The sequence below is a fragment of the Streptomyces sp. NPDC056738 genome, assembly GCF_042790435.1.
GTDB lineage: Bacteria > Actinomycetota > Actinomycetes > Streptomycetales > Streptomycetaceae > Streptomyces.
Genome location: NZ_JBHTZF010000003.1, coordinates 218,375 through 273,576 on the forward strand (window position 1 = coordinate 218,375; position 55,202 = coordinate 273,576).

50 protein-coding genes, 1 other RNA gene and 1 pseudogene (2 of these 52 running past the window's edge) are annotated in these 55,202 nt (G+C 73.0%); 24 read left to right on the plus strand and 28 right to left on the minus strand.

Annotated elements, in window-relative coordinates; all coding sequences use genetic code 11:
* Positions 1 to 151: the 5' portion of an NADPH-dependent F420 reductase gene (gene npdG, locus ACFRIC_RS08330; RefSeq protein WP_355762364.1), read on the minus strand. 554 nt of this gene lie to the left of the window's left edge; only the first 151 of its 705 coding nucleotides appear in the window; the start codon lies at positions 149 to 151; its stop codon lies beyond the left edge, outside the window.
* Positions 152 to 219: 68 nt separating this feature from the next.
* Complete coding sequence (locus ACFRIC_RS08335; RefSeq protein ID WP_382781346.1) at positions 220 to 1,437, minus strand: exo-alpha-sialidase; 1,218 nt, start codon at positions 1,435 to 1,437, stop codon at positions 220 to 222.
* A 115-nt stretch (positions 1,438 to 1,552) separates the two neighbouring features.
* On the opposite strand from ACFRIC_RS08335, the gene ACFRIC_RS08340 reads away from it, so the two are divergent.
* Positions 1,553 to 2,155 carry a hypothetical protein gene (locus ACFRIC_RS08340; RefSeq protein ID WP_382781349.1) on the plus strand — a complete coding sequence of 201 codons (603 nt, stop codon included), beginning with the start codon at positions 1,553 to 1,555 and terminating at the stop codon, positions 2,153 to 2,155.
* A 15-nt stretch (positions 2,156 to 2,170) separates the two neighbouring features.
* Here the strand turns inward: ACFRIC_RS08340 and ACFRIC_RS08345 are convergent, their stop codons facing one another.
* A complete protein-coding gene (locus tag ACFRIC_RS08345) occupies positions 2,171 to 2,407 on the minus strand; it encodes a hypothetical protein (RefSeq protein ID WP_382781352.1) in 237 nt (78 codons plus the stop codon).
* A 58-nt stretch (positions 2,408 to 2,465) separates the two neighbouring features.
* Here ACFRIC_RS08345 and map point away from each other — a divergent pair, with 58 nt between their 5' ends.
* Both map and ACFRIC_RS08355 read left to right on the plus strand, forming a co-directional pair.
* Positions 2,466 to 3,323: a type I methionyl aminopeptidase gene (gene map / locus ACFRIC_RS08350; protein WP_382781355.1), complete on the plus strand. Its 858-nt coding sequence runs from the start codon at positions 2,466 to 2,468 to the stop codon at positions 3,321 to 3,323.
* 196 nt (positions 3,324 to 3,519) lie between these two features.
* Entirely contained in the window at positions 3,520 to 4,236 is a 717-nt protein-coding gene (locus ACFRIC_RS08355) for a heme oxygenase (biliverdin-producing) (RefSeq protein WP_382781357.1), read from the plus strand.
* 277 nt (positions 4,237 to 4,513) lie between these two features.
* Here the strand turns inward: ACFRIC_RS08355 and ACFRIC_RS08360 are convergent, their stop codons facing one another.
* The 3 genes from ACFRIC_RS08360 to ACFRIC_RS08370 all read right to left on the minus strand — a co-directional run bounded on the left by ACFRIC_RS08360 (position 4,514) and on the right by ACFRIC_RS08370 (position 8,476).
* The gene (locus tag ACFRIC_RS08360) at positions 4,514 to 5,158 is read right to left on the minus strand and encodes a PhzF family phenazine biosynthesis protein (protein ID WP_382781360.1); all 645 of its coding nucleotides are present in this window, start codon (positions 5,156 to 5,158) and stop codon (positions 4,514 to 4,516) included.
* A 197-nt stretch (positions 5,159 to 5,355) separates the two neighbouring features.
* On the minus strand, positions 5,356 to 6,906 hold the full coding sequence (locus tag ACFRIC_RS08365; protein ID WP_382781361.1) for an HtaA domain-containing protein: 1,551 nt from the start codon (positions 6,904 to 6,906) through the stop codon (positions 5,356 to 5,358).
* A gap of 160 nt (positions 6,907 to 7,066) precedes the next feature.
* The gene (locus tag ACFRIC_RS08370) at positions 7,067 to 8,476 is read right to left on the minus strand and encodes an HtaA domain-containing protein (RefSeq protein ID WP_382781364.1); all 1,410 of its coding nucleotides are present in this window, start codon (positions 8,474 to 8,476) and stop codon (positions 7,067 to 7,069) included.
* 118 nt (positions 8,477 to 8,594) lie between these two features.
* Between ACFRIC_RS08370 and ACFRIC_RS08375 the strand changes: the two genes are divergently transcribed.
* The 7 genes from ACFRIC_RS08375 (at position 8,595) to ACFRIC_RS08405 (ending at position 16,262) form a co-directional block, all read left to right on the plus strand.
* The gene (locus tag ACFRIC_RS08375) at positions 8,595 to 9,608 is read left to right on the plus strand and encodes a hemin ABC transporter substrate-binding protein (protein WP_382781367.1); all 1,014 of its coding nucleotides are present in this window, start codon (positions 8,595 to 8,597) and stop codon (positions 9,606 to 9,608) included.
* A 266-nt stretch (positions 9,609 to 9,874) separates the two neighbouring features.
* Positions 9,875 to 10,906 carry a FecCD family ABC transporter permease gene (locus tag ACFRIC_RS08380; protein WP_382782735.1) on the plus strand — a complete coding sequence of 344 codons (1,032 nt, stop codon included), beginning with the start codon at positions 9,875 to 9,877 and terminating at the stop codon, positions 10,904 to 10,906.
* Entirely contained in the window at positions 10,903 to 11,778 is an 876-nt protein-coding gene (locus ACFRIC_RS08385) for a heme ABC transporter ATP-binding protein (protein ID WP_382781369.1), read from the plus strand. The genes ACFRIC_RS08380 and ACFRIC_RS08385 overlap by 4 nt, the downstream gene beginning before the upstream one ends.
* Positions 11,779 to 11,956: 178 nt before the next feature.
* Positions 11,957 to 13,093, plus strand: a complete 1,137-nt coding sequence (efeO, locus tag ACFRIC_RS08390; protein WP_382781372.1) for an iron uptake system protein EfeO — start codon at positions 11,957 to 11,959, stop codon at positions 13,091 to 13,093.
* Positions 13,094 to 13,103: 10 nt separating this feature from the next.
* Positions 13,104 to 14,414 (plus strand): iron uptake transporter deferrochelatase/peroxidase subunit, encoded by a 1,311-nt coding sequence (efeB, locus tag ACFRIC_RS08395; protein ID WP_382781375.1) that lies wholly within the window; start codon positions 13,104 to 13,106, stop codon positions 14,412 to 14,414.
* A gap of 2 nt (positions 14,415 to 14,416) precedes the next feature.
* On the plus strand, positions 14,417 to 15,292 hold the full coding sequence (gene efeU, locus ACFRIC_RS08400; RefSeq protein WP_382781377.1) for an iron uptake transporter permease EfeU: 876 nt from the start codon (positions 14,417 to 14,419) through the stop codon (positions 15,290 to 15,292).
* Positions 15,249 to 16,262 (plus strand): hypothetical protein, encoded by a 1,014-nt coding sequence (locus ACFRIC_RS08405; RefSeq protein WP_382781380.1) that lies wholly within the window; start codon positions 15,249 to 15,251, stop codon positions 16,260 to 16,262. The genes efeU and ACFRIC_RS08405 overlap by 44 nt, the downstream gene beginning before the upstream one ends.
* Before the next feature lie 59 nt (positions 16,263 to 16,321).
* Here ACFRIC_RS08405 and ACFRIC_RS08410 read toward each other — a convergent pair whose 3' ends face one another.
* Positions 16,322 to 17,056, minus strand: coding sequence for a bifunctional DNA primase/polymerase (locus ACFRIC_RS08410; protein ID WP_382781382.1), 735 nt, complete (start codon positions 17,054 to 17,056; stop codon positions 16,322 to 16,324).
* A gap of 530 nt (positions 17,057 to 17,586) precedes the next feature.
* On the opposite strand from ACFRIC_RS08410, the gene ddaH reads away from it, so the two are divergent.
* Positions 17,587 to 18,408, plus strand: a complete 822-nt coding sequence (gene ddaH / locus ACFRIC_RS08415) for a dimethylargininase (RefSeq protein ID WP_382781385.1) — start codon at positions 17,587 to 17,589, stop codon at positions 18,406 to 18,408.
* Position 18,409: 1 nt separating this feature from the next.
* Here ddaH and ACFRIC_RS08420 read toward each other — a convergent pair whose 3' ends face one another.
* From ACFRIC_RS08420 to ACFRIC_RS08430, 3 genes are all read right to left on the minus strand, one after another.
* Complete coding sequence (locus ACFRIC_RS08420; protein ID WP_382781388.1) at positions 18,410 to 19,405, minus strand: small ribosomal subunit Rsm22 family protein; 996 nt, start codon at positions 19,403 to 19,405, stop codon at positions 18,410 to 18,412.
* Positions 19,406 to 19,513: 108 nt separating this feature from the next.
* The gene (locus ACFRIC_RS08425; protein WP_382781391.1) at positions 19,514 to 20,695 is read right to left on the minus strand and encodes a serine hydrolase domain-containing protein; all 1,182 of its coding nucleotides are present in this window, start codon (positions 20,693 to 20,695) and stop codon (positions 19,514 to 19,516) included.
* The gene (locus ACFRIC_RS08430) at positions 20,641 to 22,044 is read right to left on the minus strand and encodes a multidrug effflux MFS transporter (protein WP_382781394.1); all 1,404 of its coding nucleotides are present in this window, start codon (positions 22,042 to 22,044) and stop codon (positions 20,641 to 20,643) included. The genes ACFRIC_RS08425 and ACFRIC_RS08430 overlap by 55 nt, the downstream gene beginning before the upstream one ends.
* A gap of 80 nt (positions 22,045 to 22,124) precedes the next feature.
* Between ACFRIC_RS08430 and ACFRIC_RS08435 the strand changes: the two genes are divergently transcribed.
* Positions 22,125 to 23,135: a Gfo/Idh/MocA family protein gene (locus ACFRIC_RS08435; protein WP_382781397.1), complete on the plus strand. Its 1,011-nt coding sequence runs from the start codon at positions 22,125 to 22,127 to the stop codon at positions 23,133 to 23,135.
* Positions 23,136 to 23,466: 331 nt separating this feature from the next.
* Here the strand turns inward: ACFRIC_RS08435 and ACFRIC_RS08440 are convergent, their stop codons facing one another.
* Complete coding sequence (locus ACFRIC_RS08440; protein ID WP_382781400.1) at positions 23,467 to 24,744, minus strand: D-alanyl-D-alanine carboxypeptidase family protein; 1,278 nt, start codon at positions 24,742 to 24,744, stop codon at positions 23,467 to 23,469.
* Between the two features lie 361 nt (positions 24,745 to 25,105).
* On the opposite strand from ACFRIC_RS08440, the gene ACFRIC_RS08445 reads away from it, so the two are divergent.
* Both ACFRIC_RS08445 and ACFRIC_RS08450 read left to right on the plus strand, forming a co-directional pair.
* On the plus strand, positions 25,106 to 26,557 hold the full coding sequence (locus ACFRIC_RS08445) for an ABC transporter permease (RefSeq protein WP_382781403.1): 1,452 nt from the start codon (positions 25,106 to 25,108) through the stop codon (positions 26,555 to 26,557).
* 91 nt (positions 26,558 to 26,648) lie between these two features.
* Positions 26,649 to 27,443, plus strand: coding sequence for an ABC transporter ATP-binding protein (locus ACFRIC_RS08450; RefSeq protein WP_382781406.1), 795 nt, complete (start codon positions 26,649 to 26,651; stop codon positions 27,441 to 27,443).
* Positions 27,444 to 27,526: 83 nt separating this feature from the next.
* On the opposite strand, the gene ACFRIC_RS08455 is transcribed toward ACFRIC_RS08450, so the two are convergent.
* On the minus strand, positions 27,527 to 27,850 hold the full coding sequence (locus tag ACFRIC_RS08455; protein WP_382781409.1) for a nuclear transport factor 2 family protein: 324 nt from the start codon (positions 27,848 to 27,850) through the stop codon (positions 27,527 to 27,529).
* Positions 27,851 to 27,980: 130 nt separating this feature from the next.
* Between ACFRIC_RS08455 and ACFRIC_RS08460 the strand changes: the two genes are divergently transcribed.
* Complete coding sequence (locus ACFRIC_RS08460; RefSeq protein ID WP_382781412.1) at positions 27,981 to 28,526, plus strand: DoxX family membrane protein; 546 nt, start codon at positions 27,981 to 27,983, stop codon at positions 28,524 to 28,526.
* Between the two features lie 20 nt (positions 28,527 to 28,546).
* Here the strand turns inward: ACFRIC_RS08460 and ACFRIC_RS08465 are convergent, their stop codons facing one another.
* From ACFRIC_RS08465 to ACFRIC_RS08485, 5 genes and pseudogenes are all read right to left on the minus strand, one after another.
* Positions 28,547 to 29,230 carry a hypothetical protein gene (locus ACFRIC_RS08465; RefSeq protein WP_382781415.1) on the minus strand — a complete coding sequence of 228 codons (684 nt, stop codon included), beginning with the start codon at positions 29,228 to 29,230 and terminating at the stop codon, positions 28,547 to 28,549.
* Between the two features lie 465 nt (positions 29,231 to 29,695).
* An RNA gene (gene rnpB / locus ACFRIC_RS08470) (RNase P RNA component class A) lies at positions 29,696 to 30,109 on the minus strand.
* A 70-nt stretch (positions 30,110 to 30,179) separates the two neighbouring features.
* Positions 30,180 to 31,007 (minus strand): annotated as a pseudogene (locus ACFRIC_RS08475) (DMT family transporter); the annotation flags it as partial.
* A 14-nt stretch (positions 31,008 to 31,021) separates the two neighbouring features.
* Positions 31,022 to 32,041: a helix-turn-helix domain-containing protein gene (locus tag ACFRIC_RS08480; protein ID WP_382781417.1), complete on the minus strand. Its 1,020-nt coding sequence runs from the start codon at positions 32,039 to 32,041 to the stop codon at positions 31,022 to 31,024.
* A gap of 105 nt (positions 32,042 to 32,146) precedes the next feature.
* Positions 32,147 to 33,580, minus strand: a complete 1,434-nt coding sequence (locus ACFRIC_RS08485) for an RNB domain-containing ribonuclease (RefSeq protein WP_382781419.1) — start codon at positions 33,578 to 33,580, stop codon at positions 32,147 to 32,149.
* Between the two features lie 141 nt (positions 33,581 to 33,721).
* On the opposite strand from ACFRIC_RS08485, the gene yaaA reads away from it, so the two are divergent.
* Positions 33,722 to 34,522, plus strand: coding sequence for a peroxide stress protein YaaA (yaaA, locus tag ACFRIC_RS08490; RefSeq protein ID WP_382781421.1), 801 nt, complete (start codon positions 33,722 to 33,724; stop codon positions 34,520 to 34,522).
* Between the two features lie 202 nt (positions 34,523 to 34,724).
* Entirely contained in the window at positions 34,725 to 35,369 is a 645-nt protein-coding gene (gene eda, locus ACFRIC_RS08495; RefSeq protein ID WP_382781423.1) for a bifunctional 4-hydroxy-2-oxoglutarate aldolase/2-dehydro-3-deoxy-phosphogluconate aldolase, read from the plus strand.
* A gap of 67 nt (positions 35,370 to 35,436) precedes the next feature.
* Here the strand turns inward: eda and ACFRIC_RS08500 are convergent, their stop codons facing one another.
* The gene (locus ACFRIC_RS08500) at positions 35,437 to 36,492 is read right to left on the minus strand and encodes an NAD(P)-dependent alcohol dehydrogenase (RefSeq protein ID WP_382781426.1); all 1,056 of its coding nucleotides are present in this window, start codon (positions 36,490 to 36,492) and stop codon (positions 35,437 to 35,439) included.
* Positions 36,493 to 36,607: 115 nt separating this feature from the next.
* Between ACFRIC_RS08500 and ACFRIC_RS08505 the strand changes: the two genes are divergently transcribed.
* Positions 36,608 to 37,408, plus strand: a complete 801-nt coding sequence (locus ACFRIC_RS08505) for a helix-turn-helix domain-containing protein (protein WP_382781429.1) — start codon at positions 36,608 to 36,610, stop codon at positions 37,406 to 37,408.
* Positions 37,409 to 37,441: 33 nt separating this feature from the next.
* Here the strand turns inward: ACFRIC_RS08505 and ACFRIC_RS08510 are convergent, their stop codons facing one another.
* The 3 genes from ACFRIC_RS08510 to ACFRIC_RS08520 are packed head-to-tail and all read right to left on the minus strand — an operon-like array spanning position 37,442 to position 40,745.
* Positions 37,442 to 39,142, minus strand: coding sequence for a bifunctional RNase H/acid phosphatase (locus ACFRIC_RS08510; RefSeq protein WP_382781432.1), 1,701 nt, complete (start codon positions 39,140 to 39,142; stop codon positions 37,442 to 37,444).
* Positions 39,143 to 39,153: 11 nt separating this feature from the next.
* Entirely contained in the window at positions 39,154 to 39,897 is a 744-nt protein-coding gene (locus tag ACFRIC_RS08515; protein WP_382782737.1) for a zinc ribbon domain-containing protein, read from the minus strand.
* Positions 39,894 to 40,745 carry a Nif3-like dinuclear metal center hexameric protein gene (locus ACFRIC_RS08520; RefSeq protein WP_382781435.1) on the minus strand — a complete coding sequence of 284 codons (852 nt, stop codon included), beginning with the start codon at positions 40,743 to 40,745 and terminating at the stop codon, positions 39,894 to 39,896. Before ACFRIC_RS08520 ends, ACFRIC_RS08515 begins: the two co-directional genes overlap by 4 nt.
* 287 nt (positions 40,746 to 41,032) lie before the next feature.
* On the opposite strand from ACFRIC_RS08520, the gene ACFRIC_RS08525 reads away from it, so the two are divergent.
* The gene (locus ACFRIC_RS08525; protein ID WP_382781438.1) at positions 41,033 to 43,585 is read left to right on the plus strand and encodes a hypothetical protein; all 2,553 of its coding nucleotides are present in this window, start codon (positions 41,033 to 41,035) and stop codon (positions 43,583 to 43,585) included.
* Between the two features lie 48 nt (positions 43,586 to 43,633).
* Positions 43,634 to 43,804 (plus strand): hypothetical protein, encoded by a 171-nt coding sequence (locus ACFRIC_RS08530; RefSeq protein ID WP_382781441.1) that lies wholly within the window; start codon positions 43,634 to 43,636, stop codon positions 43,802 to 43,804.
* 143 nt (positions 43,805 to 43,947) lie between these two features.
* On the opposite strand, the gene ACFRIC_RS08535 is transcribed toward ACFRIC_RS08530, so the two are convergent.
* Genes ACFRIC_RS08535 through ACFRIC_RS08545 form a run of 3 tightly spaced genes read right to left on the minus strand, consistent with a single transcriptional unit; the run spans position 43,948 to position 46,906 of the window.
* Positions 43,948 to 44,898, minus strand: a complete 951-nt coding sequence (locus ACFRIC_RS08535; protein ID WP_382781444.1) for a 3-oxoacyl-ACP reductase — start codon at positions 44,896 to 44,898, stop codon at positions 43,948 to 43,950.
* A 39-nt stretch (positions 44,899 to 44,937) separates the two neighbouring features.
* Entirely contained in the window at positions 44,938 to 46,014 is a 1,077-nt protein-coding gene (locus ACFRIC_RS08540; protein ID WP_382781447.1) for a Zn-dependent alcohol dehydrogenase, read from the minus strand.
* A 34-nt stretch (positions 46,015 to 46,048) separates the two neighbouring features.
* Entirely contained in the window at positions 46,049 to 46,906 is an 858-nt protein-coding gene (locus tag ACFRIC_RS08545) for a MaoC/PaaZ C-terminal domain-containing protein (protein ID WP_382781450.1), read from the minus strand.
* Positions 46,907 to 47,345: 439 nt separating this feature from the next.
* Between ACFRIC_RS08545 and ACFRIC_RS08550 the strand changes: the two genes are divergently transcribed.
* From ACFRIC_RS08550 to ACFRIC_RS08560, 3 genes are read left to right on the plus strand one after another with little or no spacing between them, the layout of a single operon-like run.
* Positions 47,346 to 48,227: an ATP-binding cassette domain-containing protein gene (locus ACFRIC_RS08550; RefSeq protein ID WP_382782740.1), complete on the plus strand. Its 882-nt coding sequence runs from the start codon at positions 47,346 to 47,348 to the stop codon at positions 48,225 to 48,227.
* Entirely contained in the window at positions 48,227 to 48,946 is a 720-nt protein-coding gene (locus ACFRIC_RS08555) for an ABC transporter permease (RefSeq protein WP_382781453.1), read from the plus strand. Before ACFRIC_RS08550 ends, ACFRIC_RS08555 begins: the two co-directional genes overlap by 1 nt.
* Positions 48,947 to 48,960: 14 nt before the next feature.
* Complete coding sequence (locus tag ACFRIC_RS08560) at positions 48,961 to 50,211, plus strand: sensor histidine kinase (RefSeq protein ID WP_382781456.1); 1,251 nt, start codon at positions 48,961 to 48,963, stop codon at positions 50,209 to 50,211.
* 60 nt (positions 50,212 to 50,271) lie between these two features.
* Here ACFRIC_RS08560 and ACFRIC_RS08565 read toward each other — a convergent pair whose 3' ends face one another.
* Positions 50,272 to 51,813 (minus strand): alpha-L-arabinofuranosidase B, encoded by a 1,542-nt coding sequence (locus ACFRIC_RS08565; protein WP_382781459.1) that lies wholly within the window; start codon positions 51,811 to 51,813, stop codon positions 50,272 to 50,274.
* Between the two features lie 308 nt (positions 51,814 to 52,121).
* Between ACFRIC_RS08565 and ACFRIC_RS08570 the strand changes: the two genes are divergently transcribed.
* Complete coding sequence (locus ACFRIC_RS08570; RefSeq protein ID WP_382782743.1) at positions 52,122 to 52,754, plus strand: response regulator; 633 nt, start codon at positions 52,122 to 52,124, stop codon at positions 52,752 to 52,754.
* A gap of 13 nt (positions 52,755 to 52,767) precedes the next feature.
* On the opposite strand, the gene ACFRIC_RS08575 is transcribed toward ACFRIC_RS08570, so the two are convergent.
* The 3 genes in view from ACFRIC_RS08575 to ACFRIC_RS08585 are tightly spaced (at most 50 nt apart) and all read right to left on the minus strand, a layout consistent with a single transcriptional unit that may run on beyond the window.
* The gene (locus ACFRIC_RS08575) at positions 52,768 to 53,655 is read right to left on the minus strand and encodes a hypothetical protein (protein WP_382781461.1); all 888 of its coding nucleotides are present in this window, start codon (positions 53,653 to 53,655) and stop codon (positions 52,768 to 52,770) included.
* Positions 53,652 to 54,194 (minus strand): SigE family RNA polymerase sigma factor, encoded by a 543-nt coding sequence (locus tag ACFRIC_RS08580; RefSeq protein WP_382781464.1) that lies wholly within the window; start codon positions 54,192 to 54,194, stop codon positions 53,652 to 53,654. Before ACFRIC_RS08580 ends, ACFRIC_RS08575 begins: the two co-directional genes overlap by 4 nt.
* Positions 54,195 to 54,244: 50 nt before the next feature.
* Positions 54,245 to 55,202, minus strand: the 3' portion of a protein-coding gene (locus tag ACFRIC_RS08585; protein ID WP_382781467.1) for an MFS transporter. It continues 461 nt past the right edge of the window; the window shows 958 of its 1,419 coding nt (coding positions 462-1,419); its start codon lies beyond the right edge, outside the window; its stop codon occupies positions 54,245 to 54,247.

Here is a 55,202-nt window from a genome sequence, read left to right on the forward strand (position 1 = left end):
TCACCTTCTGGCCCGCCTTGGCGAGCCGGTAGGCGAGGCCCTTGCCCTGCGGACCGGTGCCGCCGAGCACGCCGACAACGAGCCCGGACACGTCGGGCAGGTCCCAGGGGTCCTTGGCGGGGGCCTTCTGTGCACTGTCAGTAGAGGTCATGGGCCGACTTTACGTGCGCGGGCCGCGCCGGGGCGCCCGGGGCGGCCGAGCTCCGCGGGTGAGGACGGTCACCCGAGCGCGGTCACCGGGACACGCCGGAAGGTGATCGTCTCGTACGCGCCGAAGTCGCCCGTCTCGTAGAGGAGTCCGACCGTGTCGGTGTCGACGCGGACCAGGTCGGAGTACGCGGCGGGCAGTCCGTCCACGGTGTGCGCGGACCGCCAGGTGGTGCCTCCGTCGGCCGAGACGCGGACCGTCATCAGGGCGCGGAACTCGGGGTCGGCGGGCCCGGAGTACAGGAGCAGGTCCGGGTCGCGGAGCTGGAGCAGGCTGCCCTGGACGACCGGGGTGACGAGCCCGGCCTGCGGGCGGAAGGGCTTGACCAGGGTTCTGCCGCCGTCCAGGGAGTGGGCGTCGGCGCGGTTGCCGGGCGACGGGGAGTCGTTGCGGGTGTTGAAGTAGACGCGGCCGTCGGGGAGTTCGGCGGCGGTGGTCTCGTTGGCGTTGATGTATCCGTTGGTGTTCTCGTCGATGTAGCCGAGGTACCAGGTGGCCCCGCGGTCGTCGCTGAGCAGACAGTGCCCGCTGTTGTACTTCGCCTCGGTGCCGTTGTCGGTGCCGGTGGGCGGCAGGGTGTGGTTGCCGGGGACGACCACCCGGCCGGAGCCGAGCTGGAGGGCGTGCCCGGGTGTGGTGGCGTACCAGCGCCAGCCCGCCTTCTTCACCTGTGCGGTGATCTCCTTGGGGGCGGACCAGGTGCGTCCCTCGTCGTCGCTGTGCTGCACCCAGACGCGACGGCCGTCGGCGGCCTTCACCTTGCCGCGCAGCAGGGCGTCCTCGGTGGCGGAGGCGGCGCTGCGGACGTGGACGAGCAGGACGCGGCCGGTGTCGAGGGTGACGGGCGCGGGGTTGCCGGCGAGGTCGGTGCCGTTGTTCGCGACGACCTGGAGCGGGCCCCAGGTCCGGCCGCCGTCCATGGACCGCTTGAGCACGATGTCGATGTGTCCGTGGTCCTTGGCGGAGCCGACCCGGCCCTCGCAGAACGCCAGCAGGGTGCCGCTGCGGGTGGCGACGACGGCGGGGATCCGGAAGCTGGCGTAGCCCTCGCGCCCGCCGCGGAAGGGAACGCTCACCGCCGTGTCGGCGACCGCCCCCGTGCCGGTGACCGCGCCGGCACCCGTGCCCGCGCCCGCCGCCGTGCTCGTGTCCGTACCCGCCTCCGTGCCTGTCCCGGTGCCGGTCGGTCCGTCCGTCCCGGTGCCCGTCGCTGCGCTCGGCTGTGTCATGGCCGGCTCCCTGCTGCGGTCGCTTGTGGGGTCGTCGGTGCGGACTTCTGCCCAACTTGGGCGAATTCGTGGTGAACTCCGGGTCACGAGTGGCCCGTTGCGGCAGGATGCGGCCATGGATGCCGTACGGGTCGCATTGCTGCGCGAGGTGCTTGCCGGGACCGAATGGCTGGGTGCGACACGACGGTTCGGGGGAACCCTGCGGGGGTCCGTGGTGTCGCACGGCGGCGGCCTGCTGCTGGTCGGTTCCGAGGCGTACGAGCCCTGGCACCTCGCGGCGCACCTGGTGGACGAGGCGGCCTGGTCGGGCACGCCGGAGCTGTCGCCGACCCTGGTGCGGCACGGGGCGCGGGAGTCGGACCCGGCTCACCTGGCGGTGGGCCTCGGGCGGATCGAGGCGGCCCGCCGCGGGGAGACGCTGCTCGTGGTGACGCCGCAGGCGCCCGGGGACGCGCTGCTGGAGCGGGTGCACGACGCCCGGCGGGCCGGGGCGACGGTGCTCGCCCTGTCCCAGGGCGAGGGCGAGCTGTCGGCGCTGGCCCACGAGTCGCTCGCGGTGCCGCCGGACCCCGAGCTCGACCTCGACACCGTGCAGCATCTGGTCAGCGCGGCGGCCGGGGAGAACGCGCTGCCCTCGCCCCGGGGCCGCCACCGCCTCCGCGACCGCCTGTCCCGCCTCGCGGACCAGCTCACGGCCCCGCCGACCTACCGGTGGTAGCGGGGCGCGGCCGCCTCAGTCGTCCTCGGTGCCCGGGGCCTGGTCCGACTTGTCGTGCCACTTCGGGTCTGTCTCCCATTCGAGGTTCCGCTCCCGCGCGAGGTCCATCGCGCGTTCGGCCTCTCCACGGGTGGCGTACGGGCCGAAACGGTCCTTGCCCGGGCAGTCGGGGCCCTCCTCGACCTTCTTGTGTTCGAGGCAGTAGAACCACTCGCCGGGCTTGCCGACCGTCCGCTTCTTGAACAGGGCCATCACCAGCTCCTTTCGCCAGAGACATGTTCCCCCATGCCCGCTGGTTAGACTCGCTGCCATGTCTGGCCAGTCGCTGCTCGTACCAGGGGAGCTTTCTCCCACCCGCCCCGTGCCGGGAAACATCAGGCGTCCCGAGTACGTGGGGAAGCCCGCCCCCACGCCGTACACCGGACCGGAGGTGCAGACCCCCGAGACCATCGAGGCGATGCGGGTCGCCGGGCGGATCGCCGCGCAGGCGATGGCCGAGGCCGCGAAGCTCATCGCGCCGGGCGTGACGACGGACGAGCTGGACCGGGTGGCGCACGCCTACATGTGCGACCACGGCGCCTACCCGTCGACCCTCGGCTACCGCGGCTTCCCGAAGTCGCTGTGCACGTCGGTCAACGAGGTCATCTGCCACGGCATCCCCGACTCCACGGTGCTGCGCGACGGCGACATCGTGAACCTCGACGTGACGGCGTATATCGGCGGCGTGCACGGCGACAACAACGCGACCTACCTGGTCGGCGACGTCGACGACGAGTCGCGCCTCCTCGTGGAGCGGACCCGGGAGTCGCTCGACCGCGCGATCAAGGCGGTCAGGCCGGGGCGCCAGATCAACATCATCGGGCGGGTCATCGAGTCGTACGCGAAGCGCTTCGGGTACGGGGTCGTGCGTGACTTCACCGGGCACGGGATCAATTCCTCGTTCCACTCCGGGCTGATCGTCCCGCACTACGACAACCCGCACGCGACCACCGTCATGCAGCCCGGGATGACCTTCACCATCGAGCCCATGCTCACCCTCGGTACGCACGACTACGACATGTGGGACGACGGGTGGACCGTCGTGACGAAGGACCGCAAGCGCACGGCCCAGTTCGAGCACACCCTCGTCGTCACCGCGAGCGGCGCGGAGATCCTCACCCTGCCGTGACCGCCGGGAGTTGCCGCGACCACCGAACCCGCCCTGTCCACAGGGCGGGTTTTCGCATGTGGGCCCGGCCGCCGATCGGGGTACGGTTTTACCGACAGGGCGTCGGGAAAGCTCTTGACTTAGGTAAGCCTAACCATAGAAGATTCGACTGATCCCGCAACGGCTCGCGCCCCACCTCATCGGCTCCGGAGGCCCCATGAACGCGTCGGACACGTCGCACACCGCGTCGGACACGACGAGCACGCCGGACACCACGGACCCGGCGGGCACACCCTTCTCGACCCTCATCCGCACCGCGTCGCACGAACAGCACACCGAGGCGGAGACCTCGACGTTCATGAGCGACCTGCTCGGCGGCCGGCTCGGCGTCGAGGCGTACACGCGGTACACCGAGCAGCTCTGGTTCGTGTACGAGGCGCTGGAGGCGGAGGCCGAGCGGCTGGCCGGCGATCCCGTGGCCGGGCCCTTCCTGCGGCCCGAGCTGCTGCGCCGCACCGCCCTGGAGCGCGACCTCGCCCACCTGCGGGGGCCGGACTGGCGCGAGACGCTCACCGCGCTGCCCGCCACCCGCGCGTACGCGGACCGGGTCACCGAGTGCGCCCGTGAGTGGCCGGGCGGCTATGTGGCCCACCACTACACGCGTTACCTGGGCGATCTCTCCGGCGGCCAGATCATCCGCGGCAAGGCGGAGCGGACCTGGGGCTTCAGCCGCAAGGGCGACGGGGTCCGCTTCTACGTCTTCGAGGACATCTCCAACCCGGCCGCGTTCAAGCGGAGCTACCGCGAGCTGCTGGACGGGGTCCGGGCCGACGATCTGGAGAAGCAGCGGATCGTGGCGGAGTGCAAGCGGGCGTTCGCCCTGAACACCGGGGTGTTCAGGGCCCTCGGTGAGGAGTTTCCGCTCACCGCGTGAAGGGTCGCCCCGGGCGCGGGGTAGTTACCGCGCCCGCCCTCGACCGCCGGAGTGCTCCGGGGGCTATGCCCCCGAATTCCCCCGGGGAGGGACTGGCCCCGTCCGTGCGCCTGCGGCCGGTGGGGGCTGGTCGCACAGTTCCCCGCGCCCCTGAGGGGCGCGGGTGTGGGCCCGGGATGCGACGCCGACCCGGCCCTGAGGGGCGCGGGCCCGGCGTTGCCGGCGGATCCCTGCCCCGAGGGGCGCGGGCCCGGGTCCGGTATCGGTTGGTGCCGCTTCAGCGTTCCAGGCGGACTCGGCCGCCCATCTCCACCCAGTCGCCCGGCTGTGGTGCGGTGAGGATCTGGGAACCGACGCCCTGGGTGATGTTGAGGGCCCGGCCGAGCTGCCGGGTCAGCAGCAGTGCCGCCGCCCCGGTGGCCTCGTCCTCCTCGATGCCGTCGTTGCGGCCGGGGAAGGCACGGGCCCGTACCCGGCCGGCGGCCTCGTCCTCCCAGGCCCAGGCGTAGATCCACTCCCCCGACGGCGGCACGGCCAGCGCCTCGACCTCGGCCGCGGTCCCGTGCCGCCGCAGCGTCCTCGGCGGTGCCCACTCGGCCCGTGCCTCGATCCAACTGAACTCGCCGTCCAGCCGTACGCCCACCACGCCTGCGGGCGTGACCAGTTCGGGCACGTCGAGCAGCCAGCCCACCCCGACGCACGGGTGTCCGGCGAACGGCAGCCGCAGCGAAGGGGTGTAGATGTCGATGACCCCGCGCTCGGGGTCGTCGACGAACACGGTCTCGCTGAAGCCGAGTTTCGCTGCGAACTCCTGCCGTTCGGCGCGGTCCGGCATCACCGAGCCCTCGCGCACGACACCGAGCTCATTGCCATACCCGCCGCCTGGTCCGCAGAAGACCCGCAGCACGTCGTAGTCAGTCACTCCGGCATTCAAACATTCATCCGCCTCGTCGGTGGCCCGCACAACCGGACCGCCCACCTCCGAAAGCTCCCTGATCATCGGGAACGCTGTCGGAGGCGGGCGGTCCGGGTGGGATCGGACCGGTCGGAGACGTCCTGTCCGGGTCGGGCACGTCCTGTCCGGTCCGATGGGGTCAGATCCCGTCCGGTCCGATGGGGTCAGATCCCGTCCGGTCCGGTGGGTCGGACGGTCCGCCGCCTGCGCATCGCGACCACCACACCGGCGCCCGCGGCGACGGTCACCGCGGCCGCGGCTCCGAGCGCCCCGGCCGGGAGCTCCGACCCGGTGGAGGCCAGCGCACCGCCGGCCCCGCCCGTGGTGGACCCGGTCGTGCCCGTGCCGCCCGTGGTGCCCGACGACGTACCCGAGCCGTCCGAGCCCGCCCCGGAACCGGATCCGGAGTCCGAGCCGCCGTCTGCGTCCGGGAGCTGGGCGTCGTCGCTCAGCGCCACCGAGAGGCCGACCGGGTCGAGTTCGGTGCCCTCGGTGTAGAAGCCGCCGAAGGCCTCGGCGCCGGCCTTGGTGAGCTTGGCGGTCACCCCGTCCAGAGTGATCACCTCGTCCGTCGCCTTCAGGTCGGCGGTGTTCGTGCTCAGCTCGGCGAGGACGACGTCGTCGGAGGCCTTGCCGAGGCTGTCGACGTCGGCGGTCAGCTCGCCGGAGCCGCCGTCGAGCTCCACGCCGAGGTCGCTGAGGGTGAGGTCGAGACCGTAACTGCCGTTCGCCTCATGACCCTTGAAGTTGACCGCGCCCTTGAAGGACGCCGAGAGGGTGTCGGCGTCGGTGTCGTAGGTGCCGGTGGCGTCCGGGAAGGTGAAGGCGCCGTTGCCGGCGGCCTGCGTGGCCCCGCCGGACGCGGTGATCCTGCCCTGGGCGGCACCGTCGACGACGTACGTACGGAAGGACTGCTTCACACCCCAGCCGAGGGTGCCGTCCGCTATCTCGCCCCGCGCGGCGGCGCCGGTCTCCGAGGCCGAGGCGCTCGGGCTCGCACTGCCCGAAGCCGGGCCGGAGGGCGACGCGGACGACGAGGGGGAGCCCGAGGGGGAGGTGGAGGCGGACGTGGACGACGTTGGTTCCGGGGACGCGGAGCCCGTCGCGGTCGACGACGGGGTCGCGCTCGGCGTCCCGGTCGGCGACGGCGTCTGGGTCGGGGCCGGCTTCTGCGTCACGGTGAGGGGGTCGCCCGCGGCGCCCTCGTAGCTCGCGCTGCCGAGGACGGTGGCCGCCTCCTTCGTCAGCCTGGTCTCCATGTCCGTCATCGTGCGGGTCACGGTGACGTCCGCGAGCGGGACGTCGTTCCGCGTCGTGCCGCCGCTCGTCACATCGGCGGTGATCTCGGCCGCCGCGCTGTCGAATCTCACGTCCGACAGGGTGAGTTCGAAGCCGTGCAGCGTGGAGGCGATCTTCAGACCGCCCGCGAAGCCGAGCCGTACGGCGTGGGTGTCGGAGTCGTACGTCCCGCTGCCGTCGGGGAAGGTGAACGGGCCGTTGCCGGCCGCCTGCGTCGCCCCGCCGGCCGGGGTGAAGGAACCGGCCGCCATCCCGGTCACGTACGAGCGGTAGGACTGCTTGATGCCCCAGGTCAACTCGTAGTCCTTGAGCGGCGCTTCGGCGGCCGAGGCGCTGGTCACGGCGAGGGCACCGGCCCCCAGGGCGACCGCGACGGCGGCGGCGAGTGCGAGAGGGCGGCGGCGAAGGGCGGACATGGTCGTGGGTCTCCTCGGGGTTCGGGTCAGGTCGGGTTCAGGGTGGGGAGTTCGGGTCAGGTCGGGTTCAGGGGTCCGCGGGGTCCGGGGGCGACCCCGGTTTGCGGGTGAGGGGTTGGAGGGGGCAGGAGGTGGGGGCGGCGGGTGAAGGGCGCCGGGGTCAGCCGGTGCGGGTACGGCGCCTGCGGACGAGCCCGAAGGCGGCCGCGGCCGCGAGCAGCGTCCCGGCGGCGAGGCCGATCGGCAGGGCCGATCCGCCGACCGGGCCGCCGTCGGCGGCGTTCTCGGTACGGGACGCGGCGGCGGCCTTCGCGTCAGGTGCGGTCGACGTGCTCGGCACCGGCGAGGGGGACGCGGACTCGCCGAGGTCGGGCAGGGCGGGGAGCGTCGCGTCGTCCGTGAGGGCGATGGAGAGGGTCACGGGGTCCATCGGCGTGCCCGCGCGGTACATCCCGCCGAACGCCTTGGCTCCGCTCGCGGTCAACTCGCTCGGCGCTTCGGTGACTTGAAGCAGCCCGTCCTTGGGTGCCAGATCCTTGGCGGCGAAGGTCACGAGCGGGACCTTCTTCCCGGTGAGGTCCGCGCTCGTCACGTCGGCGTAGAGCGTGCCCCTGCCGTCGGCGACGGTGACCCGCAGTCCGCCGAGCCGGAGGTCGAGTCCGTGGCGGCCGGTGAAGTGCAGGGTTCCGTCGAACCCGGCCTTCAGGGCGCGCTTCCTCCTGTCGTACGTGCCCTCGCCGTCCGGGAAGCGGAAGAGCGCGCCACCGTCCCGGGCTCCGGCGGTCAGCGTCCACCTGCCGTCGGCGACGGGCCCGGTGACGTACTCGCGGAAGGTGCGGCGCACTCCCCAGTCGACGGCTCCGTCCTCGATCGCGCCCGCCGCCTTCCCGGCCTTCTTGGCCGGGGACGTGGAGGGCGCGGCGGTGGGTGTGGCCGACGGCCGGGCCGGGGCCGGCACGTCCGCCACCAGGCTCACCGGGTCGAGCGCGGTGCCCGCCGTGTAGTAGCCGGCGAAGGACCGGGCGCCCTGTGAAGTGAGCGTGGCCGGGAGGTTGTCGAGCCGAACCGCCGTGCCGCCGCCCTTCATGTCGATGCCGCCGAGGGAGAGGGCGGCGAAGGGCACCGCCGTGGACGTCGTGACCGTCCCGGCGCCCTTCGCCTTGCTGGTGATGTCGACGTAGAGGGTGCCGCGACCGCCGGAGACGCGGACGGTGGGGCGGCTGATCGTGAGGTCGAGTTCGTAGCCGCCGTCGCTCTTGCGGTGTCCCACGAAGCGGACTCCGCCGGAGTAGGCGGCGGTGAAGGCGCCCGTGCCGCCGTCGTAGGAGCCGGTGGCGGAGTGGAAGCGGAACCGGCTCGCGCCGACCGTGGCCGCACCGCCGGTGAGGGAGTAACTCCCCTTCGCGATGGGCCCGGTGACATAGCTCTGGAAGGACGACTTGATGCCCCAGTCGAGCCGGCCGCCCCGCACCGTGCGGCTCGTCGCGTGCGCGGCGGTGGCGGTGAGCAGCGCTCCCAGCACGGCCACGCAGACCACGGCGGCCCCCAGGGCCCTCGAACGCGCGGTCATGGGTGTCCTCCGGATTCCGGGGTCGGAAGAACCCCTGGTGACTTAGGTAAGGCTAACCTAAACTATCGACCGGACGTGCTGGAAGAGGACCGAGAGGAACAACGGGACAGTGCAACGCTTGCGCACACGAACGGCGGGGGCGCTGCTGTCGGCGCTCGCCCTCACCCTCGCCCTCACCGGATGCGGGGGCTCCGGCGGCCCCGCTCCGACGGCGGCGACCGGGACGGCCGGGACGAACGGGTCGGACGCCACCGACCGCGTCGAACCCCTGGCGTCCCCCGGAACGCCCCGACTCCCAGTGACGGTGCGGTCGTTCGGCGGAAAGAGGACGACCGTCGAGAAGGCGGACCGGATCGTCCCGCTGTCCGGCAGCCTCAGCGAGATCGTCTTCACGCTCGGGCTCGGCGACCGGGTCGTGGCCCGCGACATCACGGCGACCTTCGAGCAGGCGAGGAGACTGCCCCTCGTCACCCGCAACCACGACGTCTCCGCCGAGGGCGTGCTCTCGCTCCACCCCGACCTCGTCCTCGCCGAGTCGACGACCGGACCGGACGAGGCCGTGCAGCAAATCCGCGACGCCGGTGTCCCCGTCCTCGTCGTCGCCCCGGCGCACGGCCTCGCCGACGTGGGCACGCGCATCCGGGCGGTGGCCGACGCGCTCGGTGTACCGGCGGCGGGACAGCGGCTGGCCGAGCGGTCGCGGGACCGGATCGCCGCCGTGCGCAAGGCGGTTCCGGCCCGCGCGGACCACCCGCGCGTCGCCTTCCTCTACCTCCGCGGCTCCGCCTCCGTCTATCTCATCGGCGGCCGCGGCTCGGGCGCGACCTCGCTGCTGGAGGCGGCGGGGGCGGTCGACGCGGGGGCCGAGTCGGGACTGGACAAGGACTTCACCGCCATCACCACCGAGGCGCTCGTGCGGGCCGCGCCCGACGCGATCCTCGTGATGTCCAAGGGACTGGCGTCCGTCGGCGGGACCGACGGGCTCGTCAGGATCCCCGGGGTGGCACAGACCCCGGCCGGGGCGAACCGGCGGGTGGTCTCCATCGAGGACGGGGTGCTCCTCAACTACGGGCCGCGCACGGACCAGGTACTCGAGTCGCTGGTACGGCAGTTGTACGGGGAGACCCGATGACCGCGCTCGACCGCCCGGCACCGGAAGCACCCACCGATCCGGCTCGCGGACCGGGACCCGATCCGGCTCGCGGACCGGGACCTGAACCGGCTCGCGGACCGGAGACAGATCCCGGCACCGAACCGGCCTGCGGACCCGGCACCGATTCCGGCACCGAACCGGCTCGCGGACCCGGCACCGAACCGGTCGCCGTCGCCGCTTCGGCCGCCGAACCGGATACGGATTCCGTCGCCGGCAAGGCGCCCGTCGCTCCCGGCCGCGGACGGATGCGCCGCGGCACCCCCTGGCTCCTGACCGCCGGACTGCTCGCCGCCCTGCTCGTCCTGGTCCCCGTGGCCGCGGGACTCGGCGCGTATCCGATCCCGACCGGCGACGTGCTCGCCTCCGTCGCGCATCGCGCCGGTCTCGGGGGCACCGCGCTGGACCGGGTCCCGGAGTCGGTCCTGTGGGACGTGCGCTTCCCGCGGATCGTGCTCGCGCTGCTCATCGGCGGCTCGCTGGGCTGCGCGGGCGCCCTCATGCAGGGCGTGTTCGGCAACCCGCTGGCCGAACCGGGCGTCATCGGCGTCTCGTCGGGCGCGGCCGTCGGCGCCGTCGCCGCCATCGCGCTCGGCCTCGACTTCCTCGGCACCTTCACCGTCCCGGCCGTCGCGTTCGTCACGGGTCTGGCCGCGGTCCTGCTGGTCTACGCGATGTCCCGCTCCAGCGGACGCACCGAGGTCGTCACACTGATCCTCACAGGGATCGCCCTGAACGCCTTCACCGGCGCCCTGATCGGGCTGTTCCTGTTCTTCGCGGACTCCGCCGCCGTCAGCCAGATCACCTTCTGGCAGCTCGGATCGCTGGCCCAGGCGACCTGGCCGAAGGTCCTCGCGGTCCTGCCCTGCGCCGCCATCGGCCTGACGCTGGCACCGCTGTACGCCCGCCGGCTCGACCTGCTGGCCCTAGGCGAACGCCCGGCCCGGCACCTGGGCGTCGACGTCGAACGGCTGCGGCTCGTCCTCGTGCTGGTCATCGCGCTGCTCACGGCGGCGGCCGTCAGCGTGTCCGGGATCATCGGCTTCGTCGGTCTCGTCGTACCGCATCTGCTGCGCATGGCGGCCGGACCCGGTCACCGCTTCCTGATCCCGGGCAGCGCCCTCGGCGGCGCCGCCGTACTGCTCGCGGCCGACCTCGCCGCCCGGACCCTCGCGCAGCCGGCCGAACTCCCCCTCGGTGTCCTCACCGCGCTGCTGGGCAGCCCGTTCTTCCTCTGGCTGCTGCGCAGGACCCGTCGCAAGCAAGGAGGCTGGGCATGAGACCCACTCGACGCAACGGCACCAGGCGCCCGCTGCTCCCGCGTTCGGTGCGGCCCGTGCCGCCGTCCGCGCCCGATCCCGGTGACGTCCTCGCCGAGGCCGAGGGCCTGCGGGTCCGGCTCGGCGGCCGGGAGGTGCTGCGCGGTGTCGACGTCACCGCCCGCGCGGGCGAGGTGCTCGCGCTGGTCGGGCCCAACGGGGCCGGAAAGTCGACCCTGCTGGGCGCGCTGGCGGCCGATCTGCCCGCCGCGGAAGGGGTCGTACGGGTCCACGGGCGCCCCGTGCGGGACTGGTCCGCCGCCGAACTCGCCCTGCGGCGGGCGGTGCTTCCCCAGTCGGCGACGCTCTCCTTCCCGTTCACCGTGGAGGAGGTCGTCCGGATGGGACGGGCGCCCTGGGCCCACGTCCGGCGGGACGACGACGCCGCGGTCGGCGCGGCGATGGCGGCCACCGAGGTCACCGCGTTCGCGGCCCGCCCGTTCGGCGCGCTCAGCGGCGGGGAGCGGGCGCGGGTGGCGCTCGCCCGGGTGCTCGCGCAGCGCGCTCCGCTGCTGCTGCTCGACGAGCCGACCGCCGCACTCGACCTGCGGCACCAGGAGTTGGTGCTGCGGGTGTGCCGGGACAGGGCGCGCGCCGGTGACGCGGTGGTCGTGGTGCTGCACGATCTGGGGCTGGCGGCGGCCTACGCGCACCGGGTCGCGATTCTGTGCGCCGGTCGTGTCGCGGCCCACGGCCGGCCGGTGGAGGTCTTCACCGACGGGCTGTTGACGGACGTGTACCGGCAGCCGGTCGAGGTGTTGCCGCACCCCAGGACCGGCGCCGCGCTCATCACCCCGAAACGCGACGAACCGCTCTCCTTGACCATCCCTTGACTTTTCCATGGGGTGTGTTTTGAGTCGCCGTGATCAAGCCGTTCCTGTACGGCTTCTGTGAGAGGTGAATCACCGCACGCGTGGGTATCAGTGAGGCAAGCCTCAGATAAGTTAGGCCAGCCTCACCATGCCGAACGGGCCCCGCCGTGCGGCTTGTCCGACTTCTCTTGGAGCCTGCATGCGAGCCGTCCGACTGTCCGTTGTCACCGCTGCCGCCACCGCGGCCGCTCTGGCCGCCGTCACGGGTTGCACCCAGAAGAGCGACGCGAAGAACGGCGACGCGATCCAGGTGACCGCCGCGGACTCGAAGTGCGAGACCTCCGCCAAGACCGTGCCGGCCGGACAGGTCACCCTGAAGATCGAGAACAAGGGGTCCCAGGCCACCGAGGTCGAGATCGTCTTCCCCGACGACCGGATCGTCTCGGAGAAGGAGAACATCGGCCCCGGCACCAAGTACACGCTCACCGCCGAGGTCAAGGCCGGTTCGTACGAGATCGCCTGCCGCCCGGGGATGAAGGGCCACGGTGTCCGCCAGAAGCTCACCGTGACCGGCGGCAAGGTCGCCAAGCGCGACCCGCGCCTGGACAAGGCGGTCGCCTCCTACCGCGAGTGGGCGCAGTCCGAGGCCGACGCCACGCTCCCGAAGGTGAAGACGTTCGCCGACGCGATCAAGGCCGGCGACCTCGAGGCCGCCAAGAAGGCCTACGCCCCCTCGCGCGTCGGCTGGGAGAGCACGGAGCCCATCGCCGAGTCCTTCGGCGACATCGACCCCAAGACCGACACCCGCGCCGACGGCCTGGAGAAGGGCCAGAAGTGGACCGGCTGGCACGCGCTGGAGAAGGCCCTGTGGGCGGACAAGAAGATCGGTGACGAGCAGAAGGCCCTCGCCGACCAGCTCGTCACGGACCTGACCGACTGGCAGAAGCGCGTCGGCAAGGCCGAGATCACCCCGACCTCCATGGCCAACGGCGCCAAGGAACTGCTCGACGAGGTCGCCACCGGCAAGGTCACCGGCGAGGAGGACCGCTACTCGCACACCGACCTCAGCGACTTCAAGGGCAACGTCGACGGCGCGCAGAAGGCGTACGAGCTGCTCAAGCCGGTCGCCTCGGAGAACGACGCGGCGCTGACGGCGGAGCTCGACAAGCAGTTCGCCGCGCTCAACAAGCTGCTCGACACGTACCGGACCGACAAGACCTCGGACGGCTTCGTGTCGTACGACACCGTCGGCAAGGCCGACCGCAAGCAGCTCTCGGACGCGGTCAACGCGCTCGCCGAGCCCCTGTCCAAGCTCGCCGCCGCCGTCGTGAAGTAGGAGCAGCGCCATGACGGACACCCAGGACAGCACGAACGGCACGAACGGCGCCGACGCGGCCGAGCCCGCGCCCGCCGGCTCCGCGCCGACCCGGCGTTCCCTGATCGGCTGGGGCGGTGCCGGGCTCGCGCTCGGCGCCGCCGCGGCCGGGGGTGCCGTCGCGATGACCCGCGTCGGCAACGACGTCGACCCGGCCGGCGCCGACACCGGCGCGGCCGTCCCCTTCCACGGCGCGCACCAGGCCGGCATCGCGACCGCGGTGCAGGACCGGCTGCACTTCGCCGCGTTCGACGTGAAGACCGACGACCGCGCCGAGTTCGTCCAGCTCCTCAAGGACTGGACGCAGGCGGCCGCCCGGATGACCGCCGGACACACGGTCGGCGAGGGGGCGTACGGCGGTCTGGCCGAGGCTCCGCCGGACGACACCGGTGAGGCCCTCGGGCTCAAGCCGTCCCGGCTGACACTGACCATCGGCTTCGGTCCGTCGCTGTTCGCGAAGTTCGGTCTGGCGGACCGGCGGCCGGAGGCGCTCGTCGACCTGCCCGCCTTCTCGGGCGACAACCTGGACAAGGCCCGCAGCGACGGCGACCTGTGCATCCAGGCCTGCGCGGACGACCCGCAGGTGGCGGTGCACGCCATCCGCAACCTGGCCCGTATCGGCTTCGGCAAGGTCGCCATCCGCTGGTCGCAGCTCGGCTTCGGCAAGACGTCGTCGACGACCCCGGACGCGCAGACCCCGCGCAACCTGATGGGCTTCAAGGACGGCACCCGCAACATCGCGGGCACCGAGACCGCGCGGCTCGACAAGTTCGTGTGGGCCGACGCCAAGGACAACGGCGCGAACGCGGCCTGGATGACCGGCGGTTCCTACCTCGTCGCCCGGCGCATCCGGATGAACATCGAGACCTGGGACCGGACCTCGCTGCAGGAGCAGGAGGACGTCTTCGGCCGCGACAAGGGCGAGGGCGCCCCCGTCGGCAAGGCCAAGGAGCACGACAAGCCGTTCCTGAAGGCCATGAAGCCCGACGCGCACGTCCGGCTCGCGCACCCCGACTCCAACGACGGTGTGACGATCCTGCGCCGCGGCTACTCCTTCACGGACGGCACGGACGGTCTCGGCCGCCTCGAAGCGGGCCTGTTCTTCCTCGCCTACCAGCGGGACGTGCGCAAGGGGTTCATCCCCCTGCAGCGCAGCCTGTCGCGCTCCGACGCGCTCAACGAGTACATCCAGCACGTGAGTTCGGCGGTCTTCGCCGTTCCGCCCGGCGTCCGGGACAAGGACGACTGGTGGGGCCGGGCGCTGTTCTCCAGGGAGGCGTAGCCGTGTTCAGCAACTACCTGATCGGTCTTCGCGAGGGCCTTGAGGCCAGCCTCGTCGTCTGCATCCTCATCGCCTACCTGGTGAAGACGGGGCGTACGGACGCCCTGAAGCCGATCTGGGCCGGTATCGGCGTCGCGATCACCGTGGCGCTCGGCTTCGGCTGCGCCCTGGAGTTCGGCTCCCAGGAGATGACGTTCCAGGCCCAGGAGGCGCTCGGCGGTTCGCTGTCGATCCTCGCCGTGGGCCTGGTGACGTGGATGGTCTTCTGGATGCGGCGCACCGCCCGGCACCTGAAGTCCGAGCTGCACGGCAAGCTGGACGCCGCGCTCGCCATGGGCACGGGCGCGCTGGTGGCGACCGCGTTCCTGGCGGTCGGCCGGGAGGGCCTGGAGACGGCCCTGTTCGTGTGGGCGTCGGTGCACGCGGCCAGCGACGGCACACCCCGCCCGCTGATCGGTGTGGCGCTGGGCCTGGCCACCGCGGTCCTGCTCGGCTGGCTGTTCTACCGCGGCGCGCTCAAGATCAACCTCGCCAAGTTCTTCACCTGGACCGGCGGCATGCTGGTCGTCGTCGCCGCGGGCGTGCTCGCGTACGGCGTCCACGACCTCCAGGAGGCCGACTTCGTCCCGGGTCTGACGAACCTGGCCTTCGACATCAGCGGCACGATCGACCCGACGAGCTGGTACGGCACCCTGCTGAAGGGCGTCTTCAACTTCCAGCCCGACCCGACGGTCCTTCAGGTCACGGTGTGGGCGCTGTACTTGGTCCCGACGCTCACGATCTTCTTCGCCCCGGTAGGGTTCGCCTCCGGGAAGAAGAAGGTGAAGGCACCTGATGAGCAGGCATCACACGGGTCGCAGCCCTCGAAGGCCTCGTAGTCTCGGCCGTCTCGCCCTGGGGGCGACGACGGTGACCGCGCTGTTGGGGGCGGCGAGCGGCTGTGTGGTGGTGCACGGCGAGCGGGAGGTGGTCCCGGCCACGAGCCGCGCCGAAGCCGCCCGTGCGCTGCGGGAGTTCACCGCCGCGTACAACAAGGCGGACGCGACGTACGACCGTTCGAAGGACGCGGACCGGGTGACCGGTCCGCTCGCGGACATCGACGGCGCCAAGCTCAAGGCCGGGCACCTCACCAAGCCGGGCGGCAATCCCACGCATTCGGCGCTGACGTTCGACGACGCCGAGTTCTCGATCCCCGCCAAGGCCGGCTGGCCCCGCTGGTTCGTGGCGAACGCGACCGCGAACAAGGGCCTGGCGGGCAGTCGCTGGCTGCTCGTCTTCACCCGGGACAACGCCCGTGAGAAGTGGCAGGCCTCGTACCTGACAGTCCTCGGGGCCGGTGACGTACCGAAGTTCGCGACGGACGAGGGCGGCTGGGCGCAGCCCGTCGCCGCCGACGACGCGGCGCTGGCGGTCGCGCCGCGACAGCTCGGCCGGTCGTACGCGACGTATCTGAAGGACGGTGGCGACACCTTCGCCGCGGGCGTGCACACCTCGCAGTGGCGGGCCCAGCGGGAGAAGTTCGCGACCCGGCCCGGCCTCGCCCGGCAGTACATCGACGAGCCGCTGACCTCGGGCGACTACGCGCCGGTCGGGCTGCGCACGGCGGACGGCGGGGCGCTCGTGTTCTTCGCCACGCACCGCTTCGAGAAGGAGACCGCCGCCGCGGGCACCGAGATCCCCTCGCCCACCCCGGACGTGCAGGCCCTGACGACCGGTGAGGTCAACCAGTCGCTGACCCTGGAGTTCGTCTCCAACCAGGTCGTCCTCGACCCGCCGCAGGGCGCGGGCCGGGGGCAGGTGTCCGTCCTCGGACGGGTGGAGGGGCTGACGGGCGCCAAGGGCGAGTAGGCCCCGCCCCACGCCGCGCCACGCCACGCCACGCCACGGACGGCTCCCCGCGCGGCGGCTCAGCCCCGGTGGGGCCAGGCGGCGAGCTGGTCCGCGCCGTTCTCCCCGGCGTAGCGGGCGCACGCGTCGGTGAGGGTCTCCAGGAGCGTGAGCGGGTCCGGCAGCGGATGCTCGGGGCCGCGCACCCAGTCGACGCTCAGACCGCCGGGGAGCTGGGCCGGCGGTACGAGGACGTACGAGCCGCGGCAGTGCCAGCGGAAGCCGGGGTGTTCGTCCATCGTCTCCGGGTGGCAGTCCAGCTCGCACGGCCACCACTCGTCCTCGTCCTCGGGCGTACCGCGGGTGAGGGTGAAGAACAGCATGCGGCCGTCGCCGGTCTCCGCGACGGGGCCGACCTCGATGTCGGAGGCGAGCAGGCGCTCCAAGGCCTCGCGGCCCGCGTCCAGGGGGACGTCCAGGACGTCGTGCACCATGCCGGTCGCGGTGATGAAGTTCGCCTTCGGCTGGTGCCGGGCCCAGCGCTCGATCTGGGCGCGGTCGGTCGTCGACTGTGTCTGCCAGGCGAAGGAGACGGGGTGGCGCGCGGGCGTGGGACAGCCGACGCGGTCGCAGGAACAGCGGTAGCCGGCGGGGTACGCGGCCTGCGCGAGCGGCAGCCCCGCGGCGGCGGCGGCGAGCAGCAGGGCCTCACGGCCGTCGGCGGTCGTCTCCGCCGGGGCTTTGGGCCGGTCTCCGCGCAGCCACTTCGAGAACCTGTCCCACGCGCCGGAGCGGCTGCCGAACTCTGCGCTCATCTATCCCCTCGCCTGCCTCGCCGTAGGGCGACTCGTCCTCGCCCCATCGTCCCACCATCCTGGGCTCCGGGTGGCCGGAGCCGACAACCGGGGTAGGTGGGGCGATGCGCCCGCCAGACCCTGATCAGGTGTTATTGCATGATTAGGGGTGATTTCACGGGTGCCGGGCCGAGGCCTGACCGGTGCGGGGAGTAGTCGTCCGGCGCGTCCGCGTAGCCGCACGAGACCGACGCCACTCCGGCGGGGAGGGCGGTCCCGGCGGACGGGACGGGGCGGTCCCGGCGGACGGGGTGGGCCGTGCCGGTGGACGGGACGGGGCGGTCCCGGCGGACGGGGTGGGCCGTGCCGGTGGACGGGACGGACCGTCTCCGGTGCACGGGCGGGCGGTCCCGGTGGACGGCGGTGGGCCGTGCCGGTGGGCGGCGTGGGAGCCGTTCCTGCGGACACCACCCGCACGCCTCCCGCTCCCGGGGCCGGGCGCACCGCACCATGAGCATCAACTGCCCCTGCGGTTGCGTAAGGAGCCTTCCTTGCACCCTGTCCGCCGCGCCACGCCCCGGCGCTACCTCATGTGCCCACCGGTGCACTTCGACGTCACGTACGCGATCAATCCGTGGATGAACCCCGCCAAACCCGTCGACGTGCCGCTCGCGCTGGCCCAGTGGGAGGACCTGCGCGACCGCTACCGCTCCCTCGGCCACTCGGTCGAGGAGCTCGCCCCGCGTCCCGGCCTGCCGGACATGGTCTTCGCGGCGAACGGCGCGACGGTCGTGGACGGCCTGGTGCTGGGCGCGCGGTTCGCCTACCCGCAGCGCGAGGCGGAGGCGGTGGCGCATCTGGAGTGGTTCCGCGCCCGCGGCTTCGGGCAGGTCCGCGAACCGGAGCACGTCAACGAGGGCGAGGGCGACTTCGTCGTCACGGGGTCGTACCTGCTCGCGGGCCGGGGCTTTCGCGCGAGCCCGCTCTCGCACGGGGAGGCACAGGAGTTCTTCGGCCGCCCGGTGATCGGCCTGGACCTCGTCGACCCGCGCTACTACCACCTGGACACGGCACTGGCCGTCCTCGACGACCGCGCCGACGAGATCATGTACTACCCGCCCGCGTTCTCCCCCGGCAGCCGCGAGGTCCTGCGCCGGTTGTTCCCGGACGCGCTGACCGCCTCGCCGGAGGACGCCGCCGCGCTGGGGCTCAACGCCGTCTCGGACGGTCTGCACGTGCTGCTGCCGCAGGAGGCGGCGGGCCTGTTCGAGCCGCTCCGGGAACGCGGCTTCGTTCCCGTCGGCGTCGACCTCGGCGAACTCCTCAAGGGCGGCGGAAGCGTGAAGTGCTGCACGCAGGAGCTGCGGCCCTGATTCAGGAGGCGTCCTCGGGCGGCGGCCAGGCGTCGCCCCACTCGGCGTCGCGGGCCGCCTTGTACAGCGGCCCGTGGCGCTTGGTGACCGTCTGCCGGCGCAGCGCCTCGTCCGGCTCGCACAGGTCGAGCAGGACCTGGCCCTTGCGGATCTGCGGTTTGCGCACGACGCGGGAGGGCGCCGGCTCGGGCGGGAAGCGGGTCGCGGCGACGTAGCTGAACTTCTCGTCCTCGTAGGGCAGGGAGCCGCCCTTGACCTGGCGGTGCAGCGAGGAACGGGCGACCCGCGCGGAGAAGTGGCACCAGTCCTGGCCGGGGACGATCGGGCAGGACGCGCTGTGCGGGCAGGGCGCGGCCACGTGGAAGCCTGCGCCGATCAGGCGTTCGCGGGCGGCGAGGACCCGGGTGTAGCCGTCCGGGGTGCCGGGCTCGATGATCACCACCGCCCCGGCGGCGCGCGCGGCCGCGTCCACGACCGAGGCGCGGTCGTCCTCGGTGAGCTCGCCGAGGACGTACGAGACGGTGACGAGATCAGTGCTCTCGATGGTGAGCGCCGCTCCGATACGAGAGCGCTGCCACGCGGCGCCGCGCAGCTCCGGGTTGGCGTCGGCGATCTCCCGGCCGAGCGCGAGGGCCGGCTCGGCCCAGTCGAGCACGGTCACCGGGCGGACACCCTCCCAGGTCGCGTTGACCGCCCAGGTCGCCGCGCCGGTGCCGCCGCCGACGTCCACATGGCTCCCCGGCGCCCAGCCGGGCACCGTGTCCGCGAACGCCTCCAGCGCCGCGGACACCGCCTCGAACGTCGCGGGCATCCGGTACGCGGCGTACGCGGCCACGTCCGAGCGGTCCCGCAGGATCGGCGTGTGGGTCGGGGTGGTCCCCCGGTAGTTCGCGATCAGCCGCTCGACCGCCTGCGCGGCGGCCTTCGGCGGCAGGCCGTCGAGCAGTCCAGCGAGGGCACCGCGCAGGAGGTCGGCGGAGGGTACGGGGGCGTTCACGGCCCGATTCTCTCAGGTGCCGCGCATCCCCCCGAACCGGCCGGCGGTCCCCCGGAGGCGCCACCCCCCGCCGGCCGGCGCCCTCCCCCGTACCGGCCGGGCGCCCGCTCAGGTGCCGCGCACCGCCCGCCGCAGCCGGGTGGCCGCCGCCGCGCGGGGCGCGTTGTCCGCCGGACGGCGCCGGGGATGGACCGTGTTGGCCAGCAGGACCAGGAACGTGTCCGTCGCCGGGTCCAGGACCAGCGAGGTACCGGTGAACCCGGTGTGGCCGGCCGCTCCGTGGCCCGAGAGGGTGCCCATGAACCAGGGCTGGTCGATGGCGAACCCGAGGCCGGGCGGGGTGAGGAGGAGTTCGACGAAGTCGGGACCGAGGATGCGCGCGGGGCCGTACGAGCCGCCCGCGAGCAGGGTGCGGCAGAAGACCGCCAGATCCCGCGCGGTGGAGAACAGCCCGGCGTGCCCGGCCACCCCGCCGAGCGCCCAGGCGTTCTCGTCGTGCACGACGCCCCGCAGCATGCCCCGGTCCGCCTTGGCCCACGGCCGCCGCTGGTCCTCGGTGGCCGCCGCGCCGGGGCAGGGTCCGAAGGTGGTGGCGTTCATCCCGAGCGGGCGGGTGATGCCGTCCCTGACAAGGATGTCGAGCCCCCGGCCGGTGACGCGTTCCAGCACGTACTGCAGGAGGAGCAGGTTGACGTCGGAGTAGCGGTACTCGCCCGGCTTCGACGAGGGGGCCTCGGCCCGCAGCAGCGCCAGCCGGGCCGTGTCGTCGGGGCAGTCGTACAGCGGGAGCTCGGGGCGCAGCCCGGAGGTGTGGGTGAGGAGCTGCCGTACGGTGATGCCGTGTTCGCGGGCCGCGCGGAACTCCGGCAGGTACGCGCCGACGCGCGCCTCGATGCCCAGCGTGCCGCGCTCCAGTTGCTGCACCGCGGCGACCGCCGTGAACAGCTTGGTGAGCGAGGCCAGGTCGAAGGGCGTGTGCACGGTCATCGGCACGCGCGCGTGCGGCGGCAGCTCGACGCCGGTGCCCTTGGCCTCGTCGTGCGCCGCGTACCGCACCGCCCAGCCGGCCGCCTCCTCGACGGCGATGACCGGGCCCCGCCCCGCGACGACCACCACGCCCGCCGTCCACGGGTCGGGCCCGCCGGTGAGGGAACGGACCTCCTGGACGAGCCCGCGCAGTTCACCGGCGTCGAGTCCGGCGCGTTCCGGCGTACCGTTCCGCAGTCTTGGTGCGCTCAGTTCCCCGCCCCTTTTCCGTTCGAAGTGCGTCCCGTCCGCCGGGGACGGCACAGTCCCACGAAGCAGGCGACGGCCACCGACGCGGCCACCAGTTGGACGACGGCCATCGGGACGGCGGTGTGCTCGCCCGCGATGCCGACGAGCGGTGAGGCGACCGCGCCGACGAGGAAGGAGGTGGTGCCGAGCAGCGCGGAGGCGGATCCGGCCGTGTGCCGTACGCGCATGAGGGCGAGGGCCTGGGTGTTGGGCAGGGCGAGGCCCATGGCCGACATCAGCACGAACAGCGCGGCGGCGACCGGGGCGAGCCCGACCGGGCCGAGGACACCGGTGGACATGAGCAGCAGCGCGGTCGCGGCGAGGACGACGAGGGCGAGGCCGGTGGCGAGGACCTTTTCGAGGGCGACCCGGCCGACCAGCAGTTTGCCGTTGATCTGCCCGGCGGCCACGAGGCCCACGGAGTTCACGCCGAACAGCAGGCTGAAGGTCTGCGGGGAGGCGCCGTACAGGTCCTGGATCACGAACGGGGAGGCCGAGATGTAGGCGAAGAGGGCCGCGAAGGTGAAGCCGCCCGCGAGCATGTACCCGGTGAACACACGGTCGGCGAGCAGCCGGCGCATGGCGTGCAGGGCCTCGCCGACACCGCCGCCGTGCCGGTCGGCGGGTTCGAGGGTCTCGGGCAGTTTCGCCCAGACGAGGGCCGACAGCGCGATGCCGACGGCGGTGAGGACGACGAACACGCCCCGCCAGTCGGTGAAGCGCAGGATCTGTCCGCCGATGAGCGGGGCGACGACCGGGGCGACGCCGGAGATCAGCATCAGGGTGGAGAAGAAGCGGGCCATCGCGACGCCGTCGTACAGGTCGCGCACGACCGCGCGGGCGATCACGATCCCGGCCGCGCCGGCGAGTCCCTGGACGAGGCGGAAGGCGACGAGGAGGCCGATGCCGGGCGCGAGGGCGCACAGGGCGGTGGCGAGGACGTAGACGGCGAGACCGGCGAGCAGCGGGCGCTTGCGGCCCCACCGGTCGCTCATCGGCCCGACGACGAGCTGTCCGAGCGCCATGCCCGCCAGGCACGCGGTGAGCGTGAGCTGCACGGTGGCGGCCGGGGCGTGCAGGGAGCCGGTGACCTCCGGCAGCGAGGGAAGGTACATGTCCATCGCCAGCGGGGGCGTGGCGGTGAGGCCGCCGAGAACGAGGGTGACGAGGAGCCCGGTGCGGTGCGGGCCGCCGGGTCCGGCGTGCGCCCGCGCCTCGGCGCCGGCCTTCGCCCCGGCGGACGGGGTGCCGGCGGCCGGAGCCGATGCCTCGGCGGCCGCCGGCGCTGTGCCCGCGGTCGCTGCCTCCGGTATATGCCCTCGCGGGCCTTCCTGGTCCCGCGCGGTGCGGCCACGCTCGGGCATGTGCCCCCCTCTCGGAAAGATGCGGCCCCTATGCTCTCAGTTCGAACAGCGGGTTCGGAGTCACGGATCAAGGGGCGGGCATGACGGGCGAGCGTGAACGCGTGCGGTGGGGGATTCTGGCGACCGGCGGGATCGCCGCGGCGTTCACGGCGGACCTGGTGGACATGCCGGACGCCGAGGTGGTGGCCGTCGCCTCACGCTCGGACTCCTCGGCGCGGGCGTTCGCGGAGCGGTTCGGGATTCCCCGGGCGTACGGGGACTGGGCCTCGCTCGCCGCGGACGAGGACGTCGACGTCGTGTACGTCGCCACTCCGCACTCGGCGCACCGGGTGGCCGCCGGGATGTGTCTGGAGGCGGGGCGCCATGTGCTGTGCGAGAAGGCGTTCACGCTGAACGCGCGGGAGGCCGGGGAACTGGTCGCCCTCGCCCGCGGGAGCGGCCGCTTCCTGATGGAGGCCATGTGGATGTACTGCAATCCGCTGGTCGTGCGGCTGAAGGCGCTGGTCGACGACGGGGTGATCGGCGAGGTGCGCACGGTGCAGGCGGACTTCGGTCTGGCCGGGCCGTTCCCGCCCTCGCACCGGCTGCGGGATCCCGCTCAGGGCGGTGGCGCGCTGCTGGACCTGGGCGTGTACCCGGTGTCGTTCGCGCAGTTGCTGCTCGGGGAGCCCTCGGACATCGCCGCGAGAGCGGTGCTCTCCGAGGAGGGCGTCGATCTCCAGACGGGTGCGCTGCTCTCCTTCGAGAGCGGTGCTCTGGCTTCGGTGCACTGCTCCATCAACGGCGGCACTCCCGTCGCCGCCTCCGTCACCGGCTCGGCGGGCCGCATCGACATCCCGGGCGGCTTCTTCTTCCCGGACCACTTCGTGCTGCACCGCGACGGCCGCGAGCCCGAGACCTTCCGCGCCGACCCCGCCTCCGGTCCCCGCACCAGCCTCAAGCACGAGGCGGCCGAGGTGATGCGCGCCCTGCGCGCCGGCGAGACCGAGTCCCCCCTCGTCCCCCTCGACGGCACGCTCGCCGTGATGCGGACGCTCGACACGATCCGCGAGCACATCGGCGTCCGCTACCCCGGCGAGGCGAAGGCGTAGCGGCCCGCACCCGGCCGGCGGCGGACCGGTCCCGACCGGCGGCGAACCGGACGCGACCGGCGCGCACGTACGCCGGAGCCCGGCGGTTCACCACGGAATGGCAAACGCCGCAATCCACACATACGGAAGCTGACTCTCCGGACCATATAAGCCGTTGGTGCGCTTATGCTCGTCATCTCCCCATCAGGGCTTCACAGTTGGAGCACACGGCTTCGGTAGACCACGGTCCACTCCGAGGGGGAGGTGGCAGCCGCTCCGCCGCCCGGGTGGGGGCCGACCTCGCGCGGGACCGCGAGGCGCGCACCGGACCGCGGAGCGGCTGCCCCCGTCGTCAGCCCCGGCCGCCGCCGTCCGCCTCGGCCGACTCCACGGCCGGATCCGCAGCCGTCTCCACGACCGCAGCCGCACCCGTCTCCCGCGCCGGACCCCCGGCCGTCTCCCGGGCCGGCTCCGCCGCCCGCTCCCCGGCCGACCGGCGCGCGCGGGCGCGCAGCGCGAGCGCGCCGCCCGCGAGGAGCGCCACCGCCGCCCCGGCCCCGCCGATCAGCCCCCACGGCGCGCCGCCGTCCTGCCCGGAGGCGGCCGCAGCCGGAGCGCCCGCCGCCGCCTTCGCCGCCTTGCGCGTGGGCTTCGCGCTCGCGCCGCCCGCGCTGAGCGGATCGACCAGCGTCCCGACCGGCTCGGCGTTCGCTCCCTTGCCGAACCCCCAGTCGAGGAGCCGCGCCGTCTCCTCGTAGACACCGTTGCCGCCGCTCTTGGGGTGCATCACCGTGACGAGCAGCGTCCGTCCGTCGCGGGTCGCCGCGCCGGTGAAGGTGTTGCCGGCGTGACTGGTGTAGCCGTTCTTCACCCCGATCAGACCCTCGTACGGCTTCATGCCCCACGCGCCCGTCAGCAGGCGGTCGGTGTTCTGTATCTGGAAGGTCTTCTTGCCGCCGGCGGGGAAGTCGGCGGTCCTCGTCGAGCAGTAGCCGCGGAAGTCGGCGTCCGCGAGCCCGTGCCGGGCGAAGAGTGTCAGGTCGTACGCGGAGGAGAGCTGGCCCTTGTGGTCGAAGCCGTCGGGGCTGACCACGTGGGTGTCGAGGGCCTGGAGGTCCTGCGCGAGCGCCTGCATCTCGGCGACGGTGGCCTCGATGCCGCCGTTCATGTGGCTGAGCACGTGCACCGCGTCGTTGCCGGAGCGCAGGAACACGCCCTGCCACAACTGCTCGACGGTGTAGGTGATGCCGGGCTTGATCCCGACGAGGCTGGAGCCCGCGGGGACGTCGGCTATGTCGGCGTCGACCACCTTGTACGTCCGGGCGCGCTCGAACTTCTTCAGGACCGTGTCCGCGAACAGCATCTTCAGGGTGGAGGCGGGCGCGAGACGCCGGTGGGCGTTGCACGCGGCGAGCACCTCGCCCGTGGTGAGGTCGGCGACCAGCCAGGAGCGGGCCGTGAGGTGCTCGGGCAGCCCCGACGCGCCGCTCACCTGTATCCCGGCACGGGCCAGCCGCTCCCCGCCGATCGTCGTCGTGGCGTACGCGGTCGCGGCCGTCGCGGCGGCGAGGGGGACGGCTGCGGCGAGGCCGAGAGCGGCACGGCGGGAGAGCCCGGAAGAATCACGCATCCCGGGACCGTACAAAGTCCGTCCGGGAAGCCCGACAGCGGGGTGACAAAGAAAAGCACCGGCGCTTCCAAAGCGGCGGTAAACAAGCCACGCGAGAACACGGCCGCCCGCCGGCACCCGCGGGCGCTCCCCTCCCCCGACGCGCGCGGGCGGGCGCCCGAAAGCCCGTCTCCGGGCCAGTCAACAGGCGTTTCCTGGCAAAGAGCCCTCGAAAGCCTGGGAATGGACTGTCTGACCCAATATTGATTCCCGCGTGCCGATTCTCAGGCCTCACACATCCCTCGCTCAGCCCGGCGCAAAGGTTCCTCCCTAGCTTGTGACTGCGCCCACAGGGGGGCGCCAAGAACCTTTGAGGAACGGGATGTTTGGCATCTATCTCAAGCGTGAGCTGAGCCGGCGCAAGAAGGCGGCGCTGGTGATCGCCATGGGTCTGGCGCTCGGTATCGCGCTGGTCATCACCGTCAACTCGGTGTCGGCCGGCATGCAGCAGGCTCAGGAGAAAGTCCTGAAGTCGCTGTACGGGCTCGGCACGGACATGACCGTCACCAAGGCGCAGGCGGCGCCGTCCGCCAACTCCTCCGGCCGCCCGAAGTTCAACTTCGACGCCAAGTCGGACAGCTCCACGTCGCAGAGCTCGGACCGGGTGATGACTCAGGGCGGACAGACGCTGAAGTCCTCGCTGGTCACCGAAGTGGCCGCGCAGAAGGGCGTGTCGAGCGCGGTCGGCTCGCTCAGCCTGAACGTCGTCAAGGTCGACGGCTCGTTCACCCAGGGCAAGGCGAAGTCCTCGACGTCGAACCAGGGCGGCCCCGGCGGTCAGGGCGGCAGCACCGGTATGCCTCAGGTCCAGGGCGGCGGCGCCTCCTTCGACGTGAACTCCTACTCGGTCGCCGGCGTCGACGTGAGCCACCAGGCACTCGGCCCGCTGGCCACCTCGAAGATCACCACGGGCAGCACGTTCACGGCCGAGCAGAGCTCCGCGAAGGTCGCGGTGATCAGCAAGTCGTACGCCAAGGAGAACAAGTACAAGGTCGGCTCGACCCTCAAGATCTCCGGCAAGAAGTACAAGGTCATCGGCATCGCGACGCCCGACAGCAGCGAGTCGACCACCGACGTCTACCTGCCGCTGAAGCAGGCCCAGACGCTCGGCGACGCCAAGAACAAGGTCACCACGATCTACGTCAAGGCGACCGACTCGAAGCAGATCGCCACGGTCAAGTCGACCATCCAGAAGAACATCGCCGGGACGACGGTCACCACCTCCGCCGACCTCGCGGACACCGTCTCCGGCTCGCTGTCCACCGCCTCGAACCTCGCCACGAGCGTCGGCAAGTGGCTGTCCATCGCGGTCCTGGTCGCCGCGTTCCTGGTCGCCGCGCTCCTCACCTCCTCCGCCGTCTCCCGCCGGGTGCGTGAGTTCGGCACGCTGAAGGCGCTCGGCTGGCCGTCCCGCAAGGTCACCCGCCAGGTCGTCGGCGAGTCGATCGTGAACGGCCTGCTCGGCGGCGCCCTCGGTATCGCCCTCGGCCTCGCCGCGGCCTACACCGTGACCGCGATCAGCCCGAAGCTGACGGCCGAACTCGGCTCGACCGGCTCCACCGGCGGCCCGGGCGGCCCCGGCGGCGGCGGTCCCGGCGCGGCGGCCTCCGCGGCCAAGAACACCGTCGACATCGCGCTGTCCGCGCCGGTGTCGGTGACCACCATCGCGCTCGCCGTGGGCCTCGCCGTCACCGGCGGTCTGATCGCCGGCGCGATGGGCGGCTGGCGCGCCTCCCGGATGCGCCCGGCGGACGCGCTCCGCAGCGTCTCCTGACCCACCCCCGGGCACACCCCACGAGTCGGGGCGCCGCGTCCACTCCCCCCGGGCCGCGGCGCCCCACCCCCTTCATCCTCGGAGAACCCTCATGTACAAGCTCACCGGCGTCACCAAGCGCTACACACGGGGCAAGGACACGGTCGAGGCGCTGCGAGGCGTCGACCTCACCATCGAGGACGGCGACCAGCTCGTCATCCAGGGCCCCACGGGCGGCGGCAAGTCGACGCTGCTCCAGATGATCGGCGGGCTCGACCGGCCGACGTCCGGTTCGGTCGAGCTGGACGGCGTGGACCTCGGCGGCATCAGCGAGGCGAAGCTGACCCGGCTGCGGGCCGAGAAGATCGGCATCATCTTCCAGTCCTTCAACCTCATCCCGACGCTGACCGCGCAGGAGAACGTCGAGACCGCCCTCGTACCCCTCGGGGTCAAGCCCGCCGAGCGGCGCGAGCGTGCCGCGGAGGCGCTGCGCTCGGTCGGTCTCGGCGAACGGCTCACGCACGTCCCCACCGAGCTGTCGGGCGGTCAGCAGCAGCGCGTGGCCATCGCCCGGGCCCTGGTCAAGAAGCCGAAGGTGCTGCTCGCCGACGAGCCGACCGGCAACCTCGACGAGGGCACCCGCGACGACATCATGGGCCTGCTCGAAGGGCTGTGGCACGAGTACGGGCTGACGTTCGTCATGGTCACCCACGACTCGTCGATCGCCCGCCGCGCGCCACGCCTCGCGACCATCAAGGCGGGGCAGATCACGCTGACCGAGCAGGGTGCCCGCCGGGCCGTCACCGAGCGGGCCGGACACCCGGCCCCGCAGCGGCAGTTCACGCCGCAGGAGTACGCCCAGGCGCAGTACGCGCCGGAACAGTACGGGGCCGCCCAGGGCCACTGAGCCGCGCGGCGGCCACTCCCCGCTCCACGCTCCCCGCGCCGAACGGGCCGCGCACCGGACCTCGGTGCGCGGCCCGTCGGCGTTCACGCCTGGCCGGTCTCGAAGCGGCTGATCCTGCCGCCGTCGACGGTGAAGCTCCACCTGGTCTTCATCTCGCCCCAGGTGTCGTTGCGGTACCGCACGAGGAGGGAACGGCCCGCGTCGGACTCGTTGTCGACCTCCATGTGGCCGCGCGAGGAGAAGATCTCCCGGTCGGTCCAGTCGGCGAGGTCGCGGTCGGAGCCGTCGTCCGACATGGTGGCGCCCGGTGCGAGAAGGGCCTCGAACGCGTCCCGGTCATGGGCGTTCACGGCGGTGACGAACGCCCGGACGACCGGGTCGCTGAGGCGCGTCGGCTGAATGGTCATGGGAGTCACCCTCACACCGGCTCCCCGCACCCGCCACCCGAACGGCCGCCCGGGGCCGCCGGGCCGCGCCGATCGGTGCGACGGTGGACACCCGGGCAAACCGCTGCCGCCGTCTGGACTGGGAGTCACCGTGACCTGTATCGACCGGCGTGATCTGGGGCTGCTGCTGATCCGTCTGAGCACCGGCGGCGTACTGGCCGCGCACGGAGCGCAGAAGCTGTTCGGCTGGTTCGGCGGCGGCGGCATCGAGGGCACCGGGCAGGCCATGGAGGCCATGGGGTACGCGCCCGGAGAGGCGAGCGCCAGGGCCGCCGGCCTCGCGGAGGCGGGCGGCGGCACCCTGCTGATGCTGGGCCTCGCCACGCCCGCGGCCGGTGCCGCGGCGGCCGGCGCGATGGCGGGCGCGGCGGCCGTGCACGTACCGAACGGGTTCTTCGCGCAGAGCGGCGGCTACGAGTACACGGCCTCGCTCGGCCTCGCGGCGGCGGGCCTGGCGGTGGCGGGCCCGGGCCGGCTGTCGCTCGACCATCTGATGGGCCACACGGTGAACCGGGGCTGGATGGTGCCGGTCGCCCTGGGCACGACGGCCGCGGTCACCGCGGTCGTCGTGGGCGTCCGGAACAGGCGGGTGCGCGTGGCACGGGAGGGCAAGCAGGAGGCCCTGTTCGAGGAGTAGGGGCAGGTGAGACGGCCGTGTCAGGACAGGGCCGCGTCGCCCAGGCCGCCGTAGAAGTAGCTTGCCGACTCCTCTCCGGACTTGGTCATCACGCAGGTGATGCGGATCTGGTCCTGTCCGGAGATGTCCACCGAGAGGTCCTGGGCATCGCTGGAGCGGAAGGACAGCGGCTTGCCGATCGGGTTGCCCGCCGCGTTGCTGACCTGGATCGAACCCAGTGATCCGATCGCGTTGGGCGAGTCGGCCAGGATTCCCACCTTCGCGCTCAGCCGCTTGTAGCCGCTGGTGCTGTAGACGGCGCTCCCGCCGGCGCTGGTGCATCCGAGCCGGACACTCTTCGCGTAGTGCGCTCCGCCCATGGTCACGGGCTCGACCGTCGCGCCACCGTCACCGTCGATCACGTCCCGCTCCGCGAGGTAGACGGAGGAACCGGGCGCGGGTGACTCCGCGCCCGACGACTGCTGCCCGGTGTCCCCGGGCTCCGGGGTGGCCTCCGCGGTCGGGTCGGACGCGGGCGTCGCGGTGACCGTCGCCGTCGCCGTGACGGTCACCTCCGGCTTCGGGGTGTCCGCCTGGACGACCGTCTGCCGCCCGCCGAAGAACCCCGCCGCGACGGTGGCGGCACAGATGCACAGCAGCTCGAACCACTTCGGAATGACGCCGAACCGGCGCCGAGCACGCCGTTCCTGTTTGGTGAGATCCATTCCCGCCCCCTGTGTGTCGATCGTTCCGGCCGGGCCGGGAGCCGACGTCGTCGCGTCCCCTCAGACCTTGTTCGAGGTACGCGGAGGGAGAACGACGGAGGACGCCGGCCGTGTGCGATGGGTATGGAGGCGTCCTCGGCCCACCGAGTTCACGTGTCCCCCTGGCAGCACAGCGCGCTCGGCAGTTCCTCGACCTCACAACCGCAACCACAGTAGGGAGCGCGCGGGCAGATATGCCTCAAGTACGCAGTTCCTGTTGTCGGCACGGAAGCGCGAGGCATTCGGAGGGCACCCGGTTCGAGCACGCGCCCTCGTCGCGCGCCCGCCGGCGCCCCCCTTTCGGGCACCGCGGGTCACGGCATCGCCTTCGGGAACGCGGGGCACGGCACCAACGCACCGCGGTCGGGGGAACCTCGACACCAAAAGGCCCCGGCCAGGTCGTTCACCTGGTCAGGGCTGGAACGGCAGACGAGTCGGGCTGTACGCCGGGTTCTGTCGCCCGGTCGCCTCACGGCGGCCGGGGAGACGGCCATCCATCTAGGGCCGGCGTTGCCGCCGGCCTCGTGCGGTCTACCCGCGGACTCGGGCGGGCAGCCCTCGAACGTCCGCGCAGAGCCGCCTTCCCTCGCGGGAGAGCGGCTCCTCTTGACCTTGCTCCGGGTGGGGTTTACCTAGCCGCCTGAGTCGCCTCAGGCGCTGGTGGTCTCTTACACCACCGTTTCACCCTTACCGCGAACCGGAGTTCGCGGCGGTCTGCTTTCTGTGGCACTGTCCCGCGGGTCACCCCGGGTGGCCGTTAGCCACCACCCTGCCCTGTGGAGCCCGGACGTTCCTCGGGAAGGTCCGCAAGGACCTCCACGCGGCCGTCCGCCCGGCTCGTCTGCCGTGCCGACCATGGTACCGGGCGGACGGGGCGCCGGGGACCGGCGGTCGCGGTGGCCAGGACGGAGCCCGCCAGGATGAGGGCGAAGGCGGCGAGGATCCCGGCGGTCAGGTGTTCGTGCAGGAAGAGGGCGCCCGCCGCGACCGCGACCGCCGGATTGACGTACGTGATCACCGTCGCCCGGGTCGGGCCCGCCTCCTTGATCAGTTCCAGGAAGGCCACGAAGGCGACGGCCGTGCAGATGACACCGAGGCCCGCGAGGGCGGCCAGGACCTGTCCGGAAGGTATCGCCTCGGGCCGGGTGAAGGCCGCCGCGGGCGCGTAGACCAGCGCCGCCAAGGCCAGGCAGGGGGCCGTCAGATGCAGCGAGGGCACGTCCTTGAGGCGGCGGGCGACGATGAGCGGCGCGGTGGCGTAGCCGACGACCGTGAGCAGCACCTCGACGAGGGACCGGGCGTCGCCGCCGGTCAGATGCGGTGCGGTGAGGACCGCGACGCCGGCGAGGCCGAGGGCGAGGCCCGTGACGCGGCGGGCGCCGAGCCGTTCCGTGTCGCCGAAGGAGCGGGCCGCGACGACGCCGACGATCGGCACTCCGGCGATCAGCAGGCCCGCGGTGGAGCTGGACAGATGGCGTTCGGCGTCCGTGAGCGTCCACCAGGGGACCATGATCTCGATGACCGCGAAGGCCAGCACGGGGCGCCAGTGGGCCCGTACGGTGCCGGCCAGGCCGCCCTGCCGGATCGCGAAGGGGAGCAGCAGCGCGGCGCCGACCGCGCAGCGCGTGAACACCACCACCGACGGGGACACCTCGTCCACCGCCACCTTGATCATCAGATAGGGGATGCCCCAGATCACTCCCATCAGGGAGAACAGAAACCAGCCGCGTGCAGTCATACGGGCAGTCTCGGTCACCGCCCCGCGGCGGGTCTTGAACGCTGTTGCGCCGCGGCCGGGGGCGTGAGGACGCTCGCCCGGTACGCCGCCGGGGTCACGCCCAGCACGCGGCGGAACCAGCGGGTCAGATGCGCCTGGTCGGCGAAGCCCACGAGGGCGGCGACCTCGGCGGGGCGCAGTCCGGACTCCAGGAGCCGGCGGGCCCGGTTCACCCGGTACTGGGCCAGCCAGGCGTACGGCGGTATGCCCGTCGTCGTACGGAAGGCGCGCAGGAGCTGGTAGCGGGACAGGCCCAGGTCGCCGGCGAGGGAGGCGAGGGAGGGCGGGGCCTGGAGTTCGCCGGCCAGGCGGTCCCGTACGGCGTCGGCTATGCGCGCCGCGCCGGGTATCTCGTCGCGTTCGGGGCGGGCCGTGGAGTGCCGCCGGGTCAGTGCGGCGAGCAGCCACGGCAGGCGGGACTCGGCCTCCAACGGGTCCGGGCAGGCGCTCAGTTCGGCGTGCGCGGCGCGCAGGGCTGCGGCGAGTTCGGGGTCGTCGAGCAGCGGTTCCCGGAAGTGCGGGAGGCCGCCGACGGCGCCCTCGGTGAGCAGGGACGGCTCCGCGTACAGGGCCCGGTAGGCGTAGCCGTCGCAGGCGGCGGGGCCGCCGGTGTGGGTCTCGCCGGGGGCCAGCACGACGATGGACCCCGGTCCGGTCCTGATGTGGCCGCCGCGGTAGCCGATGAGCTCCGAGCCGCCGACGCTGACGCCGATGGTGAACTCGTCGTGGGTGTGCGGGGCGTAGCGGTGCCGGTCGAAGCGCGCGGTGAGCAGGTCCAGGGGCCGGCCGTCCCGGCCGAGGGTGGCCCGGGTCCAGCGGGCCTCCTCTTTCACGGGGTGCCGCGGAGACCGCGGTGCCTGTGTGGTCGTCCCCCGGGCCGCGGCGGTCGCCGCCACGGCCGTCGGCGGGCGCCGCGTGGTCCCGGTGGTCGCCGCTGCCGCCGTCGGCGGGCGTCGCGCGGCCCCGGTCGTCGCCGCCTGTCCCCGTGCGGTCATGTCCGTCCCTCCCCCTCGCGACCGTGACCGGTCGCGTTCCACCGCCTTCGCTCTACGGAGGCAACGCCCGCGTCCCCCGTTTCCATGCCGGGGCCGCCTCCGGGATCAGGCGGGTTCGAACCGCGCCTTCGCCGTCCCGGGGTCCGCCTCGGCGAGCCGGACCCGCAGGCGTTCGCCCAGCGGCAGTTCCGTCGTGCCGCCGGAGATCCGGGCGAAGACCGCCGGGGACTCCAGTTGCACGGTCCCGACCGTGGGGTCGTGATCCTGTACGTCCACCACACAGGCTTCGAACAGGTCGCCGACGCGGTCCTTGAGGAGCGCGGCCTCCACGATGTCGACGCACTCGCGCTCGACGGTCCCGGCGCGTCTGCTGCCCTCGGCCATCTCCTTGGGCAGGGCGTCGAGTGCCGCGAGGACCCACTCCGGGGTCGGCAGACCGGCGGCCGCCGCGAGGCAGATCTCCGAGGCGTAGCGGTCGACGAGCCGGCGCAGCGGGGCCGTGCAGTGGGCGTAGGGCGCGGCGACGGCGGCGTGCGCGGTGACCTCGGGCAGCGCCCCGTCCCGGAAGACGGTGTACCCGGCGCCGCGCAGCAGGGTCGTGCACTCCTGGAGGAAGGCGGCGTGGTGCGGCAGGTGCGGGTCCAGGGAGCGGACGAGCTGCGCGTACGAGACGTGGTGCGGCCAGTCGATGCGCAGGGCGCGCGCGGTCCGGCGCAGCCGTCCGACCGCCCCGTCGGGCGCGGCGGGCAGGGTCCGCAGCACTCCGGTGCCGTGGTCGAGCATCAGCTCGGCCGCCGCCATCCCGGTGAGCAGGGAGATCTGCGCGTTCCAGGCGTCGGCGGGCAGCGGGGCGCGGTAGGCGAGTTCGTAGGTCCCGTCCTTCTCGACGATCTCCTGCTCGGGCACGTTGAGCGAGATGCCGCCGCGCTCGGTCTCCAGCGCCTCGCGCAGCTCGCCGACCTCCTTGAGCAGGGCGAGGGGTTCCTCCGCCGTGCCCTCGTCGATCCGGTGCTGCACGGTCGCGTAGTCGAGCTTGGCGCGGCTGCGGACCAGGGCGCGGCGGACGTCGACGATCTCCGTACGGCCGTCCGGGCCGAGGTCGATCGTCCACAGGACGGCCGGGCAGGTCTGGTTCGGGAGGAGGCTCGCGACGCCCTCGAAGAGGGCGGGCGGGTGGAGGGGGATCTTTCCGTCGGGGAAGTAGAGCGTCATCACGCGCCGGTGCGCCTCGGCGTCCAGGGCTCCGCCGGGCGCCACGAAGGCGCCGACGTCGGCGATGGCGTACTGGACGCGGTAGCCGCCCCGCTCGCGGCGCGAGAGGTGCATCGCCTGGTCGAGGTCCTCGGAGGACGGCGGGTCGATGGTGAAGAGGGGGATGTCCGTCGCGTCGTACGCGGGCAGGCGGGCCGGCCGGCCCGCCTCCGCGAGGACGTCGGCCGGGAAACTCCCGGGAACGCCGAGCTCGGTCCGCAGCGCGCGGAGAGCGGCTCGCAGCGGGGCCTGCGGGGCACCGGTGACACGGACGTGACGGCGGGGCATGGGTCGAGCCTAGGCCGGGGGCGGGGGTTGAGCACGCGGGGCGCCCTCCGGGCGAGGGGGACCGGTGGACTGGCGGGAAGGGGGGTCGGGGCTACGCCGTAGGCTGGCGGAGGTCTGTTTTCAGTGTGAGGAGAACCAAGCGTGCTCGTGCTGCTGCCGCCCTCCGAGGGCAAGGCACCCTCCGGCCGGGGAACCGCGCTCAAGCCGGAGTCGCTGTCCCTGCCGGCGCTCGCGGAGGCACGTCGGGCGGTCCTCGACGAGCTGGTCGAGCTGTGCGTGGCCGACGAGGACAAGGCCCGCGAGGTGCTCGGGCTGAGCGAGGGCCTGCGGGGCGAGATCGCGAAGAACACGGAGCTGCGGACCGCGGGCACCCGCCCGGCCGGGGAGATCTACACGGGGGTCCTGTACGACGCCCTGGACCTGGCCTCGCTGGACACGGCCGCCAAGCGGCGCGCGGGCCGTTCGCTGCTCGTCTTCTCCGGACTGTGGGGCGCGGTACGGGTCACCGACCGCATCCCCTCGTACCGCTGCTCGATGGGAGTGAAGCTGCCGGGCCTCGGAGCGCTGGGCACGCACTGGCGTACGGCGATGGCCGCCGCGCTCCCCGAAGCCGCGGGCGACGGACTCGTGCTGGACCTGCGGTCCTCGGCGTACGCCACGGCGTGGAAGCCCCAGGGCGAGGTGGCCGGGCGGACGGCGACCGTGCGGGTGCTGCACGCGCACCTGGTGAACGGCGTCGAGAAGCGTTCCGTCGTCAGCCACTTCAACAAGGCGACCAAGGGCCGGATCGTCCGCAGCCTGCTGACCGCGAACGCCGCGCCGAAGAACCCGGCGGAGCTGGTGGAGGCCCTGCGCGACCTCGGCCACACGGTGGAGGCGGAGGCTCCCGGCAGGGCGGGCCGGTCGTGGGCCCTCGACGTGGTGGTGCGGGAGATCCACTGACAGGGCTCCGCTGATCGGGCTCCTATGACCGGGCTCCGCTGATCGAGGTGCGCTGATCGGCATTCGCTGAGGGGTGCCCCCCGTCGAGAGGTCCCCGTCTAGGGGTGCCCGGTGAGGAGTGCCCGGCGAGGGCCTCCGCACCAGCGTTGCAGCATGTGCAACGACCTTTGCGCATGCTGCACACCCCGGGCAGGATGAGGGCATGACTTCGTCGTCGCCCTCTCCTTCGCACGCCTCCGTCCTGGATCTCGCGCCCGTCGTCCCCGTCGTCGTGGTCGCGGACGTCTCCGACGCGGTGCCGCTGGCACGGGCGCTGGTCGCGGGCGGGCTGCCCGCCATCGAGGTGACCCTGCGGACCCCGGCGGCGCTCGACGCGATCCGGGCCATCGCGGCCGAGGTGCCCGACGCGGTGGTGGGCGCGGGCACGGTCCTGACGCCGGAGCACGTGACCGAGTCCGTGGCGGCCGGCGCCCGCTTCCTGGTCAGCCCCGGCTGGACGGACGGGCTGCTGGACGCGATGAAGGCGTCCGGGCTGCCCTTCCTGCCCGGGGTGTCCACGACCACCGAGGTGGTGGCGCTGCTGGAGCGGGGGGTGCGCGAGATGAAGTTCTTCCCCGCGCAGGCCGCGGGCGGCACGGCCTACCTGAAGTCACTGGCGGGACCGCTCCCCCAGGCCCGGTTCTGCCCGACGGGCGGCATCGGCGCTGACAGCGCGCCGGACTACCTGGCGCTCTCCAACGTCGGCTGCGTGGGCGGCAGTTGGATGCTCCCCGCCGACGCGGTCGCCGCGCGGGACTGGCGCCGGGTGGAGGACCTGGCCCGGGCGGCCTCGGCGCTGCGCCGGTAGTCGCCGCCCGAGGGCGCCGGCGCTCGCACCCCGGGTGCCGGTGGTCGCGCCGAACGCCCCGCCCGGCTCAGCTCACGCGGATCACCACCTTGCCGAAGGCCGTGCCGCTCTCGTAGTAGCGGAACGCCTCCCCCACCTCGTCGAAGCCGAGGACCCGGTCCACGACCGGGCGGATGCCGTGCAGTTCCAGGGCCCTGTTCATCGACTCGAAGTGCGCGCGGCTGCCGACGAAGACCCGGCGGATCGTGGCCAGACTCGCCGCGTACGCGGCGTTGGAGATCCCGATCCCGGACCCGCGCCCGTTGCCGGTGGCCAGCAGCACGATCTGGCCGTAGAGCGCGGCGGCGCGCATCGACTGCTCGATGGTGTCGGGCCCGTTGGTCTCCACGATGAGGTCGGCGCCGCGACCACCGGTCAACTCCCTCACCGCGCGCCCCCATTCGGGGTTCCGTACGTAGTCGACGACGTGGTCCGCGCCGAGTGCCTTGAGGCGGTCCGCCCTGGCCCCGCTCGATGTCGTCGCGATCACCTCGGCGCCCAGCGTCTTGGCGAACTGCACGACGAACAGGGACAGCGCGCCGGTGCCGAGGGTGAGTACGGTCTGGCCGGGGGTGACGGGCTCGCCGCCGGTCAGGCTGTGCCAGGCGGTCACCCCGGCACAGGGCAGACAGGCCGCTTCCTCCCAGGTCAGATGGCCGGGAACGCGTACGGCGGCCGCCTGGTCCAGGCGGGCGTACTCGGTCAGCATGCCGTCGAGGGTGGCGCCGGGCTGGTCGAACCGGTCCGGGGTGATCCGGCCGTCCGGCCAGTTCGGGAAGTACGTGCCGGCCACCCGGTCGCCCACCGCGAACCGGGTCACCTCCGCCCCGACCGCGACGACCTCCCCGGCGCCGTCGCTCAGCGGGATCACGTCCGGCACGGCCTTCAGCGGGTAGGCCCCCTTCAGGAGCAGCAGGTCGCGCTTGTTGAGGGAGACGGCACGCACCCGGACGAGGATGTCCCGGGGCCCCGGTTCGGGGCGGGGCGACTCCCGCGGCACGATCCCGTCGACGGTGCCGAGCGTTTCGAGGTGGTAGGCGCGCATGTCCGCTCCCTGGGTGGGCTCCTGCGTGGATGCGTCCATGCTGTTCGCACCGGGGATCCCGCTCAATTCCCGGCAAGGTATGACGAGGCGTTCCGGGCGCGGCACGACGAGTGCCGCCGTGCCGCTGTCGTGGCGGTGACGTACAACTGATCGCATGACGACCGGTATCTCCACCGAGCCCCCGCCCTTCGCCCGGGAACTGCTGCGCTGGCGGCACGCGCGCAGGGTGAGCCAACTGGAGCTCGCCTCCCGGGCGGGCACGACCCAGCGGTACGTCAGTTTCATCGAGCGCGGGCGATCGGTCCCCGGCAGGGAGATCGTGATCCGGCTCGCCGAGTCGCTGGGCCTGACCCTGCGGGAGCGCAACGCGCTGCTCCTGGCGGCCGGTTACGCTCCCGCGTTCGCCGAGTCGCCGCTGGACGCGGCCGCGCTCAAGCCCGTACGCGAGGCGCTGGACAGCATCCTCGAAGGGCACCTGCCGTATCCGGCGGTGGTGGCGGGGCCGCGGGGTGAACTCGTCGCCGCCAACGCCGCGTTCGACGTCCTGTCGGAAGGTGCCGATCCCGTGCTGCTGGAACCGCCGGTGAACGTCCTGCGGTTGGCCCTTCATCCGCGCGGGATGGCGGCACGGGTGGTGAACCTGGACGCGTGGGGGCGGCACATCGTGGAGAACCTTCGGGCCCGCGCCCTGCGCAGCCCCGACCCCCGTCTCGACGCGCTGGTCGGGGAGTTGGCGGCGTACGTGCCGGAGAGCGAGCCGGGGGCGGACTATCTCGGCTTCGCCGTACCGCTGCGACTGCGGTGCCCGGAGGGCGAGTTGAGGCTGCTCACGACGCTGACGTCGTTCGCCACCGCGGTGGACGTCACGCTCGCCGAACTCCACCTGGAGGCGTTCCTCCCGGCGGACCCGGAGACGGCGGGGATCCTCCGCGACCGTGCCGCGCGGCGGGGATGAGACCGCCGTGCGGCGCCGGGGGCGGCGCGGTGGTCAGCGCAGGTGCGAGGTGTCGTTGAACAGGCGGACGCTCGCGTTGCCGTCCCCGTAGTACGCCACCGCCGACAGCGACGCCGCCGACAGTTCCATCCGGAACAGGGACTCCGGCGGGGCGCCGAGGGCCAGTCGTACGAGGGTCTTGATCGGGGTGACGTGCGTGACGAGCAGGACCGTGCGGCCGGCGTAGGCGGCGATCAGCTTGTCGCGGGTGGCCGCCATGCGCAGCGCCGTCGCGGCGAAGCTCTCGCCGCCGCCGGTCGGTTCGGCCTCCGGGGAGGCGAGCCAGGCGTTCAGGTCGTCCGGGTGGCGTTCGCGCACCTCGCCGAAGGTCAGCCCCTCCCAGGCGCCGAAGTCCGTCTCGCGCAGGCCGTCCTCGATGACGACGTCGAGGCCGAGCCGGGCGGCGACGGCGGCCGCGGTCTCGCGGGTGCGGGCCAGCGGGGAGGCCACGACGGCCTGGATGGTGCCGCGTGCCGCCAGTGCCGCGGCGACGCGCTCCGCCTGTTCGCGGCCCGCGGCGGACAGGGACGGGTCGGTGCCGCCGCTGCCCGAGAACCGCTTCTGCGGGGTCAGGGGGGTCTCGCCGTGGCGGAGCAGGACGAAGGTGGCGGGGGCGCCCATGTCCGGCGGGGCGCTCCAGCCTGCGGTGGGCGTGGTGGCGGCCACGTTTCTCGCGGCGCGCTCGTCGTCACCGGGCTTTCCGGCTCGGCCGGGGGCTCCCGGCCCGGCGGGCGTCTTGCCGGCTTCGCCGCCGGACGACGGGGTGCCGCCTGTGGCCGTCGGCCGGGTGCCGCCCGACGGGGGCTGGTCGCGCAGTTCCTCGCGCCCCTCACGGGGCACGTGCGTGCCACCTGGCGCCGTCGCCCGGCCGTCGCCCGACGCGGGCTGGGCGCGCAGTTCCTCGCGCCCCTCAAGGGGCGCTGCCCCCGCCGCCGGGATCGCGGCTTCGCCGCCGGACGACGGGGTGCCGCCCGTGGCCGTCGGCCGGGTGCCGCCCGACGGGGGCTGGTCGCGCAGTTCCTCGCGCCCCTCACGGGGCACGTGCGTGCCACCCGGCGTCGTCGGCCGGGTGCCGCCCGTCGCGGGCTGGGTGCGCAGTTCCTCGCGGGGTGCTGCCCCCGTCGCCTTGTGGGGTGTTTCTCCTTCGCGGGATTCCTTCAGGGCCGCTCGGGCCCTTGCCGCGCCCGCTGTCGCGTCGCCGGGTGGGCCCGTCGGGTCGGGTGCCGCGGCGCGGGCCGCGCGGGCGTTCAGTTCGGCGGTCGACGCGGACGGGGACCAGGCCTCGCCGCGCTTGCCGGCGTCCATCGCCTCGTTGGCCAGACGGTCCGCGTGCTTGTTGCGTTCGCGCGGCATCCACTCGTACGTGACCTGGGAGCCCGGGAGGACCGCGGCCGCCCGTGCCGCGAGCGGCTTCATGTCCGGGTGCTTGATCTTCCAGCGCCCGGACATCTGCTCCACGACGAGCTTGGAGTCCATCCGGACCCTGACCCGCGCGGTCGCGTCGAGGTCGCGGGCCGCCTCCAGACCCGCGACGAGGCCCCGGTACTCGGCGACGTTGTTGGTGGCGACGCCGATGTACTCGGCGCGCTCCGCCAGCGTCTCCCCGGTGGCCGCGTCGATCACCACGGAGCCGTAGCCCGCGGGCCCCGGGTTGCCCCGGGAACCTCCGTCGGCCTCGACGATGAACTCCCGCACGGACGAGCTCCCTACAGGCCGGACTCGGACGTACGCACCAGGATGCGCTGGCAGTTCTCGCAGCGCAGGACGGCGTCGGGAGCGGCCGCCTTCACCTCGTTGACCTCGGTGATGTTGAGCTCCAGGCGGCAGCCCTCGCAGCGGCGCTGGTAGAGCCGGGCGGCGCCGACGCCACCCTGCTGGAGGCGCAGCTTGTCGTAGAGCTTGAGGAGATCGGCGGGCACGGAGGCCGAGATGACCTCGCGCTCCTTGGTGACCGAGGCGGCCTCACCGTCGAACTGCTCGAAAGCGGCGTCCCGGCGCGCGGTCGCGTCGTCGATCTTGGCCTGGACGGAGGAGACCCGCTCGGTCAGCTCGGCGACCCGCTCCTGGGCGGACTCGCGGCGCTCCATGACCTCGAGGACGACGTCCTCCAGGTCGCCCTGGCGCTTGGCGAGGGAGACGATCTCGCGCTGGAGGTTCTCCAGGTCCTTGGGGGAGGTGACGGCGCCCGAGTCGAGACGCTGCTGGTCGCGGACGGCACGCTGGCGCACCTGGTCGACGTCCTGCTCGGCCTTGGTCTGCTCGCGGGCGCAGTCGCTCTCCTCGGTCTGCGCGGCGACGAGCAGGTCGCGGAGCTGGGTGAGGTCCTTGTTCAGCGACTCGATCTCGGCGTGCTCGGGCAGCGACTTCCGCTTGTGCGCGAGCTGCTGCAGCCGCGAGTCGAGGGACTGGACGTCGAGAAGTCGGATCTGGTCGGCGGGCGCGGCGTTCAGTTGGGGGCTCCTGATGTGTCGTTGTGTGAGGCCGCGTGGGCGGTCCAGGGGTCGGTGACCGTCCGGGAGACGTGGACGCGCAGTCCCCATCCCTTCCGGTCGGAGATCTCGTCGAGCTGGGCGGCGGCCAGCTCGCACCAGGGCCACTCGGTGGCCCAGTGCGCCGCGTCGAGCAGCGCGAGAGGACTGTGGGCGCGGGCCTCGGACACCGGGTGGTGCCGCAGGTCCGCGGTGAGGAAGGCGTCCACGCCGGCGGCGCGCACGTCCTCGAAGAGGCTGTCGCCGGAGCCGCCGCTGACGGCGACGGTCCGCACCAGCGCCTCGGGGTCGCCCGCGACGCGGATGCCCTGCGCGGTGGCGGGCAGCCGCTCGGCGGCGCGGGCGGCGAGTTCGCGCACGGTCAGCGGATGGTCGAGCTCGCAGACGCGGCCGAGGCCACGGCGTCCCTCGGGGTCGGTGGTGTCCGGTACGAGGGGCCGTACGACCCTGAGGTCCAGCGCCCCGGCCAGCGCGTCGCTGACTCCCGGGTCGGCACGGTCGGCGTTGGTGTGGGCGACGTGCAGCGCGATGTCGTTCTTGATCAGCGTGTGCACGACCCGGCCCTTGAAGGTGCCGGCCGCCACCGTCGTCGTACCGCGCAGATAGAGCGGGTGGTGGGTGACGAGCAGGTCGGCTTCCAGCTTCACCGCCTCGTCGACGATGTCCTGGACCGGGTCGACGGCGAACAGGACGCGCGTGACGTCCTGGTCGGGGTCGCCGCAGACGGTGCCGACCGCGTCCCATCCCTCGGCCCGCTCGGGGGGCCAGAGGGCGTCGAGCTCGGCGATGACTTCAGACAGACGGGGCACGGGGAAAGGCTACCTGGCTCACGTCCCTGTCCGACCGGTCGTGGGCCACCGGCCCGTACCGGGGGCGGGCGCGGGACGAGCGGGTCCGCGCCGGGGCCGGGCCGGGGCCGGGGCGGGACGCGGTTTCCGCCGGTTTCCGGCGTACGTCTTCGCGCCATCGTTCAGCACATCCGCCCCGTTCCCTCAGGAGAATCCCGACAGGGCCACCCTTATGTGTGAAGCAACAGCCCGTCGCTCCCCCGCGTGTGCGTGCGAAAACTACCTTCGTCGCCGGAGGTGACCGAACGATGACGGCCGGTGCGAGAGAACCCGAGGTGCGCAGCGAGCGTGCGAACGGCGGCGAGTACGGTGACGCCACGAGCCGGTGGGCCGCTCCTCCCGGCTGCGTGATCACCGCCGACGGCGCCTACGGGGCACGGCTCGCCCGCGACGGCGACTCCTGGTATCCGGAGCGCTGGACCCTGGACGGCCCCGAGCCGTACGCCGTACCGCTGCCCGGTCCGCAGCCGGAGCAGCCCGGCAGCGAGGTGCTGCCGCTGACCGACGGCAGGGTGCTGATCCACCGGGTGCACGACGGGCGCCACACCTTCTCCCTGCTGTATCCGACCGGTCCGGGCACCGGCGAGCTCCCGCTGGGCGCGGTGGAGTGTCCCGACGCGGGCACCGTGCTGCGGCTGCTGCCGCCCGCGCCGGACGGGGAGCGCGCGTACGCCCTGGCGGTGGGCCGGGGGTCGACGGCGGTGTGGCTGGTGGCGGGCGGCACGTTCGGCCCGGAACATCTGGCGGAGGTCCCGGGCCACTGCTCGGGAGGGGTGTGGCTGGACCGTACGGGACGCCTGCTCGCGCTGGACCGCTTCCATGACGGCCGTACGAAGAGCGTGGTCGTCGACCTGGAGCGCGGCGGAGAGGTGTCACCGCTCCTCCAGATCTCCGAGCACAGCAACGACCGGCTGCTCCTCGCGGACGCGGACAGCGGGCTCCTGCTCATCCGGTCCGACGCGCCGTCGCCCGGCCGGGACCGGCTCGGCTGGGGCGTGCTCGGCAGCACCCTGCCCGTCCGCTTCCCGGACTGTCTGAGCGCGACGGGCTGCTCGATCAGCCCGTTCGCGATCCAGCCGGGACAGGTGCTGACCCCGGAGTCCTGCGCGGTCGCCCTACGCATGGACGGGCCGGGCGGCACCTGGGTGGGCGTGTGGCGTCCGACCGAGCGCCGGATCGACCATCGGCCCGCGCCGGAGGGCTGGTTGCCCGGCACCGGGCTGTGGACCGCGGAGGGGGTGCTCCACCTGCCGTACGTGACGGGGGGCGTCCCCTGCGGTGTCGCGCGGCTGGCGGCGACCGGGCGGGCGGAGGAGCCGGACACGGGGGATCCGGCGCTCCGCGGGCTCCCGGCACCGCGGCCCGTCCCTCTCCAGCAGGCGCCGCTGCGGACCGCGCCGGCGGCCGCATCACCGCACCGGGCCCAAGCCCCGGCCCCGACTCCGGCTCCGGCCCCGGGAACCGAGCAGCCTCGGGCGCTCCCGGTCCACCTGACCCTCGGCGGCGGCACCGCCCGCGCGCCGAGGGAGGAGGCGGTCCACGCCGTCGACGCAGCGGCCCGCGCCGTCCACGCCGTCCACGGAGGGGAGGCCTCGTCCGCCGGTACGGATTCCGCGCCGGACGGCACGGGTTCCGTGCCCGGGGGCCAGGAGCCGCTGTCGACGGTGACGAGCCTCACCCCGAGGACCTCGCCCGGCGAAGTGCGACGGGCGGACACGCACCCCGGCCTCGCGACGGGCGCGGCGCTCCCGCCCGCCGTGCGGCCGGATGACGAACGGACCGAACCGGTCCCGCCGGTCGCGCGACGCGCCCCCGAACCCGCCCGGCCCGCCGCCCCACGGCAACATCAGCCCCAACCCCGGACCCAACCCCAGCCGAGCCGCTGGACCAGGGTTCCCCTGCCCCTCGCACCGGACCGGAGACCCCGGGCGGAGGCCGCCGGACCACCCGCACAGGAACAGGGCATCTGGACCGAGCACCCCGGAACACCGGCACAGGACCAGGGACATCCGGCCGAAGCGGTCGGAACGTCCGTACCGGAGCGGGCACATCCGACCGGAGGCCCCGCAACACCGGCGCCCGAGCAGAGACGCCGGGCCGAAGCCGCCGCAAGTGCCGCGGCCCAGGCGGACCTCTGGACCAAGGTCGCCGAGACTCCCCCGCCCGGTATGAGCCTCAGGACCCGGGCCGACGGGACACTCCCGGGCGGCATGACCGTCACCGTCGAACCGGCCGGGCCGCTCCCGCCGGCCACGACCGTCGCCCCCGCCCAGGCCACAGCCGTCGTTCCCGTCATCCCCGCCACGGCCGCCACCGAGGCCGCCGCTGAGGCCGCAAGGGAGGCCGGGGCCGCCGCGCGGACCAAGGCGGCCTCCGAGGCGGCCTCCGAGGCCGAAGCCCGCAGCGCGGACACCGCCGTCGCCGGAACGGGCCGCCCCACCGAACCCGCCCCCACGACCACCGAAGCCGACGGCACCCGGCCCCACCGCAAGCCGACCCCCCGCACCGACCCGGGTCTGTGGACCAAGGTCGCCGAGACTCCCCCGCCCGGCATGAACCTCGGTGCCCTGACCGGCGCGACACCCGCGGGCGGGACCGTCTCCGGGGACGGGAACACCGACGCGGTGCCGGCCACCGGTGAGTTCAGGGGGCAGGTCGCCCTGAGGTCCCTCGCCGCCGTGGCGCACCTCCCCGCGGAGTCCGGGGTTCCGAGTGTGACGGCCCACACGGACGAGGAGAAAAGGGGCAGCAGGGGCGAAGAAACGTCACCCTCCGACTCCCGCGCGATGACCGCACGTTAGACTCCCCCGGCTGTAAAGAAGGATCTTGCATACGGGGTGAACACTTCAATGAACGACTCGAGCACCATGGAAGCGCCGGGCGCGGACGTCCACGAGACGTCGGCGGCCCGGTCCGAAGGCCACGGCAGACACCGCGGCCCGGTCTCCGGCCACGACGACGAGGCGACCCCTCAGGGCCGCCACCGCAAGCCGTCCGGCCAGTCGGCCACGACGGCCTGACGGACCTCACGGCAGCCGGAACCGGCGTACGGCCCCGCTCGCACCTTGGCGAGCGGGGCCGTGTCCGTTCGGGGCGTCCCGGCCGACGGGCGCGATCCGCCGACGGCCGTCCGTTCGGCGAGAGGGCTCCTCGGCGAAGAGCCTCAGCGGGGCGCGTCCTCCCGTTTGAGCCCCAGCACCTCCATCGCCGCGAACGTCTCGCCGCTCGGCCGGTCCGCGTAGTACGGGGTGAGCAGCGCGTCGAGCTCGTCGTGGCTGAAGGTGTCCTGCTTGCTGTCGAACTTCGCCGCCACCCGCGGCCGTTCGACGACCGCGACCATTCCTCCGTGCACGACGAGGAGTTGCCCGTTGACGTGCGCGGCGGCGGGTGAGGCCAAGTAGCCGACGAGCGGGGCGACATGCTCGGGGGCGAGCGGGTCGAGGCCCTCGTCCGGCTGCCCGAATCCGGCGAAGACGTCCTCCGTCATCCGGGTCCGGGCGCGCGGGCAGATGACGTTGGCCGTGACGCCGTACTTGGCGAGTGCCAGCGCCGTCGAGGTGGTCAGCCCGACGATTCCGCCTTTCGCCGCCGCGTAGTTGGGCTGTCCGGCGGAGCCGGCGAGGAACGCCTCGGACGAGGTGTTCACGATCCGTCCGTAGACGGGCCCGTCGGCCGCCTTGGAGCGGGCCCGCCAGTGCGCGGAGGCGAAGTGGGTGGTGTTGAAATGGCCTTTGAGGTGGACCCTGATGACCGAGTCCCACTCGTCCTCGGTCATCGAGAAGACCATCCGGTCGCGCAGGATGCCCGCGTTGTTGACGAGGATGTCCAGCTTCCCGAACGTGGTGACGGCCGACTCGACCAGTTCGCGGGCCTGTTCGTGGTCGGCGACGTCCCCGGTGTGGGCGAGGGCCCGGCCGCCGCCGTCGCGGATCTCGGCGGCGACCTCTTCGGCGGGGGTGGCCGAGGCCGCGCCCGATCCGTCCCGTCCGGGCTGTCCGTAGTCGTTGACGACGACGGCGGCGCCCAGCCGGCCGAGTTCCAGCGCCTCGGCCCGGCCGAGCCCGCGCCCCGCGCCGGTGACGATCGCGGTGAGCCCTTCAAGTGGCAGTGACATCAGGGTCCTTAGCGATTGGGGTGGAGGTCCGCGCCCGGGTCAGATCTCGATGCACGTCCGCAGGGCGGTGCCCGAACGCATCTGGTCGAGCGCCTCGTTGATCCCGGCCAGCGGAACCCGGTGGGTGATCAGGCCTTCGAGGTCGATGCGGCCCGCGCGCCACAGGGCGATCGTGCGCTCGTAGGAGGCGAGGACGTCCCCGCCGCCGTACATGGAGGGCAGGATGCGCTTCTCGTCGAAGAACAGCTCGAACATGTTGAGCTGGAGGAAGTCGTCCATGGCGCCGGCGCCGACGACCACGAGGGTGCCGCCGCGGCGGGTGTGGTCGTAGGCGGTGCGGGCGGTGGCCGACCTGCCGACGACCTCGAAGACGTAGTCGAAGCCCTCGCCCGCGGTCACCGACTGCTTGGCGTCGGCGAGTTCGTCGGGCGAGACGGCCCGGGTGGCGCCGAAGCCGAGGGCGGCCTCGCGGCGGGAGGCGACCGGGTCGACGGCGACGATCTCCGCGGCCCCCTTGAGCCGGGCGCCCTGGATCGCGGAGATGCCGACGCCGCCGCAGCCGATGACGGCGACCGACGAACCGGCCTCCACGTCGGCGGTGTTGAGGGCCGCGCCGAGTCCGGTGGTGACGCCGCAGCCGATCAGGGCGGCGATGTCGAAGGGCACGTCGTCGGGGATGGGGACCGCGCAGCCGGCGGAGACGACGACCTCCTCGGTGAAGGTGCCGGTGCCGGCGAAGCCGAAGACGTCGCCGCCGGGGCGCTTGAAGTTGGGGGTGCCCGCGTTCATGAAACCGGCCAGGCACAGTTCGGTCTGGCCCCGCTTGCAGGCGGGACAGGCGCCGCAGGCGGGCAGCCAGCAGATGACGACGCGGTCGCCGGGCTTCACGTGGGTGACGCCCTCGCCGACCTCGGTGATCTCGCCGGCGCCCTCGTGTCCGGGCACGAACGGCGCGGGCTGCGGCAGGACGCCGTTCATCGCGGACAGGTCCGAGTGGCACAGTCCCGTGGCCCGCACCCGGATGCGCACCTTGCCGGGTCCGAAGCCCACCGCCTCGACGTCGTCGAGGACCTCGAGTTTGTCCTGGCCTATCTCGTGCAGTACGGCTGCGCGCATGGTGCGGCTCCCCTCGGGACGGTTCGTACGGGTGTCAGAGGTGTTCGACGACGGTGTCGGCGAGGACCAGCGCGTCGTCCCGCTCGACCGCGCTCACCGCGACCCGGACCGCGCCGTCGCCCCGCCACATCCGGATGCGCAGGGTCTCGCCGGGGAAGACGACTCCGGCGAAGCGGGTGGTGTACGCGCGGACGCGGGTCACATCGCCGCCGAGCAGGGTGTCGACGACGGCCTTGAGCGTCATGCCGTACGTGCACAGCCCGTGCAGGATGGGCCGGTCGAAGCCGGCGAGCTTGGCGAACTCGGGGTCGGCGTGCAGCGGGTTCCAGTCCCCGGAGAGCCGGTAGAGCAGGGCCTGTTCCTCGCGGATCGGGCGTTCGACGGTGCGGTCCGGTGGGCCGGAGGGGGCTTCGAGGCGGGCACTGGGCCCACGGTCGCCGCCCCAGCCGCCTTCGCCGCGTACGAAGATCTGGGCGTCGTTGGTCCACAACGGGCCCTCGGCGTCGGTCACTTCGGTGCGCATGACGAGGACGGCGGCGGTGCCCTTGTCGTAGACGGCGGCGATGCGGCCGGTGGCGGTGGCCGTGCCCTCGGCGGGGATCGGCCGGTGCAGCCGGACGCTCTGGCCGCCGTGCAGGACGCGGGCGAGGTCGACGTCGATGCCGGGCATGGACAGTGAGCTGATCACGCCCGGTGAGCCGGCGCCCGCGACGGTGGCGAAGCTCGGCAGGACGTGCAGCCGGGATTCGAGGGTGTAGCGCAGTTCGTCGGGGTCGGTCGCGGGGACGCCCGCGCCGAGGCCGAGGTGGTAGAGCTGGACGTCCTTGTGACTCCAGGCGATCTCGCCGGTCCGCGGTTCCGCTGCGACGGCCTTGGCGGCGTCAATGGGCATGGGGCTCCTTGCTCGACTGCGCGAAAGACCTCGGTGCGGCCGTCCGCACCGTCGGCCGCACCGAGGTCGCCACTGGGCCGCGGAACCCGCTCGTTCTAGAACGCGTTCCAGTACGGCGAACCCTTGTATAGCCGAGCGCCCAGCACTTGTGAAGACTACTGACGCCATGTCAGATCGAGGCGCGTCGCGGCCGGCGGCGGGTCGTGGTGCGGCCCCCGGCGGGTCGTGGGGCGGGCTGCGGGGAGTCGTGGTGCGGGCTGCGGGGAGTCGTGGTGCGGCCGTCGGCCGTGACATTTGTCCCGGCCGATCGCCGACAACTGCATCTGCCGGGGCACCGCCCCGGACCCCTAGCGTCGTCCTCATGACACGGACGACGGGGACGACGGCAGGAAAGCCGGAGGGAACGTGCGCGCCGCCGGTGACGGGGACGACACCGGCGGTGCGGTTCAGGGGCGCGGTCAAGGCCTTCGGCGACGTGCGCGCCGTGGACGGTCTCGACCTGGACGTGGCGAGCGGCGAGACGGTGGCGCTGCTGGGACGCAACGGAGCGGGGAAGTCGACGGCGATCTCGCTGCTCCTCGGCCTGGACGAGCCGGACGAGGGCTCGGTCGCGCTCTTCGGCGGCCGCCCGCAGGACTCGGTGCGCGCCGGACGGGTCGGCGCGATGCTCCAGGACAGCCGGCCGGTGCCGCGGGTCACCGTCCGGGAGCTGGTCTCCTTCGTGGCGGGACGCTATCCGGCGCCCCTGCCGGTGGCCGAGGCGCTGCGGCTGGCGGGCGTCACGGAGCTGGCCGGGCGGCGCGTCGACCGGCTGTCGGGAGGGCAGACGCAGCGGGTGCGCTTCGCCGTGGCGCTGGCCGGGAATCCCGCGCTGATCGTGCTGGACGAGCCCACCGCGGCGCTCGACGTGGAGGCACGGCACGCGTTCTGGGAGTCGATGCGGGCCTACGCCCGGCGCGGCCACACCGTGCTGTTCTCCACGCACTACCTGGATGAGGCCGACGCGCACGCCGACCGGATCGTCGTCGTGGACCGGGGGCGGCTCGTCGCGAACGGGACCGGGGAGGAGCTCCGGCGGTCGGTGGGCGGCAACCTGGTCTCCTTCGACCTGGCGGGGCTCGCCGCGGACGCTCTGGCGCTGCTGCCGGGGGTGGTGTCCGTGGAGGTGCGCGGGGAGCGGGCCCGGCTGCGCACGGACGACTCCGACGCGACGGTGGTCGCGCTGGCCGAACGGGGGGCGATCCGCGGTCTGGAGGTCGTCCCGGCGTCCCTGGACGACGCTTTCTTGGCCCTCACCTCACGCGACCGGGAGACGGTGTGATGTTCGACTATCTGCGGCTCGAAGTGCGGCGGACGCTGCGCGACACCGGCTTCGTGATCGGCGGCGTCGCGATGCCGGTGATGATGTATCTGCTGTTCACCAACCTCGGCGGGGGCGACGACGGGGCGTGGAGGACCGCGTCGATGGTCGGCATGGCGGCCTACGGGGCGGTCGGCTCGGCGCTGAACACCGGCGGCGGGGTCGCCGAGGACAAGGTGACCGGCTGGCTGCGGCAGCTCCGGGTGACCCCGATGACCTCGCGCGAGGTGGTGCTCGGCCGGGCGCTGACCGGTTCGGTGACGGTGCTGCCCGCGATCGTCTCGGTGCTCGCGGCCGGCGGCCTGGTCAACGGCGTGCGGCTGGACGTGTGGCAGTGGGCCGCGACGGCGCTGCTGCTGTGGCTCGGCTCGATCCCGTTCACCCTGCTGGGCCTCGGCAACGGCTACCGGATGACCGCGCAGACGACGGGCGTCGTGAACATGGTGTGCAATCTGGGGCTGGCGGTGGTGGGCGGGCTGTGGTTCCCGCTCGCCCTCTTCCCCGGCTGGCTGCGCTCGGTCTCCGCGTACACGCCCACGAACCGGTTCGCGCAGCTCGGCGTGTCGGTCACCGAGGGCCGGGCGCCCGGCGTCACGGCGGTGGCGGTGCTGGTCGCCTGGCTGCTGGTGTTCGGTTCGTACGCCGTGGTCTCGTACCGTCGATCAGCACGAACCGTCTGAACGGGGAGCGGGACATGTCCTGGATGAAAGGCATCGGCTGCCAGGTCCGCGCGCTGCGGGCCGAACGGAGGCGCTGGAAGGCCGACATGGAGCGGTTCAAGGAGGAACAGCGGGCCGCGCGCCGGAGCGGCGGCGCGATGCCGGAGAACCCGGGGCCGCCGCCGACGGGCTTCGCGCTGCTGCCGTGGCTGCTGCTGGGGATGGGCGCGTTCTCCAACCTCTTCCAGGGCAGGACCCCGCAGCCCTGGGTCGGCGCGGTGGGCCTGCTGGCCTTCAACTCGCTGTACATCTACGTGACGTTCCGCGCGTTCACGAAGGCGACGAGGCAGTCCCGGTCGACCCGGGTCGCGCTCGTCCTGATGGGCGTGGTCACCTGCGCGCTGGCCATCGGGTACGGCGGAACCTGGCTGTACTTCTTCCCGCTGCTCGGGCTGGCCACCGGGGCGGTGGTGCGCGGGCCCTGGCTCGGGAAGATCGGCCTCGGTCTGACGGTGCTCGCCGCGTCGGTGTCCGTCTTCCGGGCGGGCTGGGACGCGGTGAACGTCGCCTACGGCACCTTCCTGTCCACGATGGTGACGGCCGCGATCCTCTCCCTCTCCGAGGCGGTACGGGAACTGCGGGCGGCCCGCGAGGAACTGGCGCGCCGGGCCGTGGAGAAGGAGCGGATGCGCTTCTCGCGCGACCTGCACGACCTGCTCGGGCACACGCTGTCCGTCATCGTGGTGAAGTCGGAGGCGGCCCGCAGGCTGGCTCCCCGGGATCTGGACGCGGCGCTCACGCAGGTCACGGACATCGAGTCGGTCGGCCGGCAGGCGCTGACGGAGATCCGTGAGGCGGTCACCGGCTATCGCGAGGGCAGCCTCGCCACAGAGCTGGACCGGGCCCGCTCGGCGCTGTCGGCGGCGCGGGTGGAGCCGGTGGTACGGCAGTCGGGGCCGCCGCTGGTCCCGCAGACGGAGGCCCTGCTCGGCTGGGTGCTGCGCGAGGCCGTCACCAACGTCGTGCGCCACAGCGACGCGACGCGCTGCGAGATCACCGTCGACGGGACCGCTGACGTCGTCCGGCTGACCGTCTCGGACAACGGCACCGACGCCTCCCCGGCACAGCCCGAACCGGGGGTCGGCGGCACCGGCCTCAAGGGCCTCACCGAACGTCTCGCGACGGCCGGCGGCTCCCTGCGGGCGGGCCGGACCGCGCGCGGCGGGTTCGAGGTGAGGGCCGAACTGCCGGTGGAGGCGGTGGACTTGACGGAGGCGTCGGTCTGAGGGCGGAACTCCGCCCGGCGGCGGGGCCGTAGGGGCCGGTCCGTCGCCGGGCGGCCGGGGCTACGGAGCCCAGGGAGCCGTCACGGCCCAGCTCACGTCGTCCGTCCACGAGGTGGCGCTGTCGAAGGCGTTCGAGCCTCCGTCGCTCGCGATGTAGAGGGTGTGGTTGTAGTGCCGGAGGTAGCGCGTCGGGTAGTTGTACGACGCGAACGAGGTCCCCGTACCGCTCTTGCCGCTCTGGGCGCAGAACGTGGCGTCCTGTCTGAACTGCGTGGTGCCGGTCATGGGCTGCCGGTAGAGCTGGTAGTTGAAGTGGCGCAGGAAGTCGCCCGGGTAGTTCCGTGACTCGAACGAGAAGCAGGAGCTGTCGGCGAGCCCCCGGCGGACGATCCAGGTGGCGTCGCTCTTGTCGAGTGCCGCACTGCCCGAGGTGATCGTCGAGACGACCGCCGCGTCGTTCTGGTGGCGGACGTAGCCGGTCGTGCAGCACGCGGTGGTGGCGCGCAGCGAGATCTCGGACCCGGCCGTGAGCGAGCCCGTGCTGCCGGTCGGGCCGCCGTAGCCGACGGAGACGATGTTCGACTGCACCTGGTCGTCGGCGGCGTCCGTCGGGATGCCCGCGGTCATGACGCCCTCGAAGAAGGAGCCGATGGAGCCGTTGCTGTTGTCGCCTCCGGTGCCGAGGACGATCGCGCCTTCCTGGTGCATGGGCGAGTAGCCTCCGGCGGTGGGTTCACCGCCGGAATAGGTGGTCGTGAGAGCACCCGATCGGGCGTTGCCGTATTTCAGCGCGAAATGGTCCTGACCGTTGTTCTTCAGCAAAGCGGTCACGAACGGCATCGCGCCGGTTCCGGTGTTCGACGTGTTCCTGCTGTATCCGGCGTCCGACTGGAAGAGCCCGTTCTCCAGGTCGGCCTGCACCCAGGGGCCCTGGCCGTAGCAGGGCGAGAACCAGCACTCGGTGCCGAAGTTGATGGCGTCCATGTGGCCGTTGCCGGTGTCGAGGTTGTTGGTCTCGGCGTTGCCGTAGTCGAAACAGCAGCTCCCGTTGACGTGGGTGCCGGAGGTCACCATGTACATCCCCTCGGCGGCGCCGTTCGTGGCGACTCCCGAGGTGGAGTTGTCGCGGTAGCCCATGCCGGCGGAGATCTCCAGGCCGTAGACCTGATGGCCGCCGGCGGTCACCGGCAGCGCGTCCGCGGGCGCCCCTACGTCGGCGGCCCCCGCCCCGCCCGCGCCCTCGACCGTGAGGTCGTTGTGGCGCGAGGACTGGTCGTAGATCTTCGTGACGATGCAGGTGGTGCCGCCGCAGAAGGAGTCCTGCGCCGCCGCGTTCGCGTACCCGCCGGCCGCGAGGAGCCCGATGTTCGCGGTGGCGCCGTCGGAGGCGCGCTGCACCTGGTAGAGCGAGCCGTTGTACGAGGAGTAGAGCGCCCTGACGAGGCTGTGCGCGGCGACACAGGGGGTGCCGGCGGTGGCGTAGACGTCGCACGGGAGCGAGCTCGCGGCGGTGGCCTGCGGCGCGCCGACGGCGAACGCGACGACGGCCGCCGTCACCGACAGCGCGGCCAGGACTGTGTTTCTGAGGCGCTGTAAGCGCACGAAGGCTGACAACACGGTGCACCTCTTCCGTTCCTGGTAGGACAGTGCGGGTGCCCGGTCGAAATACCGGACATCGTTCGATCGATATGCCGAACCCCTTCACGGTCGAAATTCCGAACGTTTGCGGAAAACGGTCCGGCCCGGGAAAAACCAAGGGGAGCGCTGAATTCCGAGGCGATTATTTGCCCGCGGCCTGGGGTCGTCAAGACGCGCGGACACGGACGAGGACGATTTCCCGGAATCCGCCGGAACGCGCGGGGCGGGCCGCGGGACGCCCGTCTCGTCCTACCCTTGGCCGCGTGAACGAGATGCCCCGGGACCACCGGCCCGCCAAGTCCGTCCGTGTCCTGCTCGCCGAGGACCAGAAGATGATGCGCGGGGCACTCGCCCTGCTGCTCGGGATGGAACCGGACATCGAGGTGGTCGCGCAGGTGTCCGCGGGCGACGAGATCGTGGACGCGGTGCTCACGAGCCGGCCCGATGTGGCCCTGCTGGACATCGAGTTGCCGGGGATGAGCGGACTGGACGCCGCCGCCGAACTGCGGGAGCAGGCGCCCGACTGCCGGGTGCTGATCCTCACCACCTTCGGCCGCCCCGGCTATCTGCGCCGGGCCATGGAGGCGGGGGCCGCCGGATTCCTGGTCAAGGACGGGCCCGTGGAGGAACTGGCCGAGGCGATCCGGCGGGTGCTGACCGGGGAGACCGTCATCGATCCCGCGCTCGCCGCCGCGGCGCTGAGCGCGGGACCCAGTCCGCTCACGGCCCGCGAGTGCGACGTCCTGAAGGCCTCGGTGGACGGCGCCACCGTCGCCGACATCGCCGGCAAGCTGCACCTCTCCGAGTCGACCGTCCGCAACTACCTCTCGTCCGCCATCGGCAAGACGGGCACCCGCAACCGCATGGAGGCGATGCGGGAGGCCCGCCAACAGGGGTGGCTGTAGCCCCGGGAGATCCTCAGGGCTTCGTCACCACCGCGTCCGCCGACCCGCTGCCCTTGCCCTCCGGTGCCACGCACACGAACCAGTCGGGCAGGGAACCGTCCACCCGCCAGATCAGGTTCGGAACGCCGTAGGGAAGCATGGTGCCCCGGTGGGCGACCCTCCGGGCCTTGACCGTCGTGCCGTCGTCCCAGGTGCAGGTGACCTCCTTGGCGGTCTGGGCGACCTTGCCGATCACGAGCCCCTGAGGAGGCTTCTTCTTCTCCTTGGCCGCCTCGGCGTCCAGCGGCAGCGAGAAGGCCTCGATGTCCTTGCCCGAGAACGGATCCTTCTTCTGGGCTCCGTCGATCGTGTCCCTCGAGTGCCCTACTCCGACCCGGACAACGCTGACGAAGGCCCACTTCTTGTCCGCGACGTCCGGAGCGTCCCTGGCACCCGTCGGCGTGACGCCGTACTGGGTCATCATCGTGCGCTGCTTCCGGGCCTCCGCCTCGTCCTTCGGCGCCGGCCACATGTCCACGAGGACCGACCATGTCGTGTGGTCGGGGTTGGTCCACTGCGACACGAAGGTTCCCCGTGGCCCGAGGGTCCGCCACTCCTCCGGAAGGCCGCCCGGTCCGGTCCCGGGGCTGATCGACGGGCGAACGGGGCCGGCCGGCACGACCCCCTTGGCGTCGTCGCCGCTGCCGCCGGTCAGCGCCAGTGTCCCCGTGGACCCGGCGACGACCAGGGCGACCGCAGCCGCCGTCGCCCAGCGGCGCGCCCTGCGGCGCCGGCCGCCGCGCAGCACCGCCTGGTAGGGGGCCGTACCGATATCGACCCCGTCCGCCGCCTCGGCCAGCAGGAAGGAGATGTCCGCGTCCGTCGCCGCCATGTCGTGATTCGTCTCCCGGTTCGCGCTCATCGGATCCGCCCTCCCTGCGCCATCGTGTCCGCCAGCTCCGGTACGGCACGGAGTTTCGCGATGCCCTTGGCCGCGTTGCTCTTCACCGCGCCCACCGAGCAGCCCATCGCCTCGGCCGCCTGGCTCTCGCTCAGGTCCTCCCAGTAGCGCAGGACCACCGCCTCGCGCTGGCGCGGGGGCAGTTGGGACAGCGCGGCGATCAGGGTGCCGCGGTCGTCGGCGCGCGCGATCGCGTCGGCGCCGTCGGGGACCTCGTGTCCGATCCCCGAGTCGTCCCTCGGCGCGAGGAACTCCTTCAGTTTTCTGCGGTGTCTTCGAGCGTGCGCGTTGATCATCATGCGCCGCACGTACGCGTCCGGTTCGTCGGCCGAGCCGACCCGGCGCCAGGCCACGTACACCTGCTCCAGCGTCGTCTGGACCAGGTCCTCGGCGGCGTGCTGCTCCCCCGTCAGGAGAAACGCCGTACGCATCAGCCGCGGCCAGCGACCGACCACGAAGCCCTGGAACTCCTCGTCCCGAGCCTGCTTCCGAACCCCCATGGGCACCTCCTAGTGACCCAAGGAGTCCACAGGCACCTGAATTCGTTGCCTCACCGCCGTGACATCGTCCGGGGCAGCCACAAGAACATCAGGACGGCCCCGGCGAGCAGCATCACGCCGCTGACGCGGAACGCCAGCGCGTACCCGGCGGTCAGCGCCTCCCCCGCGAGGCTTCCCCCGGTACGGGCTGCCGCGATCGTGGACATGACCGCGAGTCCCAGGGAACCGCCCATCACCCGCGAGGTGTTGACCAGGCCCGAGACCACCCCCGCGTCCTCCGGCACCGCGCCCGAGGTCGCGATCGCGGCCAGCGGTGTCGCGGCCAGACCGGCGCCCGCCATCATCAGGACGCCGGGGAGCATGATGGCCGTGAGGTACGGGCCGTCCGCCGTCATCGTCGACTGCCAGCCGAACCCGGCCGCGGCCAGGAGCGTGCCGAGCACCGCCACGTTGCGCGCGCCGACGACCGGCATCAGGCGGGGCGCCGACTTCGAGCCGACGACCACGGCGAGCGAGCTCGGCACCAGGGCGAGGCCCGCGCCGAGCGGCGAGTAGCCGAGCACGTTCTGCGCGTACAGCGTCATGAAGAACCACATGCAGAACATCGCCGAGCCGGAGACGAACATGGCCGCGTTCGCGGACGCCACCGAGCGCAGCCGCAGCAGCTTCAGCGGCATCAACGGCGCTCCGGTCCGGGCCTCGACGGCCAGGAAGGCCCCGATGAGCGCCGCTCCCGCGCCGAGCGGTACGAGTGTCTCCGCCGCGGTCCAGCCCTCGGCCTCCGTCTGCACGATCCCGTACGCGAGGGTCGCGAGTCCCGCCGTCACCAGGAGCGCGCCCGGCAGGTCGAGCCGCCGCCCGTCCCCGGCCCGGCTCTCCCTCAGCCGGTACGCCGCGCCGGCCAGCACGAGCGCGCCGACGGGCACGTTGATGAGGAGCACCCAGCGCCACGACAGCCCGTCGACCAGTAGTCCGCCGACGAGTCCGCCCGCCGCGCCGCCACCGGCT

Coding starts and splice junctions, on each gene's coding strand:
- ACFRIC_RS08335 (WP_382781346.1), bottom strand. CDS start 1,437: ATGACACAGCCGAGCGCAGCGACGGGCACCGGGACGGACGGACCGACC.
- ACFRIC_RS08340 (WP_382781349.1), top strand. CDS start 1,553: ATGGATGCCGTACGGGTCGCATTGCTGCGCGAGGTGCTTGCCGGGACC.
- ACFRIC_RS08345 (WP_382781352.1), bottom strand. CDS start 2,407: ATGGCCCTGTTCAAGAAGCGGACGGTCGGCAAGCCCGGCGAGTGGTTC.
- map (WP_382781355.1), top strand. CDS start 2,466: ATGTCTGGCCAGTCGCTGCTCGTACCAGGGGAGCTTTCTCCCACCCGC.
- ACFRIC_RS08355 (WP_382781357.1), top strand. CDS start 3,520: ATGAACGCGTCGGACACGTCGCACACCGCGTCGGACACGACGAGCACG.
- ACFRIC_RS08365 (WP_382781361.1), bottom strand. CDS start 6,906: ATGTCCGCCCTTCGCCGCCGCCCTCTCGCACTCGCCGCCGCCGTCGCG.
- ACFRIC_RS08370 (WP_382781364.1), bottom strand. CDS start 8,476: ATGACCGCGCGTTCGAGGGCCCTGGGGGCCGCCGTGGTCTGCGTGGCC.
- ACFRIC_RS08380 (WP_382782735.1), top strand. CDS start 9,875: ATGCGCCGCGGCACCCCCTGGCTCCTGACCGCCGGACTGCTCGCCGCC.
- ACFRIC_RS08385 (WP_382781369.1), top strand. CDS start 10,903: ATGAGACCCACTCGACGCAACGGCACCAGGCGCCCGCTGCTCCCGCGT.
- efeO (WP_382781372.1), top strand. CDS start 11,957: ATGCGAGCCGTCCGACTGTCCGTTGTCACCGCTGCCGCCACCGCGGCC.
- efeB (WP_382781375.1), top strand. CDS start 13,104: ATGACGGACACCCAGGACAGCACGAACGGCACGAACGGCGCCGACGCG.
- ACFRIC_RS08405 (WP_382781380.1), top strand. CDS start 15,249: ATGAGCAGGCATCACACGGGTCGCAGCCCTCGAAGGCCTCGTAGTCTC.
- ACFRIC_RS08410 (WP_382781382.1), bottom strand. CDS start 17,056: ATGAGCGCAGAGTTCGGCAGCCGCTCCGGCGCGTGGGACAGGTTCTCG.
- ACFRIC_RS08430 (WP_382781394.1), bottom strand. CDS start 22,044: ATGCCCGAGCGTGGCCGCACCGCGCGGGACCAGGAAGGCCCGCGAGGG.
- ACFRIC_RS08435 (WP_382781397.1), top strand. CDS start 22,125: ATGACGGGCGAGCGTGAACGCGTGCGGTGGGGGATTCTGGCGACCGGC.
- ACFRIC_RS08440 (WP_382781400.1), bottom strand. CDS start 24,744: ATGCGTGATTCTTCCGGGCTCTCCCGCCGTGCCGCTCTCGGCCTCGCC.
- ACFRIC_RS08445 (WP_382781403.1), top strand. CDS start 25,106: ATGTTTGGCATCTATCTCAAGCGTGAGCTGAGCCGGCGCAAGAAGGCG.
- ACFRIC_RS08450 (WP_382781406.1), top strand. CDS start 26,649: ATGTACAAGCTCACCGGCGTCACCAAGCGCTACACACGGGGCAAGGAC.
- ACFRIC_RS08455 (WP_382781409.1), bottom strand. CDS start 27,850: ATGACCATTCAGCCGACGCGCCTCAGCGACCCGGTCGTCCGGGCGTTC.
- ACFRIC_RS08465 (WP_382781415.1), bottom strand. CDS start 29,230: ATGGATCTCACCAAACAGGAACGGCGTGCTCGGCGCCGGTTCGGCGTC.
- ACFRIC_RS08480 (WP_382781417.1), bottom strand. CDS start 32,041: ATGACCGCACGGGGACAGGCGGCGACGACCGGGGCCGCGCGACGCCCG.
- ACFRIC_RS08485 (WP_382781419.1), bottom strand. CDS start 33,580: ATGCCCCGCCGTCACGTCCGTGTCACCGGTGCCCCGCAGGCCCCGCTG.
- eda (WP_382781423.1), top strand. CDS start 34,725: ATGACTTCGTCGTCGCCCTCTCCTTCGCACGCCTCCGTCCTGGATCTC.
- ACFRIC_RS08500 (WP_382781426.1), bottom strand. CDS start 36,492: ATGGACGCATCCACGCAGGAGCCCACCCAGGGAGCGGACATGCGCGCC.
- ACFRIC_RS08505 (WP_382781429.1), top strand. CDS start 36,608: ATGACGACCGGTATCTCCACCGAGCCCCCGCCCTTCGCCCGGGAACTG.
- ACFRIC_RS08525 (WP_382781438.1), top strand. CDS start 41,033: ATGACGGCCGGTGCGAGAGAACCCGAGGTGCGCAGCGAGCGTGCGAAC.
- ACFRIC_RS08530 (WP_382781441.1), top strand. CDS start 43,634: ATGAACGACTCGAGCACCATGGAAGCGCCGGGCGCGGACGTCCACGAG.
- ACFRIC_RS08535 (WP_382781444.1), bottom strand. CDS start 44,898: ATGTCACTGCCACTTGAAGGGCTCACCGCGATCGTCACCGGCGCGGGG.
- ACFRIC_RS08540 (WP_382781447.1), bottom strand. CDS start 46,014: ATGCGCGCAGCCGTACTGCACGAGATAGGCCAGGACAAACTCGAGGTC.
- ACFRIC_RS08545 (WP_382781450.1), bottom strand. CDS start 46,906: ATGCCCATTGACGCCGCCAAGGCCGTCGCAGCGGAACCGCGGACCGGC.
- ACFRIC_RS08555 (WP_382781453.1), top strand. CDS start 48,227: ATGTTCGACTATCTGCGGCTCGAAGTGCGGCGGACGCTGCGCGACACC.
- ACFRIC_RS08560 (WP_382781456.1), top strand. CDS start 48,961: ATGTCCTGGATGAAAGGCATCGGCTGCCAGGTCCGCGCGCTGCGGGCC.
- ACFRIC_RS08570 (WP_382782743.1), top strand. CDS start 52,122: ATGCCCCGGGACCACCGGCCCGCCAAGTCCGTCCGTGTCCTGCTCGCC.
- ACFRIC_RS08575 (WP_382781461.1), bottom strand. CDS start 53,655: ATGAGCGCGAACCGGGAGACGAATCACGACATGGCGGCGACGGACGCG.
- ACFRIC_RS08580 (WP_382781464.1), bottom strand. CDS start 54,194: ATGGGGGTTCGGAAGCAGGCTCGGGACGAGGAGTTCCAGGGCTTCGTG.